This is a genomic window from Klebsiella sp. Q11 (genome assembly GCF_964241505.1).
GTDB lineage: Bacteria > Pseudomonadota > Gammaproteobacteria > Enterobacterales > Enterobacteriaceae > Klebsiella > Klebsiella michiganensis.
In genome coordinates this window covers 1-54,619 of sequence record NZ_CAXSXW010000017.1, presented here as the reverse complement: position 1 = coordinate 54,619, position 54,619 = coordinate 1, and the positions used below count along the sequence as shown (strand labels likewise).

The following is a 54,619-nucleotide window of genomic DNA, read 5'->3' as shown; positions in this document are numbered from 1 at the left end:
AGCGTATCGGTTTGCGTCATGGTGTAGAGATAGCAGGAGGTCTCTTTCGACTGAACAAAAACCGCGTATTTCCCTTTGGTGCGGTCGCAGGCCTGCGGATGCGAACCCATCAAATGCAGGACAATCAGCTGCGGCTGGGTGCGACGGGTGGCAAGCACCTGCGCGGTCAACTTTAATAGCTGCTCATCCTGAGTGTTTTTATTGGCCTCGAAATCGCCGTTCTTGAGGAACTGAACTTCGTCCGCGCGTTTGGCGATGCTGGCAATTGCCGTATCGTATTCGCCAATTTGCCCCTGATTCGAGAACCACCAGGTCTGAAAACCGGCGCGGTTGGCGAGGGTGACAAAGTTATCCTGAAACTGCGGTTTATCATCGACCACCCGGTTGAGGGTTAAACCGAGCGATTTCTGCGTTGAACCGCTGGCGGCAACGTAGTCATTGAACAGATAGCCTTTTACCGAGCTGGCGAACGGGGTGTTGTCCCAGTGGCCGCCAAAGGCGCCGAGCGCATCGCGACGCGCGCTCTCGCCGATCACCACCACATACAGATGATATTTGGGCTTTACCGCCAGCACGTGCCAGCTGTCTTTCATATTCGCCAGCTGCGCCATTCGCGCCTGCTCATCCAGCACTTCATTATTATTCACCACCACGTCTTTAACGAAGCGTACGGCGGGGTAGCCGGTGTCGATAACCTTAAAGACGCCGCCCCAGGCGAGGTTTTGCACCGGCTGGAGAAAGAAAATAGCGGTGCAGAACAGCAGCCCCAGCGTCTCCATTTTCCCCCATCGCGCCGACGCGTCCGGCTTGCGCCGTACGGCAATCACGCCGAGCGCAAAGATAAACACGGCCAGCAGATAGTTGTACCACGGGAAAATGGTCAGGATCTCGGTGGACTCTTCGATGTTTGTGGCATGCAGCGCCAGCAGCGTGTTGAAATTGGGCGCGCCGTAGGCCTGGCCGAAAGGATAGTACATGGCCGCCAGCAGCGAATAGGCGCCGATCGCCACTTTTTGCGCGCGCGGAAAGCTGCGCCACAGCAGATGCAGCACGCAGGTAAAAGCAACGGTATAGAGCAGGCTAAAGTCGTAGCCCAGCGCCAGGTTAATAAACAGCGATTGTAAAAAGTAGAATCCTGTCCATGGGTTCAGTACCAGTCCGCGGGCGACCAGCGTTTCTTTCAGCGTGACATTCATAGTAAACAATCAAAAAAGAGCCATGTGCGTCCCCTGGCATCAAGGGGTAAAACCTGCTGGACAGTGCGTGAAGAGGGTCTCTGCGAGCCGCAGTAGTGGCAGGGCTGACAAAAGATAGGGCTTGCAAATGTTAAGGTCAACTATCCATAACGGATTGTTTTGGGAGAAAGCTTACAAAACTTGAAAAAAGTTGCTGAAGCGCTGAGTAATCAGCCAGTGTGGCAGGGAAATATGACAAAAAAATGAAGCGGCGTACCGCGACGCCGCATTAGTTGTTGGGTTTATCCTGCTGGGGCTTGCCGTTGATCAGATCGCACAGCATACCGACAAGCATTAACCGTACTTTAAAAGGAGAATGGGTAAACACGTTTAAACACCTCTTGAATTCATTCATCTCGACCTCCTGTAACTTCGTCCTTCACTCCTTGAAGGATGTGTGTATTACATACAGATATAGCACAGGCTATATTTTATAGCTATGGCTAAAACGTTAATTTTTTGTTCTCTGTGCGCGATCCATTACAATAGGGATCCTTTTATATGATGCTTGATGCGTCACAGGAATGAGGAAGCACAATGAACCGTCGCGCAGGTAAGCCAATAACAAAAAAAGTGACGCAGCTAGTGAATGTCGAAGAACACGTTGAGGGGTTTCGTCAGGTGCGCGAGGCGCATCGTCGGGAGCTGATTGATGACTACGTGGAGCTGATCTCCGATCTGATTATGGAAGTGGGGGAAGCCCGTCAGGTGGACATGGCCGCGCGTCTTGGGGTGTCGCAGCCAACGGTTGCGAAAATGTTAAAACGACTGGCCAGCGTCGGGCTGATCGAACAGATCCCATGGCGGGGGATCTTTTTAACCCCGGAAGGTGAGAAGCTGGCGCATGAAAGCCGCGAACGCCACCAGATCGTCGAAAACTTTTTACTGGTGATCGGCGTTAGCCCGGAAATTGCGCGTCGCGACGCCGAAGGCATGGAGCACCACGTCAGCGAAGAGACGCTGGCGATGTTTAAACAGTTTACCCTCAAGCAGGGGTCACCGGGAGAATGAACCTCGTCTTTGTTCAGTCGCTAATCCGCGACCGTTTTTTGCATCTGCTGCTGATCGTCGGCGTTGTTTTAAGCTTTTTTGTTCCGTTTGCCCCTGCAGGCTGGCTACACGCCATTGACTGGCATACGATTATCACCCTTAGCGGGCTGATGCTACTGACCAAAGGTATTGAACTGAGCGGCTATTTTGACGTAATAGGTCGCAAAATGGCGCGCCGCTTTGTGACCGAGCGCCAGCTGGCCATCTTTATGGTGCTGGCGGCCGCGCTGCTATCCACCTTCTTAACCAACGACGTGGCGCTGTTCATCGTCGTGCCGCTCACGCTGACTCTGAAAAAATGGTGCGCCATCCCGACAAGCCGTCTCATCATTTTTGAAGCGCTGGCGGTGAACGCCGGGTCGTTGTTAACGCCCATCGGTAACCCGCAAAACATTCTTCTCTGGGGGCGCTCGGGCCTCTCCTTTCCGGCCTTTATCGGCCAGATGCTGCCGCTGGCGGCAGCGATGATGCTCACCCTGCTGGCGCTGTGCTGGTTCTGTTTCCCCGCGAAGCGTCTCGACTATCAGAGTAGCGACAGGGCGCCCTCCTGGCGGCCAAAGCTGGTCTGGAGCTGCCTGGCGTTCTATGGGGTCTTTTTGACCGCCTTAGAGCTGAAGCAGGAGCTGTGGGGACTGGCGCTGATCGCGCTGGGTTTTTTGCTGCTGGCGCGGGCGGTCATTATCCACGTCGACTGGACGCTGCTGCTGGTCTTCATGGCGATGTTTATTGACGTTCACCTGTTGACCCAGCTACCGGCTCTCCAGCATGCGCTTAACGGCGTCGGCCAGCTCTCGGCAGGCGGATTGTGGCTGACGTCGATTGGCCTGTCGCAGTTTATCAGCAACGTCCCGGCGACCATTTTGCTGCTCAATTACGTTCCACCATCGGTGCTGCTGGCCTGGGCGGTAAACGTCGGCGGGTTCGGCCTGCTGCCGGGCTCTCTGGCAAACCTGATTGCGCTGCGCATGGCTGGCGATCGCCGTATCTGGTGGCGTTTCCATATCTACTCTCTGCCCATGCTGCTGTGGGCCGCGCTGGTGGGGTACGGATTGCTGCAGCTCTGATTTTCAGAGAATTGGGCAAGAAACGGACAGAAACGCCACATTCGCGCTCTCCTTTTCCGGGGTATAACTTTATTCACGATGGTGAATCACCCTGATTGAAGGAGAGTCCTATGCGTTATCAAAAACTGGGCCATACCGGCCTTTTTGTCTCTGAGCTGTGCCTCGGCACCATGACCTTCGGCGGCGAAGGCGGCCTGTGGGGGAAAGTGGGGCAGCTGCGCCAGGCGGAGGCAGAGCAGCTGGTGGGCAGCGCGCTGGATGCGGGCATCAACTTCATCGACACCGCTGACGTCTATTCAGAAGGGCGCTCGGAAGAGATTACCGGCCAGGCGCTGAAGAATCTGAAAGTGCCGCGTGAAAACGTCGTCGTGGCGACCAAAGTGTTTGGCGAAACCGGCACCGCAGGCGTGAACTCGCGCGGCAGTTCGCGCTATCACATCATCGGCAGCGTGAAGGAGAGCCTGCGTCGCCTGCAGCTCGATCATATCGATCTCTATCAACTCCATGGCTTCGATCCGGCGACCCCGATCGAAGAGACGCTGTATGCGCTGGATAACCTGGTGCAGCACGGGCACGTCCGCTATATCGGCGTGTCGAACTGGGCGGCATGGCAGATAGTCAAAGCGCTGGGCATTTCCGAACGTCTGGGGCTGGCGCGTTTTGCCTCGTTGCAGGCTTACTACACCCTTGCCGGACGGGATCTGGAGCGCGAGCTGGTGCCGATGATGCAGAGCGAAGGCCTGGGCCTGATGGTCTGGAGCCCGCTGGCGGGAGGGCTGCTCAGCGGTAAGTACGATCGCGATGGGCACTCGGCGAGCGGCGGCCGCCGTCAGGAGTTTGATTTCCCGCCGGTGAACAAAGCGCGGGCTTTTGACTGCATTGATGTGATGCGCGAGATTGCCGATGCGAAGGGCGTTTCGGTGGCGCAAATCGCGCTGGCCTGGCTGCTGCATCAGCCGGCGGTAAGCAGCGTGATTATTGGCGCAAAGCGCGCTGAGCAGCTCGCCGATAACCTTGCGGCGACCAGCATTGCCCTGAATGATGATGAACTGGCGCGGCTTGACGCGGTCAGCGCGCTGCCGCGAGAGTATCCGGGCTGGATGCTCGAGCGCCAGGGCGAATACCGCCGCGACCAGCTCGCCCAGCAGTAACTTCCTCTCTTGCAGCCGGATCGTCTGTTTCGCGATCCGGTTTTTTTATCCGTTGCGCTCACAAAACGCGATCCTGGACTTTGCCTGACGGGAGAATTTCGTTTATATGACTAGTCATAAAATTAATATGACTAGTCATAGGTGCGAGCGATGAACAGAACACTACCGGCAGATTTTTTATGGGGTAACTCGGTTTCCAGTATGCAAACCGAAGGGGCGTGGAATGAGGGCGGGAAAGGGATGTCGGTTTACGATATCCGCCAGCCGGCGGAATTTGCGTCCGACTGGAAGGTGGCAACCGACTCGTACCACCGCTACCGGGAAGACTTCGACCTGATGCAGGATTTGGGCATGAACTGCTACCGCTTCCAGATTGCCTGGAGCCGCGTTTGCCCGGAAGGCGACGGTGAGTTCAATGAAGAAGGTATCGCCTTTTATAACCAGTTTATCGATGAACTGCTTGCCCGCGGCATTGAGCCGATGATCTGCCTCTATCACTTCGATATGCCGCTGTCGCTGGCTGAACGCTACAACGGTTTTACCGACCGTCGGGTGATGGAAGCCTTTATTCGTTACGGGCAGAAGATGATCGACTGCTTTGGCGACAAGGTGAAGTGGTGGCTGACCTTTAATGAACAGAATCTCTACCACATGCCGGACGCGTTTCTGATTTCAGGCTATATGCGCGGCGAGAAGACCCTGCGCGAGCTGTATCAGATCCAGCACCACGTGATGATGGCCCACGTGCACCTGACGCAGTATCTGCACCAGGCGAAGCCGCAGTGCCTGATGGGCGGCATGCTGGCCCACGCGCTGGTCTATCCGGCGACCTGCAAACCGCGCGATATCCTTTGCGCCCAGCAGCTCGATGAGTTTTTAAACCAGAACCTGCTGCGCGCCTTCGCCGGAGAGGGCTACAGCCCGGAGGTCATGCACGTTGTCGCCCGTGAAGGCTTTGCGGATATCTACCGCGCAGAGGATCTGGCGCTGATGGCGCAGGTTAAAATCGACTATCTGGCCTTTAGCTACTACGCCAGCAAGGCGCTGGATAGCGACCCGATCCCGCCGGGCACGCCGGTGAACCACTACATGCAGTTTGGCGATAAAAAGAATGACTTTCTACAGGCCACCGAGTGGGGCTGGCAGATTGACCCGCTGGGCTTTCGCACCATCATTACCCGCTACTACAACGACTGGCGTCTGCCGGTATTCCCGATTGAAAACGGCATCGGGGTGATTGAGTCCTGGGACGGCGAAAATCCGGTCGCTGACGATTACCGCATCGCCTATCATCGCGACCATATCAACGCCATGAAAGAGGCGATGTTTGAGGACGGCGCGCGGGTGATTGGCTATCTGGGCTGGGGGTTAATCGACATTCTCAGTTCGCAGGGCGATATGCGCAAGCGCTACGGGGTTGTCTACGTGAACCGTGAAAACCACGACCTTAAGGACCTTAAGCGCGTCCCGAAGAAAAGCTATGCCTGGCTGAAGCGGGCCATCCGCAGTCACGGCGAAGAGATGTAGCGGCGCCTCGCGCGGGCAGATGGTATATTCTGCCCGCCAGCCACTATCAGACACGTAAAAGGATCCGGGAATGACGGCCAAATATCTGAGTATCGCGCGGGAAATCAAAAAACGTATTATCAGCCGGCAGTATCCCGCCAGCGCGCCGTTACCCGACCAGTTCGCCTTAGCGGCGGAGTTCAGCACCAGCAGGATGACCATCCAGCAGGCGATGCGCCAGCTGATTGTCGAAGGCCTTATCTACACCCGTAAGGGGCAGGGAACCTTCGTGCGCAAAAACTTCCTCCAGCTTTCGCAGTGGGAGCTGCCCGGCAGCGACTATTTTGGCGCCACCAAAACCTGGGAGCATGTAGGGGAAGTGACCAGCCGGGTGATTCGCTTCGAGCTGCGTTTTCCGTCGGAAAAAGAGCAAAGCTCGTTGCTGATTGACGCCGATGCCCCGGTCTATGATTTTGTCCGCCTGCGGCTGCTCAACGAGGAACCCGTGTCGCTGGACCTCACCGTGATGCCCGTTGCGCTGGTGCCCGGACTGAATAAAACGCATCTCGAAAGCTCGGTATTTCGCTACGTGCAGGAGACGCTGGGGCTGAAGATGATGGGATCGTATCGGGTGGTGCGGGCGATGAAACCGCAGGCGCTGGACAGGGAGCATCTCAACTGCGAAGCGAGCGACCCGGTGCTGGAGGTGGAGCAGGTGATCTATCTGGAGGACGGTACGCCGCTGGAGTATGCCCATTGCCACTATCGCTACGACCACGGCGGAATTATTCTGGTCAATAACGGATAAAAAAATGGCGGGCACCGGGCCCGCCACTCTGCGCGATGCGTTTTAGTTCAGACGCACCGGCATACCGGAACGGTTCTGGATCGCCTGATCGACCACGCTCTGGTCTACGTCAGTCTGGCTGGTAATCGCCTGTACTGATTTGGTCAGGTTAATCGGCACGATTTCGCCGCCCTGGAACTGCTCTTCCGTGGTGGACAGCGGGTTGTGAACTTCAATGAAGCGGCTGCCGTCAGGCTCGGTAGTGGCTTTTACCGGCTCATCGATAAACTCAACGCGGGTGCCGACCGGCACGTTTTCAAACAGGAATTTGATATCGTCATTACGCAGACGCACGCAGCCGTGGCTGACGCGCAGGCCGATGCCGAAGTTAGCGTTGGTACCGTGAATAGCGTACAGGCGGCCGATATACAGCGCGTACAGGCCCATCGGGTTATCAGGGCCGGCAGGAACAACGGCCGGCAGCGGTTCACCGGCTGCGGCATATTCAGCGTGCATTTTGGCGGTAGGCGTCCAGGTCGGACCGGCTTTTTTACGCTCAACTTTCGTCACCCAGTTGATCGGCGTGTCTTTGCCTAACTGGCCGATACCGATCGGCAGCACGATGACGGTGTTGGTGCCTTTCGGATAGTAGTAGAGGCGCATTTCCGCGCTGTTGATGACGATACCTTCATGCACGGTGTCCGGCAGGATCAGCTGCTGCGGGATATTCAGCACGGTGCCGCCTTTCGGCAGGAAGGTGTCCACGCCCGGGTTGGCTTCCAGCATGTTGGATAAACCCATCTGGTATTCAGCGGCGAAATATTCCAGCGGCTGCTTGTTGCCTTCCGGAATGGTGATCACCTGGTTCTGGCCAATCAGACGGCTGCCGTCGGTGGGCAGAGGGTAGGTTACAGCAGAAGCTGTGTTGCAAAAGCCCACGATGGCGAAGGCTGCCGCGAAGAGTGTTGATAATTTCATAATCTTTATGTCGTGGGCGATGTTAATGCCGCACAGGCCTTTGTCAGTTTAAACAGGAAGTCGATGGGAGCGCATTATATGTGCTTTCCGGCAAACAGGTAAATGAGATGTGTACGAAATCACATTTTTTTCCTGTGACCCTGAGTGTAGCCCGTCAACGTGGGCTCTGCAGCCTGAAAACGGGAGGGGATTACCCCTCCAGAAGCCGCGACTGGAGCGCTTCTCGCGCCTGCGGCGTGAGCTGATACTCTTTCTCCAGCCAGGCATCGACGCTGGCGTAGCGTTCGTCGATTTGCGAAAGCGCGGCGGCAAGGTAGGACTCATGCACCGTCATCATTTCCGCCAGGTTCTGCCGGCCGCGGGGGGTCAGCGCATTGCCGAGGGACTGGAGCATGAAATCTTCGACCTGCGTCAGCATGCCCTGGGTGAGCAGATATTCCTCCATGACCGTATGACGATCGCAGCCGAGAGCGAACAGCGTCAACGCGCAGCCAACGCCGGTGCGGTCTTTTCCCACCGCGCAGTGCTGCAGCAGCGCGCCGTCGAAAGGCTCCATCAGCCAACCGGACAGCTGGCGATAAGCGGCGTTATTGAACGGCAGCTGGCGGTAGAGCGCCAGCATAAACTGCTCGCCGTTAAGGGCGTTCAGGGTGGCGGCGTTGAGCTCGGTGACTTTGGCGTTGACGTCGCGAACGTGCGGATTCGCCGGGGCGTTGAGGTAGTGAGCCGCTTCGTTCAGCTTATCGGGGCTGCGATTCACTTCGCCCGGGTCGCGATAATCAATCACCCGGCTAAGCGGGATCGCGTCCAGATGGGTGAGGTCATCTGCCGTCATCATATGCAGCGAGCCGGAGCGGAATAATTTCCCGGTACGCACGCGACGGCCGTCGGCGGTACGCTGGCCGCCCAGGTCACGAAAGTTGATACCGCCCTGCAGCGATAAGAAAGCCGGATGGCGGGAGTGTGTGGTCATAGGTTCCTTCCAGATTAAGGTAAAAAATTACGCATTAAGCAGTGTAACCGCGCAATATGACATGACCCTAACACAGGCGTCATTGATGATTTTATAACGCCCCGTGAAAAGTGAAGCATTTGCTGGCATAATGTCTGGTTCATCACACTTCTCATTCTCTATTTTCAGGATAACCCCGTGCTAGTATCCAGCAACGTCACCATGCAGTTCGGCAGTAAGCCGCTGTTCGAAAATATTTCCGTCAAATTTGGCGGCGGCAACCGTTACGGCCTGATTGGCGCCAACGGTAGCGGCAAATCCACCTTTATGAAGATCCTCGGCGGCGATCTTGAGCCGACGCTGGGCAACGTCTCCCTCGATCCGAACGAGCGTATCGGTAAGCTGCGTCAGGATCAGTTTGCGTTTGAAGAGTTCAGCGTGCTGGATACGGTCATTATTGGCCACGGCGAGCTGTGGGAAGTGAAGCAGGAGCGCGATCGCATCTACTCCCTGGCGGAGATGAGCGAAGAAGATGGCTACAAAGTGGCCGACCTGGAAGTGTTGTACGGCGAGATGGACGGCTACTCCGCTGAAGCGCGCGCCGGCGAACTGCTGCTCGGCGTTGGCATCCCGGTTGAACAGCATTACGGCCCGATGAGCGAAGTCGCCCCCGGCTGGAAGCTGCGCGTGCTGCTGGCGCAGGCGCTGTTCTCTAACCCGGACATTCTGCTGCTTGATGAACCGACGAACAACCTGGACATCGACACCATCCGCTGGCTGGAGCAGACCCTCAACGATCGCGACAGCACCATGATCATCATTTCGCACGACCGTCACTTCCTGAATATGGTCTGTACCCACATGGCGGATCTGGATTACGGCGAGCTGCGCGTTTACCCGGGCAACTACGATGAGTACATGACCGCGGCGACCCAGGCGCGCGAACGTCTGCTGGCGGACAACGCCAAGAAAAAAGCGCAGATTGCCGACCTGCAATCTTTCGTCAGCCGCTTTAGCGCCAACGCCTCTAAATCTCGCCAGGCGACCTCGCGCGCCCGTCAGATTGACAAAATTAAGCTGGACGAAGTGAAAGCGTCCAGCCGTCAGAACCCGTTCATTCGCTTTGAGCAGGATAAGAAGCTGTTCCGTAACGCCCTGGAAGTGGAAGCGCTGGCGAAAGGCTTTGATAACGGCCCGCTGTTTAAAAACGTCAATCTGCTGCTGGAAGTGGGGGAGAAGCTTGCCATTCTGGGCGCCAACGGCGTGGGTAAATCCACGATGCTGAAAACCCTGGTCGGCGATCTGACGCCCGATAACGGTACCGTTAAATGGTCTGAGAACGCGCAGATTGGCTACTACGCGCAGGATCATGAATATGAGTTTGAAAACGATCTGACGGTATTCGAGTGGATGAGCCAGTGGAAACAGGAAAACGATGATGAGCAGGCGGTGCGCAGCATCCTGGGTCGTCTGCTGTTCAGCCAGGACGATATCAAGAAGCCGGCGAAAGTGCTCTCCGGTGGCGAAAAAGGCCGCATGCTGTTCGGTAAGCTGATGATGCAAAAACCGAATATCCTGGTGATGGATGAACCGACCAACCACCTGGATATGGAATCGATCGAATCGCTGAACATGGCGCTGGAGATGTATCAGGGCACCCTGATCTTTGTTTCCCACGACCGTGAGTTTGTGAGCTCGCTGGCGACCCGAGTGATTGAAATTACGCCGGAGCGCGTTGTGGACTTCACCGGTAACTACGAAGATTATCTGCGCAGCAAAGGTATCGAATAATATTCCTGTTGTCTGTCCCGGATTGCGGCGCTGCTGCGCCTTATCCGGGCTACGGGCCCGCAGACGGCGGTGAACCTGTAGCCCGGGAAAGGCGCGTCAGCGCCGCCCCCGGGAGCAGAGCGCAGCGTGGCTGAATTTCCCGGAGGCGATGCTGCGCATCTGTCCGGGCTACCGGCCCACAGACGGCGGTGAACCTGTAGCCCGGGCAAGGCGCGTCAGCGCCGCCCCCGGGAGCAGCGCGCAGAGCGGCTGAATTCCCCGGTGGCGCTTCTGCGCTTTATCCGCACTACACTCGCCACTCGCTCCTTTCTTCACCGTTCACCAGCAGCCTGCGTTTTTCCCCCGCCGGCAACGACACCTTCAGCGCTTTCCACGCCGGACGATAATCGCCGCGCGCGTTCACCTTCAGGTTGATGCTGGCGCTATCGCAAACCATTTCCCATTCTACCCACAGCGCATGGCCATTCTGATAGCCCCAGCTTTCGCCATCATCTTCAAACAGCAGGCCGCGACGGGTCCCCACGCCCTTCAGCGGGAACAGCTTCAGCTCGCGGCAATCGTCTTTTTGCGCATCGACGTGGCGGATACGCTCGCTCAACGGCAGGCCTGCTCCGGCGCGAACCAGCAGCGGCAGTTTTTCCAGCGGCGCATCAAGGACGATCCACTGGCCTCCCGCGAACCACTGGTGGCTATCAAAGTCGTACCAGCCGTCCTGATTGGCCGGCAGCCAGACGCGGCGCTGACGCGCGCCGGGTTCGACGACGCTGGCGACCAGCAGATCGCGACCCAGCAGGAAGTCGTCGCATTCGGCAAACGTCTGCGGATCGTGTTCGTGATCGAGGAAGGTCGGACGCAGCATCGGTTCATCGTCGGCGTGAGCCTGCCACAGCAGCGTATAGAGGTACGGCAGCAGACGATAGCGCAGCTCAATGGCTGAACGGATAGCCGGCGTGACTTCCGGGTACATCCAGGCTTCGTTGACCGTCTGGTCGTCATTCCACGAGTGAATGGTAAAGCGCGGATGCATAACGCCGTTTTGTACCCAGCGTACGAACAGCTCCGGGTCCGGTTTATCGCCAGAGAAGCCGCCAACATCGTGGCCGACGTTGAACAGCCCGGAGAGGCTCATTCCCAGCCCCATGCGGGTGTTATAGCGCAGCGTATCCCAGTTGGTACGGTTATCGCCGCTCCAGGTCTGGACGTAGCGCTGCATCCCGGCGCAGCCGGAGCGAGAGATCAGGTACGGTCGTTTGTGCGGCGCAAAGCGCTGCTGAGCCTCCAGCGACGCGCGCATCATCAGCAGCGGCATGACCGGGCGAATATGTTTAATGGCAATCTCCTCGCCAAACCCGTAACAGCGGGCTTCGCCGTCCCAGACTTCATACTCGTTATTATCGTTCCACGTGGAGTCGATACCCAACTCCAGCAGCTGGGTTGTCACGCCTTCCTGCCACCAGGCGACGGTCTGCGGGTTGGTAAAGTCAAGGTGCGACCCTTCGTCATCCCAGAAGCTGGAGCGCTCGGGAGCATCCGCCTGTGAATCGCGGATAAAAAGCCCGCGCTCCGCGACCTCGTTATAGCGCGGATGGTCCTGCAGCAGGCAGGGCTTAATATTGGCGGCGAGCTTCAGTCCGGCATCATGGAAGGCCTGGCTCATCACCTTCGGCTGCGGCACCTTGTCGTTGTTCCAGTTAAAGACGTAGCGCTTGCCGTCAATCGAGGTATAGCCGGAAGAGAGCTGGAACGAATCGCACGGAATGGCGTGTTCATCACACAGGCGGATGAAGTTCATCAGCTGGTTTTGCGCATCCGGCGCGTCGGTGTAGTGCATCGTCGAACCGCTGTAGCCGAGACTCCATTTCGGTCCGAACAGCGTTTTGCCGGTCAGGCGTACGAATGCTTTGGTGATATCCAGTACCCGTTTGCCGGAAAAAAGATAGTAATCGATGTCGCCGGCTTCCGCCTGCCAGCGGCGATAGGCGGTATGGTAATTATCGATTTCGTTGCCGAGATCCAGCCAGCAGCTGCTCAGGTTGTCGTAAAACAGACCGTAGCTGACATCGCTACGCTGCGCGATGGTAAACGGAATATGTTTGTACAGCGGGTCGGTGCTCGCCGCGTTATAGCCCATGGCGTCGAGGTTACGCATCTCATAGCGCTTCCCGTTTCGCTGCAGATCGCCGGCTTTTTCGCCCAGACCGTAGAAGCGTTCGTCTTTGCGTCGGCTCAGGTAGTGGGCAACGCCGTCGCCGTGCGCATTCGCCAGGTAGGCGCTGGTGGGGCGGTCGTTAACCAGCGGCTGCCACTCGCCGGCCTCATCGCGATAGCTCCATTCCAGCCACAGCGGCTGGTGGACGGTGACGCGCAGCTGATCGGTGGCGATGCTCAGGGTATCGCTATGCTCCGTGAGCTTCCAGGCGGGGAGGCTAAAGCCGCTCAAATCTTCGCGCGGGCGTCCTTCCCACGGCACGTCCTGCCGGGGAGCGATACTCCAGGTGCGATCCAGCGCCAGCTGCCCGTGCCGCTTTAGCAGCACGCGGAACATATTCTCTTCCAGCACGTACAGACACAGGGTGTGCTGGCCGTCTACGATCAGCTCAACGTGGTGGTCCAGCCGTTGGTGCAAAGTCCAGTTTTTCAAAGTCTTCATTTTTTACATCCACTCTCAGGCGCGTTTTGCGCGACGTTCAGCAATAAATGCCACCAGGAATACCGCGCCAATCAGGTCAAAGAACCCCATGGCGATAAATAGCGGGTTGAAGCCGATTTTGTCGGCGGTGACGCCAATCAGCAGCGAGAACAGAAAGCTGGCGATCCAGGCGGCGGAGCCGCGCATCCCGTTCACGGTCGCCATCTGTCCTTTATCGAACGACTCCACCACCAGCGCGCTGAGCATGCAGGAGATGATCTGGTGGCCGAAGCCGCCTATCGAAATCAGCACGATGGTGATATAGGGATCGCGGGTGATCGCCACGGTGGCGAGCGAAATCATCAGGAAGGCGCCGGTGACGGAGCTGGCGACCACCGAGTTCACCCGCGAACAGCCGAACCAGCGGGTATACAGTTTGGTCAGATAGCCGCTGGCGACGCTGCCGAGGTCGGCCGCCAGAAACGGCAGCCAGGCAAACATGGCGATTTGTTTTAAATCCATGCCGTGCTCTTTCGCCAGGTAGAGCGGTACCCAGAAGCTCAGCACCGCCCAGGCGGGCTCAGCCATAAAGGCCGGAATGGCGATACCGTAGAAGCGCTTGTTTTTCGATAAGGTTTTCAGCGCGGTAAAGAAGGGCAGTTTGACCGGCGGCGCTTCATTGTCCTGCTGGATCAGCGCCAGCTCAGCTTTACCGAGGTTAGGGTGTTTTTCCGGGTTATGATAGAACGCCCACCACAGCACGACCCACAGCAGCGCCAGCGCGCCGGTGAACATGAATGCCCCCTGCCAGCCGAACGAAGCGTGTGCGAAGTAGATAATCGGCGGCGCCAGCATGGCGCCCACGGAGAAGCCGACGCCCGCCCAGCCTGCCGCGATCGGCCGCTCGGATTTTGGAAACCACTCACCCAGCGTTTTGGCGTTGGCTGGCGTCGCCGCCGCCTCAGCGCCACCCATGAAAAAGCGCAGAATCGCCAGGTGCAGCCAGCTCCCCGCCCCGGCATGGGCGATGCAGGCGATGGCCCACAGGGTGGCGCAGATCATAAAGCCGAGCTTGAGGCCAATAACGTCGATAAGCCAGCCGCAGAGCGGCTGGAAAATGGTGTACGCCAGCTGAAAAGCGCCGACTATCCATGAGTACTGTTCAGTGGTAATACCCAGGGAGGTTTTTAATTCCGGGGCGATAATCCCCAACGAATTACGCGTGATGTAGTTAACGGTGACGCCGAGTAAAAACAGCACCAGCATCCACCAGCGCAGGTTCTTCACTATGCGGCGCGATTTACTGACCGCCATATCATTATTGAGGCCTTGGCTCATAGAACTCTCCACGAGACATGTAGTAGGGAAAATTGACCAACCCGCTTGCTGAGTTGTCGCTAAAATTTTCTATTTCGTTGTTTGTTAAGGTTGATGTCTCGACACTATTGGTTGACTAATCTCAAAGGTGTTGGACCAATTCAGGCTAAGGGAGAATGCGAGCGGGCAATAGCGACAATTCTGCAAATATTTTCATGGGACGATCCAGATCGCAGTATGACATCGCCAAATCGCTTAAAAATATTCACATTCTCAATATGAAAATTTTTTCATGAGCAAAGTAGAGCGCGATCACAAAATGGACAAAAAGCTGAAAGTGAGCGAAATCGCGGCGCGTACCGGGCTGTCGGTGAGCACGGTATCGCGGGTGCTGGCGGGGAAAGCAAATACCAGCGCCAGGGCTCGCCAGAGGGTACTGGATTGCGCCCGCGAGCTGGGCGTGATGGAGGGTATCGCCGCCGGGCGAATGCTGCTCAATAATCTGGTGGTCTTTGCCCCTCAGCGCGCTTTCGATGAACGCACGGATATTTACTACTATCGGGTGATTCAAAGCATCAATAGCGCCCTTATGCCGCATGAGGTACACCTGCGCTATTGCGCGCTGGAAGAGAACGACAGCGATGCCAATTTGTTTTTGCAGCGCATGCATGAAGCATCGACCCAGGCCGCGATTTTACTGGGTATCGACGATCCGCATATTCACGATCTGGCGGCCGATCTGGCGAAGCCCTGCGTGATGATTAACTGCCACGACGCGGGAATGCGTTTACCCTCCGTCGCGCCGGATCATCGGCTGATCGGCCAGTTCGCCGCCCGGTATCTGTTTGAGATGGGGCATCAGGCGATCATGAACGTGATGTGCCTGCGCCGCTATACCATGGAGCTGCGTCTGCTGGGCATTAAGCAGGCGTGGCGGGCGCGTAATCTCCGTTTCGTTGACGGCAGGGATTTACTCGCTGTGGCCAACTTCAGCGCCAGGGATACCGAGGAAAAAGTCGGGGAGTGGCTGGATCAGCGCGGCGATGGCCCGCTGCCGACGGCATTTCTGGTGGGCGGTGATTTTATGGCGGCAGGCACGATCGCCGCATTACAAAAACGCGGTTTGCGCGTCCCGCAGGATGTTTCCGTCATGAGCATCGACGGCTTTAACCTGGCGGCGATCCAGGATGTACCGCTAACCGCCGTCCACGTCCCACGCGATGAATTAGGGGTCGAAGCGGTACATCTATTACAGCAGAGACTGATCCGTCCCGATGCGCCGCACGGCGCGTTACTCCTGCATGGGACGCTGGCGGTACGCGATTCGGTGCGGCGGATACGCGCCGGTAACCGCCGTACCGCCGTTGAAGCGAAGGGGCTATATGATGATTAATTCGCCATCCCCAACGCGCGCTTACCGTGGATATTTAAGTCATCCAGCGTAAAGCGGCCTTCCCAGTCGCTTTCATAATCCTCGCGGGGGAAATCTCCCGGCGAAGCGCCGCGCGCCAGCGCCGCTTTGACCTTCTGCGCGTAGGCGAGGTTTTTCTCGCACATTGGCGCGGCGGGAATATACATCACGTTGCCCCAGCCCTGCTGATTTTCCACCGGCGCGACCGAGTGGATCACGTCGCAGTGCCACCATACCGAATCGCCCGCATTCAGCGCCGGAATAGAGCTTAAGGCTTTGATCAGCAGCGGGTGCCATTTTTCCGAAATCGGCAGCACCTTGCCCGGCGCGACGCCGCACAGCTCATCTTCCGGGACATCGTCGAGCAGCGGACGCAGCAGCACGTAAGCCATCGCTTCCGGGATCGGCACCACATGCAGCAGACCCTGATCGGGGATCATATCGGAGAGCGCGGTCCACCCCTGGAAGGTGCGGAACACCGAGCATTTGGTGGTGTTGTCGACCGTATACTCTTCGACTTCGGTGCGGTGCGCCGCGTCCCACGGGTCGTAAGCATCAATGTTGCCGTTAAACACGTCGGCAAACACTTTCTGATAGGCCGGCAGCAGCCAGCGCTCCAGGGCGCCGGAATCGGTATGCGCCCCCAGACCTTTCGAGGTGGTTCCCGGCGGGCGGCGGCGAATGCGGTCCGGGTAGATGACGCTGACGTCCGGGTCGAACCACTGCTTGCCGTCGCGGTTAAAGGTCCACAGACGGTTGAGGAACGACTGCACGGCGGCCATTTCATCGCTCTGTCGCGCCTGCATCTGCGCCTGGGACCAGTAAATCGGATAGATTTCCGGGCGCGAAGCTTCCAGCGACCCGAAAAAGGTATCGCCGGGACCTTTATAAACGTCATCGAAATGGTTGCGGTCGAGATACTCGAGCATTGCGTTGTCCCACGCCAGCGCCTGTTCGCGAGAAAAATGGCCCTTGATAACGGCGCAGCCGCGACGCTTGATGAGCTCGCGCTGGGCTTCCGTGACCTGGCCCCGGGCAATATTGGCGAACGGGATCGTTGGCCAGACGTCCTGACCGCTGGCCTTAAGGGCGTCAATCTCTTCCAGACGCGCGGCGATACGCGCCGTCAGCCGATCGAACACCGCCTGCACGTCGCCAATTTGCGCCCGCAGCTCCTGTTTAATCCGGCGGATGGCCGCTTTGGGGTCGGCGGGTAAAGTTTCACAGGTATGGGTAACAGCCATAATGACCTCTCATCTTTCATTCGAAAGTAATATATCTTACATATGATAATTTAAGTTAAAATTAAGTTAATGCAAGTTTAAAATTATGCGGAGGTGCACAAAACGGGAAGCCGGGGCGGTAAACCCCGGGTGTGGCGTTACTCGTTGAACGGGGCGGTGTGGTCGAGGACGGCCTGAATGACGTTCAGCGCGCCGTCGTGGTTGTTATCATCGGTGGCAAAACGCGACACCGCCTTGATGCTTTCGGCGGCGTTGGCCATCGCGAAAGAGTATTTCACCAGCTTGAGCATTTCCGTATCGTTAGCGCTGTCGCCAATGGCTACGCAGGCCTGCGGCGAGATGTTCCAGCGCTTAAGCAAGCGGCTTATACCGTTGGCTTTATGCAGGCCGGGGATAATCAAATCGACGAAGCCAAAGCCGCTGGTGACCGGCTTCATGATGCCGTCCAGCGAGACGTGCAGTTTGTCGATAAGCTGCGGGATTTCGCTATCCGGCAGGTTAAGGGAAAACTTAAACAGCGTGTCGTCGATGTCATGATAGCGGCTAATGCGCTGCAGGCGATGGTAGTGCTTTGACATCAGGGTGACGAACGCCTCGGGCGCGCGCTCGCTGACGTAAGCGCTCTCGAGGCCGCAGGCGACGAAGTTGAGCTGCGGATCTTTCAGCAGTTCGCCAATGACGACCTGGGATTCATGACGGGTGAGTTCGCCGTGGAACAGCTGTTGACCGCGTTCGTAAACCAGCGCGCCGTTCTCGGCAACAAAGGAGATTTGGTCACGGATTTCCGGGAAAAAAGAGATCAGCTGGTAGTACTGGTTGCCGCTGGCGACCACGAACTCAATACCCTGCTGCTGGAGTTGCGCGAACTGCGCAAGAAAACGCGAGCGGTCATACTGCTTGGCGTCATTGAGAAAAGTTCCGTCCATATCGGTGACGATAACTTTAACGGTCATAACACATGCTCCTGGCTTAACTTCGACCAGTAACATTCTAATTACAATGTGATGGGGAGCACAAATTTATTTCGAATGAAAGTTTGCGTTCACCTCTGTGCAGCATAAAACCCCGGATTGCGGCGTAAACGCCTTACCCGGGCTACCGGCCCGCAAACGGCTTCGAACCTGTAGCCCGGCTAAGCGTAGCGCAAGCCGGGGGATGTGACTTACAGCGTATGCTCGGTACGGGCGATAATATCGTCCTGAGCATCCGGCGACAGGGCGGTAAAGAACGCCGAGTAACCGGCCACCCGGACCACTAAATCACGATACTGGTCTGGGTGTTTCTTCGCTTCCAGCAGCGTCTCGCGCGACACGATGTTGTACTGAATATGCCAGCCTTTGTGCACCTCGAAGAAGGTGCGCAGCAGCACCATCAGTTTCTGCTTATCCGACGCGTTCTCCAGCGTGGCCGGGTTCAGCTTCTGGTTAAGCAGTACGCCGCCGAGGATTGAGCCGGTCGGCAGTTTACCCACCGAGCTGATTACCGCTGTCGGCCCGAGATGGTCGGTACCGGAGGCCGGGCTGGCCCCTTCCGCCAGCGGCGAGTGCGCTTTACGGCCATCCGGCGTCGCCATCGTTTGGGCGCCAAACGGCACGTTGGCGGAGATGGACGAGGTGCCGGCGTAGTAGTTGCCGCCGATCGGGCCGCGACCGTAGCGCGGGTTATGATACAGCTTCAGCTCGTCGATATAGGTCTGGTAGGCGCGAGCCAGCAGCATATCCACGCTGTCTTCATCGTTACCGTATTTCGGCGCGCCGTTGATTAAGCGCTGGCGCAGCTGCTCGTGGGTCAGGCCTTCAAAGTCTTCAGCCAGCGCCTTTGCCAGCTCCTGCTGACCAATAACGCCCTGATCGAACACCAGCTTCTTCACCGCCGCCAGGCTGTTGCCGAGGTTAGCGATGCCGACCTGCAGACCGGAAACCCAGTCATACTTCGCGCCGCCCTGCTTGATGCTCTTCGCGCGCTCGATGCAGTCATCGACCAGCGCCGAGCAGAGAATATCGTGCACGTTCTCTTCCAGCATGGTGTCGACCACGTACTCAATCTCGATAGATTTGCGCGTGTAGTAGCGGATCTGCGTATCCCAGTCGGCCAGAACCTGTTCAAAGTTGTCGAAGTTGCCTTTTGACAGCGCATGTTCCTGCGGCAGGAAAACCTGGCCGCTGGTGGCGTCGCGGCCGCCTTCCAGGGTTGCCAGCATGACGCGGGCGAAGTTGATAAAGCTCATCCCGGTGCAGCGATAGCCCCATTTACCACCGACGGCGGTTTCGATGCAGCCGATAGCGGCATAGTCGTACGCGTCCTGCGGCTCAATCCCCAGTTTGATAAATTCCGGGATGACGATTTCATCGTTGTTGAACGCCGGCATGCCGAAGCCGCAGCGGATCACCTGCACACAGGCGTCGAGGAAGTCGTTGCTCATGCCCGCGTGATAGCGCACGCTGAGGTTAGGTTGAGTCGAACGCAGCCGACCGCAGGATTCCAGGATGGCGTAGGAGAGCGGGTTCACCGCGTCCTGCGCGTTGCCGTCCACCAGATTCTGGCCGCCGATGGTGACGTTCTGGTACAGCGGGCTACCGGCGGAAGCCTTAGAGTGCGAGCCGGAGCGAATTTTGTTCACTTCCAGCAGCTTCAGCCAGCAGCAGTGCAGCAGCTCGATGGCGTGTTCGCGATCCAATGATTGCGCCAGCTCAACGTCGCGGCGATAGTAAGGGTAGAGATACTGGTCCATACGGCCGAAAGAGACCGAGTGACCGTTGGATTCGATCTGCAGAATCAGCTGGATGAAATAGCACAGCTGCAGCGCCTGCCAGAAGGTTTTCGGTGGCTCGTGGGCGATAATATCGCAGTTTTCGGCTATCGCCAGCAGCTCGTCGCGGCGGGATTCGCGGCTCTCCGTCGCGGCCATATTGCGCGCCAGCCCGGCATAGCGCTTACAGTGGTCGCTGACCGCTTCCAGCACGATATCAATGGCTTTAAGGAACTGCTCGCCGTGCAGATCTTCCAGCACTGTCAGGTTAATGCGCGAACGGCGCTCGGCGACTTTCGCCCGCATGCCGTCGAGGCCTTTTTCCAGCAGCAGCGGATAGTTAACCGCAAGGTGAGCGTCGCCGGAGGTCATATTGCCTTCGGCTTTGATAATGCCGGTCGCCAGCAGCGCTTTTTGCTCGTCGGTAAACATGCCGTAGCAGCGATCCTGTACCGTTTGACCGCGCCACCACGGGCACACTTCATGGAGCACGCGTTTGTTCTCTTCGCTAACGGCAAACCCGGCGCCGGGGCGATCGGCGAGGTCGTCGATCTCTTTTTCGATCCAGCTAACGGTGTATTCCGGGAAGATAGGCGCCGCGCGAACTTCGCTGGCCTGGTTGCCGACGATCAGTTCATCGTGCTTAATCCAGATCGTGCGTTCCGCCAGGTGATGAGCCAGCGCCAGCGCGCGGCGTACCGGGATCGGCTTATCCAGGTGCTGCTGATAGGCTTCGGTATAGTGCAGGGCGCGCTCGGTACAAACCGGCGGCTTAACGATATGCACCAGCGCCATTTTATGCGCCTGAATGCGCGGGCTCAGAGTGTCCAGTTTCAACGTTGTCATAAGGTTATCCTCGTAGAGTCGCCGTTAAACCTTTGCTCTGAGCATAGCGCTGCGCGAAGGCGAGCAGCTCGGGTGCAGCAAGCGGTTTATCCGGAGCGGTATAGGGCTGACTGAGTAATTGGTATTTATTCATGCCTAAGGTGTGGTAAGGCAGGAAGTGGATCTCGCCAACCTGTAAACGGTCAGCGGCAAAATCGGTAATGGCGGCAATATCGCTTTCGTTGGCGTTAAAGCCCTGGATCAGCGGCACGCGAATGATGATTTTCTTTCCGGCCTGCGCGACGCGCTGCAGGTTATCCAGCACCCGGCGGGCGCTGCCGTCCGTCCACTGCTGAAAAATCGCTTCGTTGACGTGCTTGAGGTCGGCGAGAAACAGGTCGATAAACGGCAAAGCGGGCTCGACGTATTTCCACGGCACGTGCAGGCAGGTTTCGACCGCGGTGTGGATCCCCGCGTTGTGGCTGGCCTCAAACAGCTGTCGGGCCAGTTCGGGATTCATAAACGGCTCGCCGCCGGAAAGCGTGACGCCGCCGCCGCTGCGGTCGTAAAACGGTTTGTCGCGCAGCACCGTGGCCATAATCTCTTCGACGCTTTTCTCTTCGCCGCACACGGTTAATGCCGTGGTCGGGCAGCAGTCGCGCAATTTGCCGATATGCGCATCGGTGAGCTTTTCGCGGTGGATAATCAGACCGTCCAGCTTGCGGGTAATCACCTCCGGCGCAGCCTGCTGGCAGAGGTCGCAGCCGTCCAGGCAAAGGCGGGCGTCATACAGCAAATCCGCCGTGCGGGCGCGGCTTTCCGGATTCTGGCACCAGCGGCAGCCCAGCGAACACCCTTTGAGGAAGACAACAGTGCGGATCCCCGGGCCGTCATGGGTTGAATAACGCTGAATGTTGAAGATCATGATTCACCCTCTTATTTGCATATGAAGATTAAATTACTTTCGAATGAAAGTTGTATTGATATAAATCAACAAGCAGAAAGAGGAAGGAGAATGAAGGTTAAAATGCCGCTGCGGGTCACAAAACATCCGGCGACAGCGCCGCCGGAAAAGGATCAGGGCGTACCGCACACCTCGCAGTGAGGGTTACGCGGCAGCCTCATTTCGCGGAACTGGCAGCGCATGGCGTCGTACATGACGATTTTTCCCGTTGCCGGGCTGCCGTAGCGGGCCAGCAGCTTAATCGCTTCCATCGCCTGCAGCGAACCGATGGTGCCGACCAGCGGCGCCATGACGCCGGCTTCGACGCAGGTGAGGGCGTTTTCGCCAAACAGGCGGCTCAGGCAGCGGTAGCAGGGTTCATCTTCCTGATACGTAAAGACGCTAATTTGCCCTTCCATGCGAATCGCCGCGCCGGAGACCAGCGGCGTTTTATGGCGGAAACATCCGGCGTTGAGCTGGTTACGGATCGCGACGTTGTCGGTACAGTCGAGCACCAGATCGTGGGCGGCGATTTGCGCCGCCAGCGCCTCGTCTTCCAACCGCGCGTTGAGCGCCGTGAGCTGAACGTGGGGATTAATCCGCGCCAGCGCGGCGCGGGCGGAGTCGACCTTCGGCTGGCCGATGGTGTCGTCGCTGTGCAGCGTCTGGCGCTGAAGGTTGGAGAGCGAGACGGTGTCGAAATCGAGCAGGGTTAGCTGGCCGACGCCTGCCGCCGCCAGATACTGCGCGGCGGCGCAGCCCAGCCCGCCGAGGCCGACGACCAGCACGCGGGAGGCTTTCAGCTGCTCCTGACCGTCAAAATCGAAATCGCGGAGAATAATCTGCCGGTTATAGCGCAGCATCTCCGCATCGCTCAGCTCCACGCCCATTACAGCCCTCCGAACAGATGATTAAACGGCTCGACTTCCACCCATTCGCCCGCTTCCACGTTGCCGCGCTCGCGTTCGAGAACGATAAAGCAGTTGCCGAGGCTGAATGAACTGAAGATATGCGAGCCCTGGTGACCGGTGCTGCTAACCACCAGCTCGCCGTCCGGACCGCGCTGCAGCACGCCGCGCTGAAAATCGAGGCGGCCCGGCGATTTCTTCAGGCCGGAGGCGGCGCGAACGCGCAGGCGCATCGGCTGAGCTTGCCCGACGTTGCCGGACAGCTTCGCCAGCAGCGGCTGAACCAATTGGTAGAAGGTCAGCGTTGCGGAAACCGGGTTGCCGGGCAGGCCGCAGAACCAGCTGTGGTTGAGCTTGCCGAAAGCGAAAGGTTTACCCGGCTTAATCGCCAGCTTCCAGAAGCCGATTTCCCCCAGCTCTTCGAGGATCGCTTTGGTGTAGTCCGCCTCGCCGACGGAAACGCCGCCGGAGCTAATCACCACGTCGGCCTGCTGGTCAGCCTGAATAAAGGCTTCGCGCAGTTTAGCCGGGTCGTCGGGAATAATGCCGAGGTTAATGACCTCGCAGCCCAGCTCCTGCAGCATCAGGTGCACCGCCAGGCGGTTGGTATCGTAAATCTGCCCGTCGGCCAGCGGCTGGCCCGGCAGCTGGAGCTCATCGCCGGTGGAGAAGACCGCCACCCGCACTTTACGCACCACCTCAACCTCGGCAATCCCCAGCGAGGCGATGACCGGCAGCTCGGCGGCGGTCAGGCGGGTACCTGCGGGGAAGACGACCGCGCCGTGGGCGATGTCTTCGCCAAGACGACGAATATTCTGCCCGTTTTTCACCGGGGCGAGGAAGCGGATACCCTCATCGGTTTGTTCGGCCTGCTCCTGCATCACCACCGCGTCGCAGCCTTCCGGCACCGGCGCGCCGGTCATAATGCGGATACAGGTGCCCGCGGGCCAGACGCCGTCAAAGGGTTGACCGGCGAAGGCCTTGCCGGCCACCGGCAGCGCTGCGCCCGCGGTGAGATCCGCCAGGCGCACGGCGTAGCCGTCCATCGCCGAGTTATCAAAACCGGGAACGTTAAGCGGCGAAACGAGATCATGGGCGGTCACGCGCGAAAAGGCCTGCAACAGCGGTACGGTATCCGTCGCATTCAGCGGCGTAATACGAGTGAGCATCTGGGTCAGGGCTGTGTCGAGCGGCATCAGTCCGGCGGTAAAATCCATGGGTTTCTCCTGCGGGCAAACATCGAAAACGCCTATTATACCTTAAATAATTCGAGTTGCAGGCAGGCGGCGACGTAGGGACAAATTCGTCGGGAACGAATTTGAACAGCTGAAGGCTGCCTCTGGTGAGGGACAAGGATGTCCCTCATTACATCCCCGGGAGGGGGTGAGCGAGGAAGCCAACGCACATGCAACTTGAAGTATGACGGGTATATGGCAGAAAAGAGAGGCGGGCTATATCCCACCTGGGTACAAGCTTTACATCACCGTCCGCTCTTTCTATATTCAAAAATTGTATAGGACAGTCAGCACGATAATGATATTTATACACTTTATCGTTAAGGAATGGCGCAATGGGTAAGGCGGTTATAGCAATTCACGGCGGGGCCGGGGCGATTAGCCGCGCGCAGATGACGCCGGCGCGCGAGCGGGAGTACGTGGCGGCGCTGTCGGCGATTGTCGATAGTGGACAAAAAATGCTGGCTGCCGGGGCCAGCGCGCTGGATACGGTAACCGAAGCGGTCCGGCTGCTGGAGGAGTGCCCGTTATTTAACGCCGGTATTGGCTCCGTATTTACCCGCGATAGCCGCCATGAGCTCGATGCCTGCGTGATGGATGGTTACAGCTTACAGGCGGGGGCCGTGGCCGGGGTTCAACATTTACGCAATCCGGTGCTGGCGGCGCGGCTGGTGCTGGAGCAAAGCCCGCACGTGCTGTTGATTGGCGAGGGGGCGGAAGCGTTTGCCGCTTCCCGCGGTATGGCGCGGGTCGATAACAGCCTGTTTTCGACTTCCGAGCGTTTGCTGCAGCTGCGTCAAGCGCAGGAGGGCGACGATATCGTGCTCGATCACCACGCCGCGCCGCTGGATGAACGGCACAAAATGGGCACCGTCGGCGCGGTCGCGATGGATCTGGCGGGCAACCTCGCGGCGGCGACCTCCACCGGCGGCATGACCAATAAGCTACCGGGACGCGTCGGCGACAGCCCGTTGCCGGGTGCGGGCTGCTATGCCAATAACGCCAGCGTCGCCGTTTCCTGTACCGGTACCGGCGAAGTGTTTATACGTACGCTCGCGGCCTACGATATTTCGGCGCTGATGGAGTATAGCCAGTTCAGCCTGCAGGAGGCCTGCGAAAGGGTGGTGATGGAGAAACTTCCGGCACTGGGCGGCAGTGGCGGCCTGATCGCCATCGACAGAGAAGGCAACGTGGCGCTGCCGTTTAATAGCGAAGGCATGTACCGGGCCTGGTGTTATGCGGGCGATACGCCCACGATTGGTATTTATCGCGAATAAGAGGAAAGGGCGTTGCCGCATAGTCAAGAAATCGATGCCGATGATGTTCTGCAGGTGCGCGGCCTGAACGTCGTGTTCAATCAGCAGCAGGCTTTTTCCGCCGTCCGCGACCTGTCGTTTACCCTGCGGCGCGGCGAGACGCTGGCGATTGTCGGCGAGTCCGGCTCCGGGAAGTCGGTGACGTCCCTGGCGCTGATGCGCCTGCTCGACCAGGCGGTCAGCGAAGTGCGCAGCGATGCGCTGCTGCTGCGTCGTCGCAGCCGACAGGTGATTGAGCTGAGCGAACAGTCTGAAACCGAGATGCGCGGCGTGCGCGGCGCGGATATGGCGATGATCTTCCAGGAGCCGATGACGTCGCTGAATCCGGTCTTCACCATCGGTGAACAGATTGCCGAATCTATCCGCTTACACCAGGGGCTGAAGCATGATGAGGCCCTGCGCGAAGCGAAGAAAATGCTCGATCAGGTGCGCATTCCGGAAGCGGAAGCCATGCTCTCGCGCTATCCGCATCAGCTTTCCGGCGGGATGCGTCAGCGGGTGATGATCGCCATGGCGCTCTCCTGCCGACCGGCTGTGCTGATTGCCGATGAACCGACCACCGCGCTGGACGTGACTATCCAGGCGCAGATTTTACAACTGATTGCCGTCCTGCAAAAAGAGATGGCGATGGGCGTTATCTTTATTACCCACGATATGGGCGTGGTCGCCGATATCGCCGACCGCGTGCTGGTCATGTATCGCGGCGAAGCGGTGGAAACCGGCAGCGTGGAGGAGATTTTCCGCGCGCCGAAGCACCCGTATACTCAGGCGCTGCTGGCCGCGGTGCCGCGGCTGGGGGCAATGCGCGGCACTTCACTGCCGCGCCGCTTCCCGCTGTTAAACCAGAGCCCGTCGCCGGAGGGGCAGAACACCGTTGTGCCCGGGGAACCGATCCTGAAAGTTCGCGATCTGGTGGCGCGCTTCCCGCTGCGTAGCGGCATTCTCAACCGCATTACCCGCGAGGTGCATGCGGTCGAAAAGGTCAGCTTTGATTTATGGCCCGGCGAAACCCTGAGCCTGGTGGGGGAGTCCGGCTGCGGTAAATCAACGACCGGCCGGGCGCTGCTGCGGCTGGTGGAAACTCAGGGCGGCAGCATCACCTTCAACGGCCAGCGGATTGATACGCTGACGGGCAGTAAGCTTCAGGCGCTGCGCCGCGATATCCAGTTTATCTTTCAGGACCCCTACGCTTCCCTCGACCCACGGCAAACGGTGGGCTATTCGATTATGGAACCGCTGCGCGTGCATCGGCTGCTGGAGGGCGATGCCGCTCGTGAGCGGGTCAGCTGGCTGCTGGAACGCGTCGGGCTGGAGCCGGAGCATGCGTGGCGCTATCCGCACGAGTTTTCCGGCGGCCAGCGGCAGCGCATCTGTATTGCCCGCGCGCTGGCGCTCAATCCGAAAGTGGTGATTGCCGATGAGTCGGTATCGGCGCTTGATGTGTCGATTCGCGCGCAAATTATCAATCTGATGCTCGATCTACAGCGTGAGATGGGTATCGCATTTCTGTTTATCTCCCATGACATGGCGGTGGTTGAGCGCATCAGCCACCGCGTGGCGGTGATGTATCGCGGGCGTATTGTCGAGATCGGCCCGCGCCGCGCCGTGTTTGAAAACCCGCAGCACCCCTATACCCGTAAACTGATGGCCGCCGTTCCGGTGGCCGATCCTGCGCATCGTCGTCCGCAGCGCGTGCTGCTCTCAGACGAGCTGCCGGGCAACATCTTCAAGCGGGGCGAAGAGGGGATCGGTACGCCATTACAGCAGGTGGGACCGGGGCACTTTGTCGCCAGAGAGCCCGCCGCCGACGTGCTGGCGCGCTAACAACGACACCAATAATGCAGCATTTCAGGAGAACAACATGACTCAACGCGTTTCAGGCAAATGGCTGTTGGCGCTGGGCGTCGCTTCGGCGCTGACAGCGGCTCCGGCCTTTGCCGCAAAAGATGTGGTGGTGGCGGTCGGCTCTAACTTTACGACCCTCGACCCGTATGATGCTAACGACACGCTGTCGCAGGCCGTCGCGAAGTCGTTCTATCAGGGGCTGTTCGGCCTTGATAAAGAGATGAAATTGCAAAACGTGCTGGCGGAAAGCTATACCGTTTCCCCGGACGGCCTGGTGTATACCATTAAGCTGCATCCGGGGGTGAAGTTCCAGGACGGAACCGAGTTCAATGCCGAAGCGGTTAAGGCCAACCTCGATCGCGCCAGCAATCCGGAAAATCATCTCAAGCGCTATAACCTTTATAAAAATATCGCCAGCACCGAGGCGGTTGACCCGACAACGGTGAAAATCACCCTCAAACAACCTTTCTCGGCGTTTATCAATATTCTGGCCCACCCGGCGACGGCGATGATTTCTCCGGCGGCGCTGAAGAAATATGGTAAAGAGATTGGTTTCCATCCGGTTGGCACCGGCCCGTACCAGCTCGACACCTGGAATCAGACCGACTTCGTTAAAGTGAAGAAGTTCGCCGGTTACTGGCAGCCGGGGCTGCCGAAGCTGGACTCCATCACCTGGCGCCCGGTCGTGGATAACAATACCCGCGCGGCGATGCTGCAGACCGGCGAAGCGCAGTTTGCGTTCCCGATCCCCTACGAGCAGGCGCCGCTGCTGGCGAAAAACAGCAAGCTGGAGCTGGTGGCCAGCCCGTCGATCATGCAGCGCTATATCAGCATGAACGTGACGCAGAAGCCGTTTGATAACCCCAAAGTGCGCGAGGCGATTAACTACGCCATTAACCGTCAGGCGCTGGTAAAAGTCGCCTTTGCGGGCTATGCCACCCCGGCGACCGGCGTGGTGCCGCCGTCAATTGCCTACGCTGCAAGCTACAGCGCCTGGCCGTACGATCCGGCAAAGGCCCGCGAGCTGCTGAAAGAGGCGGGCTATCCGAATGGATTTAGCACCACGCTGTGGTCGTCGCACAACCACAGTACGGCGCAGAAAGTGCTGCAGTTTACCCAGCAGCAGCTAGCGCAGGTGGGTATTAAGGCGCAGCTGACGGCGATGGATGCGGGCCAGCGCGCGGCGGAAGTGGAAGGTAAAGGGCAGAAAGAGAGCGGCGTACGCATGTTCTATACCGGCTGGTCGGCGTCGACCGGAGAAGCGGACTGGGCGCTGTCGCCGCTGTTCGCGTCGCAGAACTGGCCGCCGACCCTGTTCAATACGGCTTTCTATAGCAATCCCCAGGTGGATAAAGACCTCAACGACGCGCTGAAAACCACCGATGCGCAGGAAAAAACGCGGTTGTATAAAGACGCGCAGGATACTATCTGGAAAGAGTCGCCGTGGGTGCCGCTGGTGGTAGAGAAACTGGTCTCGGCGCACAGTAAAAATCTGACCGGATTCTATATCCAGCCGGATACCGGATTTAGCTTTGAACAGGCGGATCTTAAGTAGATAGCTGCGGGTCCCCGGGCGCAGGCTGCGGGGACTTCGCGCAAGGAGAAGCATGCTCAATTATGTGATTAAACGCCTGCTGGGGCTGATCCCCACGCTGCTGATTGTGGCGGTGCTGGTGTTTCTGTTCGTGCATATGCTGCCCGGGGACCCGGCGCGGCTGATTGCCGGACCGGAAGCCGATGCTCAGGTGGTGGGAATGGTGCGCCAGCAGCTGGGGCTCGATCGGCCGCTGCACGTGCAGTTCTGGCACTATATCAGCAATATTGTGCAGGGGGATTTCGGTACCTCGATGGCCTCGCGTCGCCCGGTAAGCAGCGAAATCGCCAGCCGTTTCATGCCCACGTTCTGGTTAACGCTCGCCAGCATGAGCTGGGCGGTGATCTTCGGTATGGCGGCGGGGATCGTGGCGGCAGTCTGGCGCAACCGCTGGCCGGATCGCCTGGGAATGGCGCTGGCGGTCACCGGCATCTCGTTCCCGGCGTTCGCGCTCGGCATGCTGCTGATGCAGGTCTTTTCCGTTGAGCTGGGCTGGCTGCCGACGGTGGGCGCCGACAGCTGGCGCCACTATATTCTGCCTTCGCTGACCCTGGGCGCGGCGGTGGCGGCGGTGATGGCACGCTTTACCCGCGCCTCGTTCGTCGATGTCCTGCATGAAGATTACATGCGTACCGCGCGGGCGAAAGGCGTCAGCGAAACGCTGGTGGTGCTCAAGCACGGCCTGCGCAACGCGATGATCCCGGTGGTGACTATGATGGGGCTGCAGTTCGGCTTTTTGCTCGGCGGTTCAATCGTGGTGGAGAAGGTCTTTAACTGGCCAGGCCTCGGGCGTCTGCTGGTGGACTCGGTGGAGATGCGCGACTATCCGGTGATTCAGGCGGAAGTCCTCCTGTTTTCGCTGGAGTTTATTCTTATTAATTTAGTGGTGGACGTGCTGTATGCCGCCATTAATCCGGCTATCAGGTACAAGTAAGGTGCGATTGCTCAACTGGAGAAGACAAGCGGCTATCAACGCGATGCCGGGGATTAAACCCGGGCAGATACGTACCCCGTGGCACGAGTTCTGGCGGCGGTTTCGCGGTCAGCCGGTGGCGATGGGGGCGGGGGTATTTGTTCTGCTGCTGATTGCGGTGGCGATCGTGGCGCCGTGGATTGCGCCGTTCGACGCGGAAAACTATTTTGATTACGACCGGCTCAACGACGGCCCGTCAATGATGCATTGGTTCGGCGTTGATTCGCTGGGGCGGGACATCTTTAGTCGGGTGCTGGTCGGCGCGCAGATCTCACTGGCCGCCGGGGTACTGGCGGTATTCATCGGCGCGGCCATCGGCACCGTACTTGGGCTACTGGCCGGGTATTACGAAGGCTGGTGGGATCGCATCATTATGCGTATCTGCGACGTGCTGTTCGCTTTCCCGGGGATTTTGCTGGCAATTGCGGTCGTGGCGGTAATGGGGAGCGGGATGTCGAACGTCATCATCGCGGTGGCGATCTTTTCGATCCCGGCTTTTGCGCGTCTGGTGCGCGGCAATACCCTGGTGCTTAAGCAGCAGACCTTTATTGAGTCGGCGCGCAGCATCGGCGCCAGCGACGCTACTATCCTGTTTAATCATATATTGCCCGGAACGGTATCATCGATTGTGGTCTACTTTACGATGCGTATCGGGGTGTCGATTATCTCCGCTGCCAGCCTGTCATTTCTGGGGCTTGGCGCGCAGCCGCCGACGCCGGAGTGGGGGGCGATGCTGAACGAGGCGCGGGCGGATATGGTGATGGCGCCGCACGTGGCGCTGTTCCCGGCAATCGCGATTTTTCTGACGGTGCTGGCGTTTAACCTGCTGGGTGACGGCCTGCGCGATGCGCTGGATCCGAGGATAAAAGGGTAGGCGTTCGAGGATTGTGCAGCCCGGACAGGTGTCCGGGAAAGCACACCGCACGTTAATCCTGTGCGGTTTTGTCGCCCGGATAAGGCGCGCGAGCGCCGTCATCCGGGATAGGTTAAGCGGGCGGAATTAAACCCGGCTGCCCCACAGATCGTATTCGTCGGCGTGTTCGACTTTCACCCGCACAACGTCGCCCGGTTTGACTTTACTCTCACCGTTCAGGTAGACCGCGCCGTCGATTTCCGGCGCATCGGCCATGCTGCGGCCAATTGCCCCTTCTTCATCCACTTCGTCGATCAGCACCATAATTTCATGACCGACTTTCTCCTGCAGGCGCTCGGCGGAGATCTGCTGCTGCAGCTGCATAAAGCGGTTCCAGCGCTCTTCTTTCACCTCTTCCGGCACCTGATCCGCCAGTTCGTTGGCGGTCGCGCCTTCCACCGGGCTGTATTTGAAGCAGCCGACGCGGTCGAGGCGAGCTTCTTTCAGGAAGTCGAGCAGCATCTGGAAATCGTCTTCCGTTTCACCCGGGAAGCCGACGATAAAGGTCGAGCGCAGGGTGAGTTCCGGGCAGACTTCGCGCCACTGCTTGATGCGCGCCAGCTGGCGGTCGGCGGAGCCCGGACGCTTCATCATCTTGAGAATACGCGGGCTGGCGTGCTGCAGCGGAATATCGAGGTAGGGCAGAATTTTGCCTTCCGCCATCAGCGGGATCACATCATCGACGTGCGGGTACGGATAGACGTAGTGCAGGCGCACCCAGATACCGAGCTTCGCCAGCTCTTCGCACAGGCTAACCATACTGGTTTTGACCGGCATACCGTTGTGGAAACCGCTGCGATGTTTGACGTCAACGCCGTAGGCGGAGGTGTCCTGAGAGATCACCAGCAGCTCTTTGACGCCGGCGTCGGCCAGGCGTTTGGCTTCCGCCAGCACTTCGCCAATCGGACGGCTGACCAGATCGCCGCGCATTGACGGGATGATGCAGAAGGTGCAGCGATGGTTGCAGCCTTCGGAAATTTTTAAGTAAGCGTAATGACGCGGCGTCAGCTTCACGCCCTGTTCCGGCACCAGGCTGAGGAACGGGTTGTGTTTAGGCTTCGGCGCGTAGTGGTGAACGTGTTCCAGCACCTGTTCATAGCTGTGCGGGCCGGTAATTTCCAGCACCTTCGGATGCACTTCGCGGATCTGATCTTCTTTTGCGCCCAGGCAGCCGGTGACGATCACTTTGCCGTTTTCTTTCAACGCTTCGCCAATCGCTTCCAGCGACTCCTGCACGGCGCTATCGATAAAGCCGCAGGTGTTAACGATAACCATATCAGCGTTATCGTAGGAGGGAACCACGTCATATCCTTCGGTACGCAGTTCAGTCAGGATACGTTCTGAGTCCACGAGGTTTTTCGGGCAGCCCAGAGAGACAAAGCCGATCTTCGGCTGAGGGGTGACATTGCTCATAGCTTAAAAAGTGTTCAATTATTGGGATGGTCAGGGCAGGGATTCTACAGAGATCGGCGGAAAGTTTATACTCCTTTTCTTGTTAGCCTGGCGATGTCCGTGTTTCTTTTTATCGGGATGATTATCCAGATTGTTAATCAAAATAAGGGAGTTATTCACCTTTTATCTTGCAACCCGGGGAAGTCGGTTTAGATCTGGTTTAACCTGAAGCGGTAAAATAGCCGCTGCTTTCAGTCTTTATTTTTATCAGGTTTCCCATGTTTAAAAAGTTGGGTGGTTTCGTCTGCGCGCTGGCCATGATTGGCGCGACGCCCGTTTATGCCAACGAGATGGCGTTATATTCGGTCAATACCGGTTCCTTTGTTTATCACATGACCAGCAATCACGGTCAATATAACGAAAAATTCAATAACCAATTTTTTTCCGTTGAGCGCAAGCTGTCAGCGGATTCAAAGTACAGCCTGTTGGCCGGCACCATGAAGAATAGCTTTGCCGACCGCTGCCTCTCTTTAGGAGCTAGGAGAGACTGGTACGCGGGGGCAAGCGGCTGGACGTTCAAGGGCGTCTATGCCTATACCGGCGAGTTTTTCTTTAAAGCCTTTCGCGATTGCGGGGATTCAGGCACCTATCGAACGGCGAAGAAAATCACCGGCGTCGGTTTCTCTCCCTATATTTATCATGGCCTGCAGTACAATTTTACCGATTATTTCGGCGTGGAAACGGGCATTATCGTCCCGGCTATATTTGTGATGAGCGTGCAGTGGAGCTTCCGCTAATTCGCCCGAAAAAGGCTTCCGGGCGAATTTTAATTAATGGCTTTGCGCAACGCCAGCGCCTGGCGCAGCCCCCGGCGCGGTCGGTTCTCTATTGTCGCGCAGCGTAAATACCGAGATCAGCGTAAACAGCCCGGCAATGCCGCCCAGAATATAATAGGTATGCGCGAAGCCGATGGTGTCGTACAAATACCCGGCCAGCGGCGAGTAAATCGCGGTGGCGATGGAGGCGACGAATAGCACCAGCAGGTAGACCGTCGAGGAGAGCTTGTTGTCGAAGTTGGCGGCGATAAATTTAAACACCGACACCAGAATCAGCGGTTTTTCCAGCGCATGCATCATTTTGACCGCGCCGATCCACACCGGGCCCAGCGGAATCGCGGAGCCGACGATACGCACCGACATGATTAGTCCGGCGATGATCAGCGCCCATTTCGCGCCGGTGCGGTTCACGAACCACGGCATCAGGCATAAAAACAGCGTCTCGCCGCATACCTGAATGGAGGCCAAAATGCCGTACCAGCGATTGCCTTCTTCCGGCGTCGGGAACTGCAGAGAAAAGTACTGGGCAAACTGCTGATCGTAGGTGTCGTAGATTTGCGTGACGAACAGGGTAAAGATCAGCAGCATCCAGAACTGGCCGTTCTTCGCCAGCTCCAGGGCATGCGAAACTTTCAGCGCGCTGGTTTTCTGCATTTCCGCTTCGGTCAGCTCGATTTTGGTCAGCATAAAACAGAGCGCGGCAATCACAATGGCGATACTCGCCAGCCAGAAGGCGAGGTTCGGATTGCTGTCGATATACTTGCCGACGATCCACGCGGCGGCGGCCCAGCCTAACGATCCCCACATTCTTACCCGGCCATATTCGAACTGGTAGCGCCGCGAAATTTTATCAATATACGAATCAATCACCCCGCAGCCGGAGTTAAAAATCATCCCCAGGTATACCCCGCCAAGCAGCGCACCCAGCCAGAAGCTGTGCACCAGCAGCGGCGCGTACAAATAAATAAAGAACGGGCCTACCGGTAGCAGCATGGCGACCAGGATCCAGATCAGCCGCTTTTTCAGGCCGAACTTATCGGAAATAAAGCCGAAGAAGGGCTGCATCAGCAGGGCAATAAAGGCGTTGACCGAGTAGAGCAGGCCGGTTTTCGTTGCGCTAATCCCGAGGTGCTGAGTCGTCCAGATCACAAAGAACGCCATGGTCGAGGACCAGGCGAAGAGATAGAGGAAATCGAAAAGACTCAACAAGATATAGTTTCTTTTGCCGGGCGTCATCATTTCAGTTCCTTCAAGCGATAGAGATAAAGGTTACAAACAGGATCGATATGCCTGCCGTTCTTATTGAATGTTATACGTAATACATTTTATTTGATGATATGACACCCGGCGGCATTTTCTGGCAACGTGAATTGCGCTAATTTGTGATCATTACTGCAATAAATGATTTTATATCCCAGGGTTGGAATTTTTACTTTTATGAGAACGTATAACATTTTTGGCTTTCAGGAGATGATGTCGCAGGTGGGGATTTTAAGCTTCGTTGTAACATTGTAAAGGATGTTAATGACCTGAGAATTATTGATCTGCCTCATCGTTTTGTACAAAAAATGACCATATTATGATTGTGGTAAAGGACGACAGAGGAGGAACCGCGATGAGCGTTGACAGACTATATCGTAACCTGATGAATAAGCTGATTAATGCCAACATTGATCTCGATGCTTATTTACAGCTGCGTAAAGCAAAAGGCTATATGTCAGTCAGCGAAAACGACCATCTACGTGATAACTTGTTTGAACTGTGCCATGAAATGCGTCAACACGCGCCGCGCCTGCAGCACGTCGTTGCGCCGGAGGAAAAGGATGCCCTGCGGCTGGCGGGCGAAGCCGTCGCTTCCGCGGCGGTGTGCCTGCTGAGCGGACATCATGATTGCCCGTCCTACATCGCTGTCGACGTAGATAAGCTGGAAAGCTGCCTGGCGGTATTGCGGCTAAATATTCATAAATTGAATGATTCCAAGCCCATTACTCATGCCTGAGATCGGGGGGAGCCTGCTCCCCCCGATTAATGTTATGTAAAAATCCCTTCCCGTTTTTCCACGCTGGCTACCCTTATCGCATTGCTGACAAAAGGAGTATGCCATGCGCCAGACCATTACCCTGATGATAGCCCTTACCGCACTGTTGCTGCCTGCGGCTGCCCTTGCCGCCCGGGAGCGCGTAGAGGTGCTGCAGAACCAGCTTGAACACCCGTGGGCGCTGGCCTTTCTTCCGGACGATCGGGGCATTCTGATGACCCTGCGCGGCGGCGAGCTCCGGCTGTGGCAGCGGGAAAAAGGCCTCGCGCCTGCGATCTCGGGCGTACCGCAGGTCTGGGCCAACGGGCAGGGGGGGCTGCTTGACGTGGCGCTGGCCCCGGATTTCGCCCAGTCGCGCCGGGTCTGGCTAAGCTACGCCGAAGGCGGGAGTGACGACAAGGCCGGGACCGCCGTAGGCTACGGCCGACTGAGCGAGGATCTCCAGCGCCTGGAAAACTTCCAGGTGGTTTTCCGCCAGCAGCCGAAGCTCTCAACCGGCAACCATTTTGGCGGGCGGCTGGTGTTCGACGGCCGCGGTTATTTGTTTATCGGTCTCGGGGAGAATAACCAGCGTTCGACCGCTCAGGATCTCGATAAGCTGCAGGGAAAAGTGGTGCGGCTAACGGCTGATGGCAAGGTCCCGGACGATAATCCTTTTGTCGGCCAGGCTGGCGTCAGGCCGGAAATCTGGTCTTACGGTATTCGCAACCCCCAGGGGATGGCGATGAACCCGTGGAGCGATACGCTGTGGTTAAATGAACACGGCCCGCGCGGCGGGGATGAGATCAACCTGGTGCAAAAAGGGAAAAACTACGGCTGGCCGCTGGCGACGCACGGCATTAATTATAGCGGCCTGCCGATCCCGGAGGCCAAAGGCAAAACGCTGGAAGGAACCGAAGCGCCGCTGTTTGTCTGGGCGAAGTCGCCGGCGGTGAGCGGTATGGCGTTTTACAACGCGCCGACCTTCCCGCAGTGGCAGCACAGGCTATTTATCGGCGCGCTGAAGGATACGTCGCTGATTGTCCTCAAGGTTGACGGCAATAAGGTGACGGAACAGGAGCGGATTCTGGGCGATCGCGGTAAACGTATCCGTGATGTGCGCGTTGGACCCGATGGCTATCTGTATGTCTTAACCGACGAATCCAACGGCGAGCTGCTGAGGGTGAGCCCGGCGGGCTAATATCAGGTGACCGGGATCATCACCACGTTGCGCCAGGCCTGGCGCTGGTTAATCTGCTGATACCAGCGCTGCAGGTGCGGGCGCGGTTGCCAGGTTTTCACGGTCTCCAGCAGGTTATAAATGAACGGCGCGACGGCGATGTCGCCGAGGCCGAAGGTGTCGCCTGATAGCCACTGATGGCGCGACAGTTCGTCATCGAGAATGGCGAACAGGGTCTCGCAGGTGGCAATACCGGCTTCAATCGCGGCGGGGTCGCGTTTTTCCGGCGGGGTTCTCACCAGCCCCATTAAAATCGGCCGATGGGCCGGCGAGAGCGAACCGTTGGCCCAGTCCATCCATTTCTCTCCCTGAGCGCGTTCGGCGGGCGACTCCACCCACAGGCGATCCTGACCATACTGCGCGGCCAGATAGCGGATAATGGTGTTGGATTCCCAGAGCACGATATCGGTCGTCTCATCTTTCAATAGCGGTACCAGCCCATTGGGATTCATGGCCAGATAGGCCGGATCGTGATTCAGACCGAACTCCAGGCCTGCCAGAATTTGCTGATACGGGAGGTCGAGTTCTTCCAGCACCCAGCGCACTTTCTTCACATTGGTCGAGTTATTTCTGCCCCACAGCGTAATCATATCCGCTCCTGCTTTTTATTTCGCCGCCGTTGCGGCGTAGTGAGCATTCATGTTGGAATAAAGTTAATATTCCGGCAACCGTTTTTATTCTGCTGTTATTAAACGTTTTTTATCCCTGCCACCTTTCGTTTGGGGCACCCTTGGGACACTACGTCAGAAAAGTTATTGTTCAGCATTTCCACCTGGTTGCGGTCCATTTCTCCGATCCACTTCGAGTAAATCTCATAAACCATCTTCGCATTTTCATGCCCCATTTGCCCCGCGATAAAAGAAGGGTTAGCCCCGGCAGTTAAAAGCCAGCATGCAAATGTATGGCGTGACTGGTAGGGGCGTCTGTTCCTGATCCCCGCCTTCTTCAATCCGCTCTCCCAACTATACCCCAGAGACTGAGATCCGTAGTGCCTGGTTTCCCCGCGCCAGTTTTTGACCGGAATAAACACGAATCGTAACTTTTGTTGTTCGGTGAGTCCGTGTTCACGATGATGAAAGGTGATTTCAGTTTTGCTCAATGCTCCTGTTAGCTGAAATTGTTCACGTAGGGCATCCAGCGCAGGTTTAAGCAAGGTTACTGTTCTGATCCCTGCTTCAGTCTTAGGCGGCACAAACAGACCCTCATTAGTCTGGTTACGCCTGACGTACAATTCACCTTTATCAAGGTTTACGTCTTCCCAGGCTAAGGCCGTAAGCTCGCCATGACGAAGGCCGGTAAAGATAGCCGTAGTCCAAAGCAGAGCGTGCCTATGAGGCATGGCATTTATAAACCCCTCATATTCGCTCTGGAGAAGCGGATCTGGGTCTCGCTTTGAGCGCTTCAGCATCTTTATCCCTTCATGCGGGGCATGCTCGATAAAACCACTCAGGTTTGCCAGTTTGAGTAAGGCGGTAAGGTTGTTCATTAACCCGTTGACGGTAGAGACCGCGCGACCTTTTCTTTGTAACCACGGGGCATGGTCGCTAATTGTGTTGCCCGTTAGCAGTTCGTTCCTGTAGTTAAGCAGATCTGTATGCTGGATATCTGCAATGTACGTGTTGCTGCCAACGACTGCGGAAAGTGTAGTAATGCGTGATTCTGTACATTTATATGAGGCAGCTGAAACTTCTAGCTTTTTCGCAGCGAGATAAACGGCGCCCAACTCGCCGAAGGTTTTTATTTTTTGCGTCGTGGTGAATTTTTTAATCGATTTTGATTCAGGGAAGTGTTCAGCATAGTCAAATTTGCCTTGCTGTATCTCGCTCATAATTAGTGCACGGAGGTTTCCAGCTTTACGTATATTACTGTTTGATACTGTCCAGCCTCGTAAAACTTCGCGGCAACGTATGCCGCGATATAGAAAGCTAATTCTTATTCCCTTCCCATGCAGCTCTACGCCAGCAGGCATATTCATTAAGTTTCTCCAACAAGCCTATTAATCCTGGTGTAGTTGTAGAGAAGAGTAACTCTTCCTTCTGAAGCCTTAGGGTCAGGGGAGTGTTTCTTGTAATGAATACCCTCAACCCATCTCCCCTCCCGGTAAGATTTTATTTGCCGAGGAGTCATATACATCTTCGCTACAATTCCTTTTTCCATCACCCATTCGTCTTCTTGAGCAATATCGGCCATAAATAACCTCATGGCCGGGAAACTATAATCAGTGTCCCGGCTTAATGTTGATTATTGGAAATCATTCAGTGCGTACGGTCCTGGTGCTCATGCGCCGCCAAAAATCCATTGATTGCCAGCGTGAGCCTGGAATTTGCACGACGTATCCGGCAATAGAAGCTCCTGAACCACTTCACCGGTTTCAACGTAGTAATAATTACTGTCGGTAACGTTGTTGATAAATAGCGCCTCACGCTCGCGCTCTGTCATACCACCAATGATTTTCATCAACTTCTTAGCTACCGGTCTAAAATCCGGCTCTACACCTGCCAGCTTTGCTGCTGCGTAGTTATGATGCCCGTCCATCAGGATGGTGTACTGAACCCCGCGCAGAGCTATGGGGTAGACAGCCACAACGAATCGTTTAAAGCGCAATGCCCGATCGGTTACTTTCGACCTGTCCAGATAGCGCTGGCTGCTGATCAACTGACCTTTAATGATGCTCATTCGTCATCCTCCATTACCAGCTCAGTGTCGTCGGGAACCTGGAGTGTCAGCTCAACGCTATAGCCGCGTTCGTGCTGGCTAAAAGATGCAGGCCATGCAGGAAGGTGGGTTTCGTCATTGACCTGACCTACACCAATCGCCCAGCAGCCCTCGTCCGTATAGCAGGCAATAACCAGCATCTCGCCTTCAGAGGATTTGAGGTGATAAACGCCGGGATTGCTGCACGTGCTGATTTCTTCCCGGATGGCGCCAGCGCATTCAAAAAGGTCATCGCTGGCACCGTAAAATTTAAGTTCTTTCATGTTTTCACCACCATTTAAGAGAAGAAGTTTCCGGTTCTTGAGAAGGGACGGTATGCCGCTTTTTTGGGGGCATGCTTCGCTTCATTTGCTCGCCGCCGGGAAATATCGGCAATAGTTTCATTTTTGCTTACGTAATTTCTGTAGCAGTCAGAACCTGCGCAGAAATAAGCGGGATATTTTTTATATTTACCAATCATGAAGGTAATGGAATTATCTTCAGTGAGTGGCTTGGAGCAGTATTTACAGCATTTCATGTCTTTATCTCCATTTAATGCCGATGCGTTAATTAAGGGTGTAAAAGTTTCTGCCGGTTAAGGCATTAAATAATTCGGTGTTTAAGTAATTAAAAAGAAACTTCGGTGTTTATTTTGTATTGGGCTGTATGCAAATCTGCGTCTACGGAAATTAAATCGCCATACATGTCGTAATTTAAAACAACGTCACGAAAATTTAGGACTGACAGGGCATCTACGCGGCCAGAAAACATGCGGTCTTCTGCGTGTTTTCCTGCTTCATAAATGCTCTTCATTGACGACATGGCTTCATCCCACATAATGTAGTCACCAATGCCGGCTGCAATAATTAGTTTATTTTGAGCCGCCTGAATCTGAGCGTTGTTCTTCGGTAAACTAGCCATTGAATACCCCCGCAGCATGCAGAATTTTTCCGATTACCGCCGTCCAGACTACCGACATGACGAGCAGCAAAATAACAAGTGAACGAATACCGTTTCTGCTCATTTTCCACCCCAGCACATAAAGCTGATAACCACGACCGCAACCAAAAACGGAATAACTTTGGTCCAGAACTGGCGCCATGCTGGCCTGTCTTCTTCTCTAATCATCTCCTTACCCTCATGTGAAGTTGAGTAACGAACAGACTTTGCAATGCGGCGCCGGGTGCCTCCCGGTGACAGTAGCCAGTTAACAACTACCATCGGCGCTTCTTTTCCACCCCACCCGGGATAACAAGGCGGTAACTCTTTAACTGAGCCGCGTGCGCATAGCCGCATTCACCGCATTGCAAAGCCTGTTGATTTTTAGCCTTCAGGCGGCCAACCCGATAAATCAGAGAGCAGTGAGCTTTAAGTAGCGCTGCTTTGAGTCAATGCAACCAGTTGGAAGGGTGCGGCCACAGGTAAGGCGAACTTCTTTTTGAGCGTTGCGTGCAACGCGGGTACGACCGAAGTAAACAGGGTTACCGGATTTACGTACTGTGACCTTCAAGAGTTTTAACTTGCTCATACTGACCTCGTTTAGTTGACCCTTATCGCCGGGTAGCGGAACGTTTATCTATGGCACCGTTGTGGTGTTGATGGGCTTAATAATACAACCTGAAGTTATATTGTCAATAACTTCAGGTTGTAATTTTTTGGGCGGGGAAGGATATACTCCAAGACGAAGCAAAATGTTATGCTCACAAAAACACCAAAGGGGTTACGGATATGGACTACGAAGAGGCCGCGCAGCTGCGCTATCAGGAGATGTGTCGCATTGTCGGGGATGTCGTTTTTGCTATGGTCGCCGAAGGCCATGAAACCAAGCGGGTTGCCATAGCAGACGTGATAAGAACGGAGATTGCAAAGGGGGTGGATAAGTGGGATTTAGATCAGATTCAGGTGATGGAGTTGGCGGTAAAGTTGCTGGAAGAGTAGGGCTGTTATAAGGCCGGTGGATCACTAGCTAGCGGCGGTCAGTGACAGGCAGTAGTTTTGCTATGACCGATTTTAGTTCTTCTTTGTTGATAAACCTAAAAAAATTGCCTTCATCGTAATGTGCGCATTCAGCTAAAACTTTTTTATATTCTTCCCAGTATTCACGAACGTGCGCACGCTTTTTTCTTGGATGCATATCTAAAAAATACTCAAACTCCCCCTCAGATATGCTATTTCTTTCATTTGGGTAATAGCCTAAGTTGACTGCCTCAAGCTGCTCTCTGAGTTTTTTGCGTATGGCATCGGCGACCAGATTGAACTCCTTGCGTCTTTCTCCCTTAATCGCGTAACGATAGCTTAAATAGCCGCTTGCTGGAACGGCCACCACGGCTACAATCATAGCGGCTGTTGCAACTAAGTCACTATAAACCATGGAAATATCCTTATGCCAGATGTATATACTTTTTCAGATTTGTTATCCACTGTCGCGTTAGCTATCTCCCTAACTAACGCAGCGTGGCTTTTCGTTTTCTGGATGTTTGTAAGGCGTATGCAATAGGCCACATTAAAGATTAGGCTTTATTGCCCTTCTGAGCTGCAAGCCAACGGGCAACGGTCTTATCCATAGTCTCTTTGCGCTCTTTCATTTCAGACAGCATTTGCTGCTGGTCTTCTTCAGGGAACGCATTGAAGGTTTTTAGCAGGTCCAACTGCATAGGGCCTAACTTCATTGCGTCTGGAGTCACCACCTGATCGCCTTCATCGGGTGGGAGCATGAACCAGTAGGGCGCATACCCCGTAATCTCCGATAACTTATCGACGCTCTCCATTGAAGGGCTAGTTTTACCTTTCGCCCATTTCTGAATAGTTTGCTGCGTAACCCCCATCCTCTGGGCGAGATCTGTTTGACTCCAATTTCTTTCCTTCAGGAGCCTGTTTATGCGGTAAGTGGTGATGTCGATAGTCTTCATTTTCATACCCAAATAATACAACCAAAGATTGTTACGCGCGATATGAACCTAAAGTTGTTGCAAATCACGCCTTGAAGTTGTATTTTTAAATTGTGAATAACAGGAGAGGTTCCATGAAAAAAGAAATTAAGGCGCTTGTAGCACGGCGCTTCACTCAAGCAGAAATTGGGCGGCACTTAAACGTAAGCCAGCAGACCGTTTTTAAATGGTTAAGGAAACAAGTTCCATCTGGTCGGGTTATCCCTCTTTGCCAATTGATGGGCTGGGAAGTAACCCCCCATGAATTGCGTCCAGATCTTCATCCAACCCCTATCAGTGGAATACCTGAAGGCGTCATCGTGCCACAACGTCAGTCAGCCGAGGTGAATCATGAAAATCAGGCATGAGCTTATTCGCGAGGCTCTGAATGCCTGGGCGCTTTATCCCGGCGGCCGTAAAACGCCAGCCGCGGCGATTGTAGAGGCGTATTTCTCAATGGGTATGACTACTCCTGAGCTTTACGACGAAAGCCACCCTGACGCGCTGAGCCGCAATATCCAGAAGATTTACCGCTGGGTTGAAAGTGACTCGCCCGCATCAGTCGAAAAAATCGCGCAGCTTCTTCCTGCCATTGAACGGGCTATGCCTCCGTTACTGCTGGCGCGGATGCGTAGTTATTACTCTGCGACGTTCCGCGAACTGCTGCAGCGCAAACAGCGGGTGGATGACGAAATGGAGGCGTTGTTCGGCGCAATGATTGCTATGTCTGGCCGGATTGCTGGTGGTGGTCCGTCCGGTAACACGCTGACCCACTAAGCGAGGAACTGACTATGTGCAACCCGTCTGCAGCTGAATTGATCGCCCGCCTGAAAAGGGCTTACCCAGCCTATACGCCGTCCGAAGGTGACAGTGCATCGAATGGTATCCCTAAAGCGGGAGCGCGGTTTAAGCACAGACGCAGGGGCCATATGGTGACGGTAATCAACGCTACTGAGAAAGACGTTTCATACCGGACAGCGTGCGGGACAGCGTGCTGGATGGGGTTACGTGAGTTTTTACGGAAATACAATGAGGTTTCGGTATGAGCAATCAGGTGTTTGACATTGTTCAGGCCATGTCAGGTCAGGGGAACTGCATCACGATCCCCGGACCGTATCTGGATTTCTTTGCAGGAGACAGGCAACAGCATTTGCTGGCCGCCATTCTCAATCAGCTGGTGTTCTGGTCCGGTAAGTCGAGCCTGGACGATGGCTGGTTTTACAAAGAGCATGCAGCGCTTGCGAAAGAGATTCGCGCTAAAGATGGCGACGTGGTCCGGAAGGCTATGTTCAAGATTACAGAGGGGTACCTGCCGGGGGTAATTGAAGAGGAATTACGACAGGTAAATGGTACTCCGAAGAAGCATTACCGCGTTGATCAGGATGCTCTCATCTCCAAAATATTCCCGCAAGTGGGGATTTCAAGTAAGTCATTGAAAGTAATGGAAACGGCTCTTGAGCCGAATGGAAACGGCTCAAGAGCCGAATCGAAGCAAGTTATTGAAAGTAATGGAAACGGCTCTCAAGCCGAATGCATTAGTCCCAAGAGCCGAATGGAAACGGCCCAAGAGCCGAATCCTGGAAACGGCTCTCAAGCCGAATCCTATCTCTATACAGATCTTAAAAACAGATCATTACATACAGATCATAAAAACCACGCGGGAGAGATTTCTCCTGTGGATAACTTCCCAGAATCAGGTCGGGAAAATAACCTCCCTGACGCTACTGAAGACAGCATCCTTTCGACCGAAGAAGACTTCGATCTGGCGATGTGGTTCTGGTCGACCATCATCGAAATGTACGAACGTGCCGCTGAATTTGACGGCTCTCTGGCAAAACCGAGAGAGCCAAACTTTGTCGCCTGGGCTAACGAAGTTCGTGAGCTGCGGCAGGAGCACGGCTGCAGCCATGACCAAATTCGCATCATGATTGAGCGCATTCAACGCGACCAGTTCTGGTGCTCCCGAGTTCAATCCCTGAAAACACTACGCAGCAAATGGCCTGAGCTGGCGCTGAAGCTGTGTCCTGCCAACCTGGCAACCGGCGGCTCATTTGGCGTGAGCAAACCGGATACCAACATCCCGAAAGGTTTTCGGGGCTAAGGATTTTTGATGAAAAAGAAATCTCAGAAAACCAAATATCGCAATGAAATTACGGCGCTCGAATTTCTCCGGGCAAACCCTGATTTGACCACGCGGGAGATCGCCAATGCTCTGGGTCGCGGTATGGCATCAGTGAATGGCCAACTTCGCCAGCTGCATGGGACGGGCAGATTACCCAAAGCGGGCTGCGTAATGGCGTGATCACCTGGCGGTTTAACGATATGCCATTTGGCTGTGCTAACCGTATCCGGATGACGTTTGAAAGCCTCCTGAAGCAATGCCGTACAGCAGCCTGATCCCAACTTAAACGCGAGAATAAATCTGATGGAAAAAATCACTGACGTACTGAACGAGCTGGGGAAGGTGACGTGTCGCGACCTGGCTGGATATTTTGACCTGCAGCCGCCTGAAATGCTGGCACGCCTGTTGGTGCTGGAGCGTGAGGGCAGGGCGAAAAACCTGAACGGTTACTGGATGGCTGGTGGAGATGCTGTACCGACCAACCTGTCTCACAACCTCACAGCGATAGATATCAAGCTGCTCCAGTCTGTTCCGGTTGGCGTTTGGTTTGACTGGCAGTCGCTGGTGGGAACGGTCGATCGGCCTCGCTATCGCTGTGATCGCCTGGTGGTTGCCGGGTTTATGAATTTGAAGGTTTGTAACCCTGATAGCCCGTATTACAGCACGAAATTCATCAAACTCCGTGAGGTGGCTAAGTGAAATTACCTGTATGCCCGAAGTGCGGGTTTGCCCCGGAGTTTAGCTGGAAGAATTACACATTCGGCTCCTGCTCAGTTTCCCTGATGTGCCCATATGAGCACCATCGCGTAGAGCATGGTTACTGGGCTGGTGGCAAAGAAAATGCCCGGAAGGCGATAGAGAAAAAATGGGTGGCGGAAGTGAATAATAACGAGGTTAAAAATGGCTAATTCATTCAGACAAATGCGCGATGGCGACATCATCAAGCGCACCGATAGTGGCATGTTCATCCGCATTGACGGGCTTCATGTTAAATCTGACTTCAATCGCCGTGAAGACGACGAACGTACCCGCCAGGCTGATGATGAGTTGTTTGGCTACCTGATGAACGGCGGCACGGTTCCTCCGCTGGAAGTGGTTGTCCGTGATGAGGGTGGGGTGTGGATTGTCGAGGGCCATCGCCGTCACCGCGCATATCTGCGCTGCCGAGAGGCAGGAAAGCCAGTTGAGCGCATCCAGATTATTTCCTTCACCGGCAATGACGTTGAGCGCATTGCTCGCATCATGACGAGCAACAACCAGTTGCCTCTGACCGCGGTTGAACAGGCTGCAGTAGTGAAAGACCTGGCAGCATTCAACCTGACCACTGCGGAAATCGCAAAGCTGGTGCACAAGTCGATCCCGACGGTTGAGAAGCTGCTGACACTCAGCACGGCGGACCACGCTATTCAGAAGAGCGTTAAATCTGGTGAGGTCTCGGCATCTGTCGCGGTAGACCGCATCAAAGAGCACGGTGAAAAGGCTGGTGAGGTGCTGGCTCAGGATAAGGCCAAGGCAGCAGCTGCAGGCGTTAAAAAGGTCACCAAATCGTTTGTGTCGCCGGAAATCAGCGTGAAGAAAGCCCGCCGCGCGGTAGAGCTGCTGGCGCTGGCACAAATCAGTGACGAAGGCGTTATTGCCCTGGATGGACTGGCACTTGCTGAAATGCTGGAAATTATCGACGAACAGAAAAAAATCTCTGCGGATCGCAGCAAGGCGGCAGCATGAACATTTCAACGGTAAAAGAGCTCATCACCTCCCTGGAGAGTGCAGGAGAGCTGTCAATCAAGGAGCGGAAGTATCTGGAGCTGGCTAAGGCTTACCAGCAGCTGGCTGCGGAGAATGTGATCAGGCAGGAATTCGTCAAAATCTGTTTCCGCGCAGCAGCAGATGGTGCATCGCTGGATGGCGCAGATATTCAGGAGATAGGTGAGCGCCTCGGGCTGTTTGGTCGCGAGACATACCAGCCTGTGCTGCATGGGTATATCTGTGGTCATGAGGCTGGCGAAGACAGCGTGTATGTGATGAAAAGCTCGCCCGCCACCGATCGAATCTATGCCGGGATTAAGGCTGATGGCCGCGTTGAAGGTGCGCACTTTGTGGCTAACCGAATGCTGGCCGCCTGGGATGCTGGTTTTATCGAAGACACAGCCAAAAACGCTGCCGATATCGCTCGCATGATTCTCACCTCAACCGAGTTTATGGCGGGTGCGCCAGTGGGAGACTTCGACCGCTCTTTTGCTGATGGCATCCTGGAAGATATCGCTAAGCAGCTGCGCGAGGGGGCCAAATGAGCAACGCTATCGATGCACATCTCACCGATGAAGTGATCAACGCCGCATTCGAAAACACTAACTTCGGGCGCGACGACTTCCGCACTATCCTGGCCGAAACCGTTATGAAACGTGCCGCCGGTTATCACTCTGGCTGGACGGCGACGACCATTTGTACTCGCCTCAAGCTGTTAGGGAAGCAGGAGAGGCCAACAAAACTCGGCCTGACTTTTGCCTTTCACCACTACTACCGCCAGAGCGTCCACGATGCGCTGATGCCAAAACAGGGGCGTGCAGCATGACTGATATCACCAAACTGGCGCAGAGAGAGCAGTTGAAAGAGAAATTCGAAGCGTGGCTGTCTGAAAAACCGCTATATGCAAGATACATGCATTGGTGTGACTCGCTCAACGCTTATGACTACACCGGCATCCAACTAGCATGGGAGGCATATCAGGCCGGTGGAGTTGAACTGGTAGAGGCGCTGGAGAAGGCGCAGCAGCAAAGTAAAAGCGACTTTGAAATCAAAGCCCGTCTCTGTAAAGAGAGTAATAGCCTACACGACAGGTTGAGAGAAGCAGAGAAGCGCATCGCCGAGCTGGAGTCCCGCACCGTCACCGTGAGTAAATCCGACATATTTAACGTTCCTGGCGGTGAAACTTACGGTGACGGCGAGATGATACCCGTCAATACCCTCTGCCTTTACCTCGCAGAGCATGGCATCAAGTGGGAGGCTGAGTGATTCGTAAATCATCAATATCAATCGCGATCGCTCTTGGCTCGATAGCATCTTACCAACCTGCTGAGGCCATCCCTATTAAAGAGCTTGAACCGCAACGTTACCCAGACCCCAATCGGCATACGGGAAAAGCGGCAGAGCGTCGCAACGCTAAGCGCCGCAGGAGAGCAAAGAAATGACCAGCAAATTAACCAGAGAAGAGAATGTTCAGGCTGTCTTTGATTTAAAAGCCGGCTACAAATTGGGGCTCGCCGATGTAGAGATTCTCAAGCGAGTAGCCAGCATGGCGCTGGCAGCAATGGACAGCGAGCCGAGCCGTAATCCTGTGCTGGCGTATGCCGACAGTTATCGCGATATGGCAAAACAAGGTGTTGAGTCAGTTCCAATATGGAGCGTCATCACCGACCTTGAGCGCAACATAGCGCCGCTATATCGCCAGGCGCAGCCAGCGCCGGTAGTGAACGAGGATTTATACATACTCGCTAATCACATAGCCAGCAGCAAAAGCGGGCTGCCTGATGAATGGCTGGACTGGGCCGAGGAACTGGAAACTGATATTCGCCGCGCCGCCATGCTCCAGGCTGACAACGATGAAATTGGCTCATGGAGTAACGGCAAGAACACCCCGACAAGTACTTCAATAACGCCTGCGTCACCAGACAGAAAACTGACCGACGATGTGCTGGATGAAATTATCGCCGGAGCTAAAACATCGATGGAGCAGTACCTTGCTCTGTCGCTAAAGGCAGAACGTGAGGTATGGCGGAAGGAAGGCCCCACCGACGACGAGCGCATTATGGCTATCGAGGGCATTCATAACTGTGAACGGTGCGGGGATGAGATGGATATGGGCGCCAGAATAACAAGCCATCGGTTTAAGGTCTGACGCATGCCTTACAAACTCGAATCCGTAAAACGCAAACATGCTATTTGCTATCAACAAATCTAAGGTTTGTTATTTATGCGAATGATAACGAGGAAAAAGCCAGCCTTCACCGAGCTGTATCAAACCGGCGTATTAACGCGTATCGCCGCGGTAAAAAGTCCTGATGGTGGCGGCTGGCGGTTATTTGGTCTTTGGCGCGATAAGGAAATCGCGGTTTTTGTCGAGGCCGCCCGCGGTGGCGTTAGGGAGTGGTCTGGTCTGGACTATCTCGCCAGTTTCTGCGCAAGTTGCGGAATCAGTCTGTGGGAGATTCATAACAAGGTCGAACAAAAGTTACCAAATTGATAGCTCACATCCAGCAAGCTGATTTATAATAATCACATCGGCTGAACACCGAATCTATGGCGCCATCACCGGAGTAATGTGATGACGCAAAAACGCAGTAACGCCATTCTACGCCGTGCCTTTGTGCGCGGTGTTTCCGTTTGTCTGTCGCACCCAGGTGGTGCGATATGAGAGACCCCCGTCGCAGATGCAAGGCCCCCGGCTGCGGTGCCTGGTTTAACCTTACCTATTCTAATGTTTACTGGTGCTGTGAAGAGCATAAACGCCAGTACCTGGCGCTTCAGCGCGATAAACAGAAAGCCAAAGCACAAGACCGGTTAAAAAATAAACCCGTTCACCGTATTCGCCCTGAGCTGCCAACGGCAGAAAAACCCCTCAGTCACTGGCTTGACGTAACCGAGCGGGTTGTGAATACCCTTTGCCGTGAAATAGCTCTTGCTAATGGCGAAGGATGCATCTCATGCGGTACTCACTCTGCTGCTGTCTGGCACGCCGGCCATTACCGGACCGTCGCCAAAGCCTCCCACCTGCGGTTTACCCGCATCAATATCAATCTCCAGTGTGATGACTGCAACGTAGGCAAGTCAGGAAACATCAAAGCCTACCGCATAGGGCTGGTGGCGAAAATCGGTGAAGCCGCAGTGCAGGGGCTTGATAACGACAACCGTATTCACCGCTGGACCATCGAAGAGCTGGAAGCCATCCGCACCGAAGCATACGCCGACTTGCGGGCGCTAAAAAAAGCACAGGAGGCTGCATGACAAATTGTTACTGCGAATCCCTGGCTGCTCAGCGCATAGCACCTGCCCATTATTTAAAAGAGGTTGGAGACCAGTGGCGAACTCCGGATCTGCTGTTCTGGGGTATCAATGCGATGTTTGGTCCGTTGGTGCTTGACCTGTTCGCTGATGACAGCAATGCAAAATGCCCCACCTGGTACACCGCAGAAGATAACGCGCTGACGCAAGACTGGTCTGGTCGTCTGGCTGAACTCGGTGGCGCAGCATTCGGAAATCCTCCATATAGCCGCTCTCAGTACCACGAAAAGCAGGCCATTACCGGCATGGCGCACATCATGAATTACGCGGCTGCGCAACGCGAGCGGGGCGGGCGCTATGTATTCCTGGTTAAGTCAGCAACGAGTGAAACGTGGTGGCCGGAAGATGCGGATCATGTCTGCTTTATCCGGGGGCGAATTGGTTTCGATCTGCCTGTCTGGTTTAAGCCTGCGGATGAAAAACAAAAGGCGACTAGTGCATTTTTCGCAGGTGCTATTGCCGTATTTGATAAGACCTGGCGAGGCGAGCGTTTTAGTTACATCAATCGAACTGATCTTGAAGCAAAAGGCCGCGCATTTATGACACTGGCACTGTTTGCCGCTGGACAGCAGAAAATAAAAAATGAGGTGAATGAATGATCAACCCTTCTGAAGTTGGTAAGTCAGGTGAAATGGTTCGCCTCCGCACTCTGGAAAGTATCTGGATACAGGGAAAGCTACGCATGTGGGGCCGCTGGTCATATATCGGTGGCGGCAGTGGCGGCAATATGTTTAACCAGTTACTGTCCTCCGGGAAAATCACTAAGACTGCTATCAATGAGGCGCTACGCCGCATGAAGAAGTCCGGGATAACTAAGCCTGAACTTGAAGCCTTCTTTAAAGAAATCCTTAACGGTAAAAATAAAAGTGGCCTGGCATTTTGTACTGACGAGGAGGGATTGAAAATTGACTCAGTGCTTAGCACCGAGCTTGTGCGCTCCGGGAATAAAGCTCTCTATAAGCTAATCAAGGATCGGTATGTCTATCGCACGAGTAAGAAGTCGATGGCGAAAGAGCTAAACGAAAAGCATCCAGAATGGTGCTTGAGGACTTGCGAGAGCAGGGTTGATGTTTGGCTAAATTTGGCAGAATCGATGCTTTACGCGCCAATGTGTGACGCGTTTGGCACAAATAGCGACAGATTTTACTTGAATAGTTGCGCGGAAAGTGCTTGAATTGTGATAGGCTCGGGACGTTAAAGCGAACTGAGCAGCAAGAAAAAATTAAAAGCCCAAGGTTAACCCCCTTGGGCTTTGTCATTTCTGCAATCTCAGCGCTGTTTAAAGGTTTCATACCCACAGCTGGAGCATTTGTAATAGTCTCTCTGAACTCCCAACCCAATGAAATCTGGGTCATCTACGGTTCGGTCAAGGCTATAGCTCATCTGTGAGCATCTGGGGCATTTCTCCCCACCGCTGGATTTGATATATGCCTCAAGCTCGGCGACCTGCTGTTTGAGACGATCCACTTCGTCGGGCACTGTTTTTAACCTTTTCCACAGTGGGATTTTTTCCAGTAAAGAATCCAGTTCGGAGAGTATCCCCATGAGTCACCTCGTTAATAAGACGCTAGTTACGACAGGCGGTATTACGCTATGCAAGCCTGATATTTATGCCCTTGATATCACTACTGATGATAAGGGGAGTAAAGAACTCTACATTCTCAAGAATGGCGAAGAATTGATCCACTTCGAACTTACAGAAGAGAGTACGGAAAAGTTGTTATCCTTGCTCCGAAAGTAGGTCTATTTGCATTGCATCAGTACCCCTGTCACATCGTCGTATAGCAGAAAATGAAAACCAACAAGCCTCAGCACTCGCTGGGGCTTTTCTATTTCAGGCTCACGGGAATCATCCTCGACGTGCGTTGTTGTTAATCCAGCCCGTGAAGCCTGACCTTTTCCAAACACACAGCGCCATCCGTCATTAACGGAGGTGAGGCTATGACAAAAATGAGCACCATTTACAGCAGACTCTCATACGGCACAGGTACCGCGCTGACGGGCTGCGGTGTCTCAGCAAAGGCTTACGCCGATGTAGCAAAAACAGAGGTATGGATTTTGGCCGACAAAGTGGCGGGTATGAGCCTGAGTGACTGGGCGATCGTTGTCGGTATTGCCTGCACGATTATCACCTGCGCCGTTAACTGGTATTACCGTCGCAAAGAGAGGGAGGACAGATTAAATGGCAATGTCACCAGCGCTCAGAAATAGCATTATCGGAGCCCTGGGTACGGGCGCCATAGGTATCGCTACCGTCATGGTATCCGGCAAAACGGGGCTTGAGGGCCGCGAGTACGTCGCCTATCGCGACATCGTCGGTGTTGTAACGGTCTGCGATGGCCATACGGGATCGGATATTGTCTGGGGTAGGCGGTACACGGATAAAGAGTGCGACGCGCTAACCCGGCGCGATATACAGCGCATAGCCGCGCAGGTCGATCCGCATATCAAAGTTCCGACCACAGAAACCCAGCGCGCAGCCATTTACTCATTTGCCTATAACGTCGGCGCCACTGCAACAATTAACTCCACGCTGCTGAAAAAGCTGAATGCCCGCGACTATGCCGGTGCCTGTGCAGAGTTGAAGCGCTGGGTCTATGCCGGTGGTCAGAAGTGGAAAGGGCTGATCAATCGCCGTGATGTCGAATATCAGGTATGCACCTGGAGCCAGAAATGAACATGATTTGCTTCGTTATAGCTGCGTTCCTTGCTTTCAATGGTAACGATGCGTGGCCGTGGTTTCTGGCTGTCGGGGTAATCATGTCATGAGCCGCTTAACCGCCATTATCAGTGCAGTAGTTATCTGCCTGATAGTCAGCCTCGGCTGGCTGGCCAGTCACTACCACAGCAACGCCACCGAGTTCAAAAAGCAGCGCGATAAAGCGACTGAACAGCTCAGCCTGGCGAAAGACGCCATCGCTGACATGCAGACTCGCCAGCGTGACGTAGCCGCGCTGGATGCCAAATACACCGGAGAACTGGCAGATGCTAAAGCCACTATCGATCAGCTTGAGCGTGATGTTGCTTCTGGCAAGCGTAGGTTGCAGCTCAACGCCAACTGTCCCGCGAACGGAGCGACCGCAACCGGCGGCATGGGCGATGCTTCCGGCCCCCGACTTACTGACTCCGCTGAGCGGGATTATTTCACCCTCAGAGAGCGAATCAACACCATCACCGGGCAAGTGAGCTACCTGCAGGACTACATCCGCACGCAGTGCCTGAAATAAGGGAATCATCATGCTGCTGATTTCACACTCTATAGCGGGAAGAAGCCCATACCCAAAGCCCAAACAGGACAGCCCCATGAATATGCACGCTAATTTCGGTCAACTTTCCGTGGCGCTAAAAGCAAAAATGCCAACGGCCAACGAACTTTTTTCCATCGTAAAGCAGGTTGAAGATGAAATGGCTGGCAAGCCGCTCAATGCCGAAACAGCCTATACCTTCGTAGAAGAGGTAAAAAAGCGAGTGGCTGATCTAATTGTTATTGAAGTTGACTGACGGCATTACAGGAGCCCTTCTACGAGGGGCTTCGATAATGTCTACGTGAGGGAATAATCATGGCAACACCGGACTGGGAGGCCATCGAGTCGGCATACCGGGCCGGAGTCCTTAGTCTCCGTGATATAGGCGAGCAATACGGCGTAACTGAAGGGGCTATCAGGAAGAGAGCCAAAAAGTTTGCCTGGGTACGCAATAGCGGTACGCAGGTACGCAAAAATGGTACGCAAAGTGGTACGCAAAAAGGAAAGGTGCGTACCAGCGAAAAGCCCGCCAGTGCTGGCCGTACGCAAAAAAGTACGCAACAAAAAGCTGAACCTCCAGCAGATACGAAACCGATACGCGGGGTGCGTACCGATCCCCCGACTAATCCATTCCAGCGCGGGAATCAGGAAGCGTTAAAGCACGGCGGATACGCACGTCGAATGCTTTTTAAAGATGACGTCATTGAAGACGCAAGGGTATTGCAACTGGAGGATGAGCTATTTCGACTCCGGGCAAATAACCTGACAGCTGCCGAGAATATAGGCCGCTGGTTAACGCTGATGGAAGATGCTGAAAGTGATGAGGCGCGGGATAAGTTGGCAGCGCTTATGGTTGCCGCTGATAAAGCAATGATGCGTAACACCGTACGTATTGAGTCCATCGTGGGAACTCTTGCCACGGTCGGGAAAATATTTGCTGATACTGATTACCGCAAAGCCGCTACTGACAAGGTATCACTGGAGGCAGATCGCTTGCGCCGTGATGCTGGCATAGATGATGGTAACGGAGAGCGTGACCTCAATGACTTCTACTCTGACATCCAGACCGACGTTAAATCCGGTCCTGAGGGGCTTTTGGACGACGCAGGCGCGTAACAAGATCCTTTTCGGTGGCCGGTCATCGTCAAAATCGTGGGATGCCGCGGGAATTGCAATATTCCTGGCAAATAAATACACCCTCCGTTTCTGCTGCGCCCGTCAGATCCAGAACAAAATTGAGGAGTCGGTATATACCCTGCTCAAAATACAGATTGACCGGTTTGGCCTGCGGCATCGTTTCCGTGTTCTGAACAACAAAATCATTAACCGGGTGACCGGTTCTGAGTTCGTGTTTTACGGCCTCTGGCGCAATATCGAAGAGATTAAGTCGCTGGAGGGTATTAGCGTGCTGTGGCTGGAAGAGGCCCACGCGTTGACGGAATACCAGTGGAAGATACTTGAGCCTACCATCCGTAAAGAGGGCTCAGAGTGCTGGTTCATCTTTAACCCTGGGTTAGTCACCGATTTTGTGTGGCGTAACTTTGTGGTCGATCCTCCAGAAGATACGCTGATACGCAAAATCAACTACGATGAAAACCCGTTCCTGTCAGACACAATGCTGAAGGTTATCGAAGCCGCTAAGCGACGTGATCCGGACGGGTTTAAACACGTCTACGAGGGCGTGCCTGAATCCGATGATGATGCGGCCATTATCAAGTTGTCATGGATAGAGGCGGCGGTAGACGCGCATAAGGTCTTGAACTTCGAGCCCAGCGGACGCAAGCGCATTGGTTTTGACGTCGCCGACAGCGGAGCGGATAAATGCGCCAATGTCTACCGTCACGGATCAGTCGTGTACTGGGCTGATGAATGGAAGGCGAAAGAAGACGAATTGCTGAAGAGTTGCCAGCGCACCTATCAGGCAGCAATGGAACGTGAGGCGGATATCGTTTACGACTCTATAGGTGTCGGCGCATCTGCTGGTGCCAAATTTTCAGAGATAAACGAGGATCGCAAGCGAGAGAACATGTACGCCTCGCACATTAACTACCAGCGGTTTAATGCTGGCGCCGGCGTAAATGAGCCGGAAGAAGAATATATTGGCATTCCGAATAAAGACTTTTTCGCAAATCTTAAGGCACAGGCATGGTGGCTGGTAGCTGACCGTTTCCGCAACACCTTCAATGCCGTCAATAATGGCGAGCAGTATCCGGTTGATGAACTGATAAGCATTGACTCATCCTGTCCGTTGCTGGAAAAGCTAAAGCTGGAACTCACTACGCCCCATCGCGACTTTGATAAAAACGGACGCGTAATGGTAGAGAGCAAAAAGGATCTGGCTAAGCGTGACGTTCCATCTCCTAACGTTGCTGACGCTTTCATCATGGCGTTTGCACCGACGGATTCCGCACTGGATATCTGGGAGTCTTTGGGATAGCGGGAAACGTCGGAAATGGCTGTTTAAGCCTGAAAAATGGCTATGCATTTTACCTCCCATTTTATGCATGATTTATTCACTCTGTTTTGGCCGTTTTCGACAACAAAACCGTCTCAATAATGCCTTTCACCGCTATTCAGTGATGAGTGCCGATCGCGTTGTCAAGGCTCAATTGAAATGTCCGTTATCCAGCTCAATTAAAATGACCACTTTGATCTCTCATTCTCTTTACTGA

The 54,619-nt window shown here is 55.4% G+C and carries 61 protein-coding genes and 1 pseudogene (1 of these 62 cut by a window edge); 37 read left to right on the top strand and 25 right to left on the bottom strand.

Features of this window, described 5'->3' with window-relative positions; all coding sequences use genetic code 11:
- A protein-coding gene (locus tag ACESQ2_RS23465; protein ID WP_014837876.1) for a phosphoethanolamine transferase crosses the window boundary here: on the bottom strand, nucleotides 1-1,196 show its 5' portion. Its footprint begins 382 nt before the window's first position; only the first 1,196 of its 1,578 coding nucleotides appear in the window; its start codon is at nucleotides 1,194-1,196; the stop codon falls past the left edge of the window.
- Nucleotides 1,197-1,464: 268 nt separating this feature from the next.
- Nucleotides 1,465-1,590 (bottom strand): manganase accumulation protein MntS, encoded by a 126-nt coding sequence (mntS, locus tag ACESQ2_RS23460; RefSeq protein WP_004100500.1) that lies wholly within the window; start codon nucleotides 1,588-1,590, stop codon nucleotides 1,465-1,467.
- Nucleotides 1,591-1,772: 182 nt separating this feature from the next.
- Here mntS and mntR point away from each other — a divergent pair, with 182 nt between their 5' ends.
- The 5 genes from mntR to ACESQ2_RS23435 all read left to right on the top strand — a co-directional run bounded on the left by mntR (nucleotide 1,773) and on the right by ACESQ2_RS23435 (nucleotide 6,814).
- Nucleotides 1,773-2,246, top strand: coding sequence for a manganese-binding transcriptional regulator MntR (mntR, locus tag ACESQ2_RS23455; protein WP_014228517.1), 474 nt, complete (start codon nucleotides 1,773-1,775; stop codon nucleotides 2,244-2,246).
- Entirely contained in the window at nucleotides 2,243-3,349 is a 1,107-nt protein-coding gene (locus tag ACESQ2_RS23450) for an anion transporter (RefSeq protein ID WP_014837877.1), read from the top strand. The genes mntR and ACESQ2_RS23450 overlap by 4 nt, the downstream gene beginning before the upstream one ends.
- Before the next feature lie 110 nt (nucleotides 3,350-3,459).
- Entirely contained in the window at nucleotides 3,460-4,500 is a 1,041-nt protein-coding gene (locus tag ACESQ2_RS23445; protein ID WP_025108092.1) for an aldo/keto reductase, read from the top strand.
- A gap of 150 nt (nucleotides 4,501-4,650) precedes the next feature.
- Complete coding sequence (locus ACESQ2_RS23440) at nucleotides 4,651-6,027, top strand: glycoside hydrolase family 1 protein (RefSeq protein WP_286114410.1); 1,377 nt, start codon at nucleotides 4,651-4,653, stop codon at nucleotides 6,025-6,027.
- Nucleotides 6,028-6,097: 70 nt separating this feature from the next.
- A complete protein-coding gene (locus tag ACESQ2_RS23435; RefSeq protein WP_014228521.1) occupies nucleotides 6,098-6,814 on the top strand; it encodes a GntR family transcriptional regulator in 717 nt (238 codons plus the stop codon).
- A 42-nt stretch (nucleotides 6,815-6,856) separates the two neighbouring features.
- Here ACESQ2_RS23435 and ldtB read toward each other — a convergent pair whose 3' ends face one another.
- Both ldtB and ACESQ2_RS23425 read right to left on the bottom strand, forming a co-directional pair.
- Nucleotides 6,857-7,771, bottom strand: coding sequence for a L,D-transpeptidase (gene ldtB / locus ACESQ2_RS23430; protein WP_004130773.1), 915 nt, complete (start codon nucleotides 7,769-7,771; stop codon nucleotides 6,857-6,859).
- Nucleotides 7,772-7,961: 190 nt separating this feature from the next.
- On the bottom strand, nucleotides 7,962-8,744 hold the full coding sequence (locus tag ACESQ2_RS23425; protein WP_049069219.1) for a tyrosine-protein phosphatase: 783 nt from the start codon (nucleotides 8,742-8,744) through the stop codon (nucleotides 7,962-7,964).
- Between the two features lie 177 nt (nucleotides 8,745-8,921).
- Here ACESQ2_RS23425 and ACESQ2_RS23420 point away from each other — a divergent pair, with 177 nt between their 5' ends.
- Nucleotides 8,922-10,514: an ABC-F family ATPase gene (locus ACESQ2_RS23420; protein ID WP_373171401.1), complete on the top strand. Its 1,593-nt coding sequence runs from the start codon at nucleotides 8,922-8,924 to the stop codon at nucleotides 10,512-10,514.
- Between the two features lie 286 nt (nucleotides 10,515-10,800).
- Here the strand turns inward: ACESQ2_RS23420 and ACESQ2_RS23415 are convergent, their stop codons facing one another.
- A complete protein-coding gene (locus tag ACESQ2_RS23415) occupies nucleotides 10,801-13,164 on the bottom strand; it encodes a glycoside hydrolase family 31 protein (protein WP_345911861.1) in 2,364 nt (787 codons plus the stop codon).
- A gap of 15 nt (nucleotides 13,165-13,179) precedes the next feature.
- A complete protein-coding gene (locus ACESQ2_RS23410; protein ID WP_373171399.1) occupies nucleotides 13,180-14,481 on the bottom strand; it encodes an MFS transporter in 1,302 nt (433 codons plus the stop codon).
- Nucleotides 14,482-14,752: 271 nt separating this feature from the next.
- Between ACESQ2_RS23410 and ACESQ2_RS23405 the strand changes: the two genes are divergently transcribed.
- Nucleotides 14,753-15,853, top strand: a complete 1,101-nt coding sequence (locus tag ACESQ2_RS23405) for a LacI family DNA-binding transcriptional regulator (RefSeq protein ID WP_014837883.1) — start codon at nucleotides 14,753-14,755, stop codon at nucleotides 15,851-15,853.
- On the opposite strand, the gene ACESQ2_RS23400 is transcribed toward ACESQ2_RS23405, so the two are convergent.
- The 6 genes from ACESQ2_RS23400 to moeA form a co-directional block, all read right to left on the bottom strand.
- Complete coding sequence (locus ACESQ2_RS23400; RefSeq protein ID WP_049098821.1) at nucleotides 15,850-17,115, bottom strand: DUF1479 domain-containing protein; 1,266 nt, start codon at nucleotides 17,113-17,115, stop codon at nucleotides 15,850-15,852. The two genes, ACESQ2_RS23405 and ACESQ2_RS23400, sit on opposite strands and share 4 nt — an antisense overlap.
- Nucleotides 17,116-17,252: 137 nt before the next feature.
- Entirely contained in the window at nucleotides 17,253-18,068 is an 816-nt protein-coding gene (locus ACESQ2_RS23395; RefSeq protein ID WP_014228526.1) for a Cof-type HAD-IIB family hydrolase, read from the bottom strand.
- Nucleotides 18,069-18,277: 209 nt separating this feature from the next.
- Nucleotides 18,278-20,710 (bottom strand): formate C-acetyltransferase/glycerol dehydratase family glycyl radical enzyme, encoded by a 2,433-nt coding sequence (locus ACESQ2_RS23390; protein ID WP_064379215.1) that lies wholly within the window; start codon nucleotides 20,708-20,710, stop codon nucleotides 18,278-18,280.
- Nucleotides 20,711-20,714: 4 nt separating this feature from the next.
- Nucleotides 20,715-21,614: a glycyl-radical enzyme activating protein gene (locus tag ACESQ2_RS23385; protein WP_038424255.1), complete on the bottom strand. Its 900-nt coding sequence runs from the start codon at nucleotides 21,612-21,614 to the stop codon at nucleotides 20,715-20,717.
- A 152-nt stretch (nucleotides 21,615-21,766) separates the two neighbouring features.
- Nucleotides 21,767-22,522: a molybdopterin-synthase adenylyltransferase MoeB gene (gene moeB, locus ACESQ2_RS23380; RefSeq protein ID WP_032748868.1), complete on the bottom strand. Its 756-nt coding sequence runs from the start codon at nucleotides 22,520-22,522 to the stop codon at nucleotides 21,767-21,769.
- Nucleotides 22,522-23,757, bottom strand: coding sequence for a molybdopterin molybdotransferase MoeA (gene moeA / locus ACESQ2_RS23375; RefSeq protein ID WP_025108082.1), 1,236 nt, complete (start codon nucleotides 23,755-23,757; stop codon nucleotides 22,522-22,524). Before moeA ends, moeB begins: the two co-directional genes overlap by 1 nt.
- 353 nt (nucleotides 23,758-24,110) lie before the next feature.
- Here moeA and iaaA point away from each other — a divergent pair, with 353 nt between their 5' ends.
- From iaaA to gsiD, 5 genes are read left to right on the top strand one after another with little or no spacing between them, the layout of a single operon-like run.
- Nucleotides 24,111-25,052 carry a beta-aspartyl-peptidase gene (iaaA, locus tag ACESQ2_RS23370; protein WP_345911863.1) on the top strand — a complete coding sequence of 314 codons (942 nt, stop codon included), beginning with the start codon at nucleotides 24,111-24,113 and terminating at the stop codon, nucleotides 25,050-25,052.
- Nucleotides 25,053-25,064: 12 nt separating this feature from the next.
- A complete protein-coding gene (gene gsiA / locus ACESQ2_RS23365; protein ID WP_345911864.1) occupies nucleotides 25,065-26,915 on the top strand; it encodes a glutathione ABC transporter ATP-binding protein GsiA in 1,851 nt (616 codons plus the stop codon).
- A gap of 37 nt (nucleotides 26,916-26,952) precedes the next feature.
- A complete protein-coding gene (gene gsiB / locus ACESQ2_RS23360; protein WP_064404697.1) occupies nucleotides 26,953-28,491 on the top strand; it encodes a glutathione ABC transporter substrate-binding protein GsiB in 1,539 nt (512 codons plus the stop codon).
- Nucleotides 28,492-28,543: 52 nt separating this feature from the next.
- On the top strand, nucleotides 28,544-29,464 hold the full coding sequence (gsiC, locus tag ACESQ2_RS23355) for a glutathione ABC transporter permease GsiC (protein WP_009653824.1): 921 nt from the start codon (nucleotides 28,544-28,546) through the stop codon (nucleotides 29,462-29,464).
- Nucleotide 29,465: 1 nt separating this feature from the next.
- Nucleotides 29,466-30,377, top strand: coding sequence for a glutathione ABC transporter permease GsiD (gsiD, locus tag ACESQ2_RS23350; RefSeq protein ID WP_009653837.1), 912 nt, complete (start codon nucleotides 29,466-29,468; stop codon nucleotides 30,375-30,377).
- Nucleotides 30,378-30,503: 126 nt separating this feature from the next.
- Here gsiD and rimO read toward each other — a convergent pair whose 3' ends face one another.
- The gene (gene rimO, locus ACESQ2_RS23345) at nucleotides 30,504-31,829 is read right to left on the bottom strand and encodes a 30S ribosomal protein S12 methylthiotransferase RimO (protein ID WP_345911865.1); all 1,326 of its coding nucleotides are present in this window, start codon (nucleotides 31,827-31,829) and stop codon (nucleotides 30,504-30,506) included.
- 296 nt (nucleotides 31,830-32,125) lie between these two features.
- On the opposite strand from rimO, the gene ACESQ2_RS23340 reads away from it, so the two are divergent.
- Nucleotides 32,126-32,605 carry a hypothetical protein gene (locus ACESQ2_RS23340; RefSeq protein WP_345911888.1) on the top strand — a complete coding sequence of 160 codons (480 nt, stop codon included), beginning with the start codon at nucleotides 32,126-32,128 and terminating at the stop codon, nucleotides 32,603-32,605.
- A 33-nt stretch (nucleotides 32,606-32,638) separates the two neighbouring features.
- Here the strand turns inward: ACESQ2_RS23340 and ACESQ2_RS23335 are convergent, their stop codons facing one another.
- Nucleotides 32,639-33,880 carry an oligosaccharide MFS transporter gene (locus ACESQ2_RS23335; RefSeq protein WP_032694906.1) on the bottom strand — a complete coding sequence of 414 codons (1,242 nt, stop codon included), beginning with the start codon at nucleotides 33,878-33,880 and terminating at the stop codon, nucleotides 32,639-32,641.
- Between the two features lie 379 nt (nucleotides 33,881-34,259).
- Here ACESQ2_RS23335 and bssR point away from each other — a divergent pair, with 379 nt between their 5' ends.
- Both bssR and ACESQ2_RS23325 read left to right on the top strand, forming a co-directional pair.
- On the top strand, nucleotides 34,260-34,643 hold the full coding sequence (gene bssR / locus ACESQ2_RS23330; RefSeq protein WP_004849210.1) for a biofilm formation regulator BssR: 384 nt from the start codon (nucleotides 34,260-34,262) through the stop codon (nucleotides 34,641-34,643).
- 103 nt (nucleotides 34,644-34,746) lie between these two features.
- A complete protein-coding gene (locus ACESQ2_RS23325; protein ID WP_025108076.1) occupies nucleotides 34,747-35,862 on the top strand; it encodes a PQQ-dependent sugar dehydrogenase in 1,116 nt (371 codons plus the stop codon).
- A 2-nt stretch (nucleotides 35,863-35,864) separates the two neighbouring features.
- Here ACESQ2_RS23325 and ACESQ2_RS23320 read toward each other — a convergent pair whose 3' ends face one another.
- From ACESQ2_RS23320 to ACESQ2_RS23280, 9 genes are all read right to left on the bottom strand, one after another.
- On the bottom strand, nucleotides 35,865-36,491 hold the full coding sequence (locus tag ACESQ2_RS23320) for a glutathione S-transferase family protein (RefSeq protein WP_049069664.1): 627 nt from the start codon (nucleotides 36,489-36,491) through the stop codon (nucleotides 35,865-35,867).
- Nucleotides 36,492-36,589: 98 nt separating this feature from the next.
- Entirely contained in the window at nucleotides 36,590-37,876 is a 1,287-nt protein-coding gene (locus ACESQ2_RS23315; protein WP_373171391.1) for an Arm DNA-binding domain-containing protein, read from the bottom strand.
- A complete protein-coding gene (xisR, locus tag ACESQ2_RS23310) occupies nucleotides 37,876-38,091 on the bottom strand; it encodes an excisionase family protein (protein ID WP_373171389.1) in 216 nt (71 codons plus the stop codon). Before xisR ends, ACESQ2_RS23315 begins: the two co-directional genes overlap by 1 nt.
- An 87-nt stretch (nucleotides 38,092-38,178) precedes the next feature.
- Nucleotides 38,179-38,577 carry a chromosome partitioning protein ParB gene (locus ACESQ2_RS23305; protein ID WP_373171387.1) on the bottom strand — a complete coding sequence of 133 codons (399 nt, stop codon included), beginning with the start codon at nucleotides 38,575-38,577 and terminating at the stop codon, nucleotides 38,179-38,181.
- Nucleotides 38,574-38,879: a hypothetical protein gene (locus ACESQ2_RS23300; protein ID WP_373171385.1), complete on the bottom strand. Its 306-nt coding sequence runs from the start codon at nucleotides 38,877-38,879 to the stop codon at nucleotides 38,574-38,576. The genes ACESQ2_RS23305 and ACESQ2_RS23300 overlap by 4 nt, the downstream gene beginning before the upstream one ends.
- Nucleotides 38,880-38,893: 14 nt before the next feature.
- On the bottom strand, nucleotides 38,894-39,133 hold the full coding sequence (locus tag ACESQ2_RS23295; protein WP_373171383.1) for a hypothetical protein: 240 nt from the start codon (nucleotides 39,131-39,133) through the stop codon (nucleotides 38,894-38,896).
- Between the two features lie 89 nt (nucleotides 39,134-39,222).
- Complete coding sequence (locus ACESQ2_RS23290) at nucleotides 39,223-39,516, bottom strand: host cell division inhibitory peptide Kil (protein WP_151348198.1); 294 nt, start codon at nucleotides 39,514-39,516, stop codon at nucleotides 39,223-39,225.
- On the bottom strand, nucleotides 39,509-39,697 hold the full coding sequence (locus tag ACESQ2_RS23285; protein ID WP_290015682.1) for a hypothetical protein: 189 nt from the start codon (nucleotides 39,695-39,697) through the stop codon (nucleotides 39,509-39,511). The genes ACESQ2_RS23290 and ACESQ2_RS23285 overlap by 8 nt, the downstream gene beginning before the upstream one ends.
- A 249-nt stretch (nucleotides 39,698-39,946) precedes the next feature.
- Nucleotides 39,947-40,123, bottom strand: coding sequence for a hypothetical protein (locus ACESQ2_RS23280; RefSeq protein ID WP_373171380.1), 177 nt, complete (start codon nucleotides 40,121-40,123; stop codon nucleotides 39,947-39,949).
- A 200-nt stretch (nucleotides 40,124-40,323) separates the two neighbouring features.
- Between ACESQ2_RS23280 and fumD the strand changes: the two genes are divergently transcribed.
- Entirely contained in the window at nucleotides 40,324-40,533 is a 210-nt protein-coding gene (fumD, locus tag ACESQ2_RS23275; protein WP_151348202.1) for a fumarate hydratase FumD, read from the top strand.
- A gap of 28 nt (nucleotides 40,534-40,561) precedes the next feature.
- Here the strand turns inward: fumD and ACESQ2_RS23270 are convergent, their stop codons facing one another.
- Together ACESQ2_RS23270 and ACESQ2_RS23265 are read right to left on the bottom strand one after the other, a co-directional pair.
- Complete coding sequence (locus ACESQ2_RS23270; protein WP_373171378.1) at nucleotides 40,562-40,966, bottom strand: hypothetical protein; 405 nt, start codon at nucleotides 40,964-40,966, stop codon at nucleotides 40,562-40,564.
- A gap of 139 nt (nucleotides 40,967-41,105) precedes the next feature.
- Nucleotides 41,106-41,504: a helix-turn-helix domain-containing protein gene (locus ACESQ2_RS23265; protein ID WP_142513207.1), complete on the bottom strand. Its 399-nt coding sequence runs from the start codon at nucleotides 41,502-41,504 to the stop codon at nucleotides 41,106-41,108.
- 113 nt (nucleotides 41,505-41,617) lie between these two features.
- Between ACESQ2_RS23265 and ACESQ2_RS23260 the strand changes: the two genes are divergently transcribed.
- The 21 genes and pseudogenes from ACESQ2_RS23260 (at nucleotide 41,618) to ACESQ2_RS23160 (ending at nucleotide 54,384) form a co-directional block, all read left to right on the top strand.
- Nucleotides 41,618-41,890, top strand: coding sequence for a YdaS family helix-turn-helix protein (locus tag ACESQ2_RS23260; RefSeq protein ID WP_241721965.1), 273 nt, complete (start codon nucleotides 41,618-41,620; stop codon nucleotides 41,888-41,890).
- On the top strand, nucleotides 41,874-42,299 hold the full coding sequence (locus tag ACESQ2_RS23255; protein WP_064794122.1) for a toxin YdaT family protein: 426 nt from the start codon (nucleotides 41,874-41,876) through the stop codon (nucleotides 42,297-42,299). Before ACESQ2_RS23260 ends, ACESQ2_RS23255 begins: the two co-directional genes overlap by 17 nt.
- Nucleotides 42,300-42,564: 265 nt before the next feature.
- On the top strand, nucleotides 42,565-43,623 hold the full coding sequence (locus ACESQ2_RS23250) for a hypothetical protein (protein ID WP_373171375.1): 1,059 nt from the start codon (nucleotides 42,565-42,567) through the stop codon (nucleotides 43,621-43,623).
- A 9-nt stretch (nucleotides 43,624-43,632) separates the two neighbouring features.
- On the top strand, nucleotides 43,633-43,824 hold the full coding sequence (locus tag ACESQ2_RS23245; protein ID WP_373171374.1) for a hypothetical protein: 192 nt from the start codon (nucleotides 43,633-43,635) through the stop codon (nucleotides 43,822-43,824).
- Between the two features lie 123 nt (nucleotides 43,825-43,947).
- Nucleotides 43,948-44,343 (top strand): hypothetical protein, encoded by a 396-nt coding sequence (locus tag ACESQ2_RS23240; protein ID WP_373171372.1) that lies wholly within the window; start codon nucleotides 43,948-43,950, stop codon nucleotides 44,341-44,343.
- On the top strand, nucleotides 44,340-44,552 hold the full coding sequence (locus ACESQ2_RS23235; RefSeq protein WP_373171370.1) for a hypothetical protein: 213 nt from the start codon (nucleotides 44,340-44,342) through the stop codon (nucleotides 44,550-44,552). Before ACESQ2_RS23240 ends, ACESQ2_RS23235 begins: the two co-directional genes overlap by 4 nt.
- Nucleotides 44,545-45,369 (top strand): ParB/RepB/Spo0J family partition protein, encoded by an 825-nt coding sequence (locus tag ACESQ2_RS23230; RefSeq protein WP_373171369.1) that lies wholly within the window; start codon nucleotides 44,545-44,547, stop codon nucleotides 45,367-45,369. The genes ACESQ2_RS23235 and ACESQ2_RS23230 overlap by 8 nt, the downstream gene beginning before the upstream one ends.
- Complete coding sequence (locus ACESQ2_RS23225; protein ID WP_373171368.1) at nucleotides 45,366-45,935, top strand: ead/Ea22-like family protein; 570 nt, start codon at nucleotides 45,366-45,368, stop codon at nucleotides 45,933-45,935. The genes ACESQ2_RS23230 and ACESQ2_RS23225 overlap by 4 nt, the downstream gene beginning before the upstream one ends.
- Nucleotides 45,932-46,216, top strand: coding sequence for a hypothetical protein (locus ACESQ2_RS23220; RefSeq protein ID WP_373171367.1), 285 nt, complete (start codon nucleotides 45,932-45,934; stop codon nucleotides 46,214-46,216). The genes ACESQ2_RS23225 and ACESQ2_RS23220 overlap by 4 nt, the downstream gene beginning before the upstream one ends.
- Nucleotides 46,213-46,656: a hypothetical protein gene (locus ACESQ2_RS23215; RefSeq protein WP_373171366.1), complete on the top strand. Its 444-nt coding sequence runs from the start codon at nucleotides 46,213-46,215 to the stop codon at nucleotides 46,654-46,656. The genes ACESQ2_RS23220 and ACESQ2_RS23215 overlap by 4 nt, the downstream gene beginning before the upstream one ends.
- Before the next feature lie 172 nt (nucleotides 46,657-46,828).
- The gene (locus ACESQ2_RS23210; RefSeq protein WP_373171365.1) at nucleotides 46,829-47,539 is read left to right on the top strand and encodes a hypothetical protein; all 711 of its coding nucleotides are present in this window, start codon (nucleotides 46,829-46,831) and stop codon (nucleotides 47,537-47,539) included.
- Between the two features lie 75 nt (nucleotides 47,540-47,614).
- Nucleotides 47,615-47,884, top strand: coding sequence for a hypothetical protein (locus ACESQ2_RS23205; protein ID WP_368971042.1), 270 nt, complete (start codon nucleotides 47,615-47,617; stop codon nucleotides 47,882-47,884).
- Nucleotides 47,885-48,051: 167 nt separating this feature from the next.
- The gene (locus ACESQ2_RS23200) at nucleotides 48,052-48,645 is read left to right on the top strand and encodes a recombination protein NinG (protein ID WP_373171363.1); all 594 of its coding nucleotides are present in this window, start codon (nucleotides 48,052-48,054) and stop codon (nucleotides 48,643-48,645) included.
- Nucleotides 48,642-49,274, top strand: a pseudogene (locus tag ACESQ2_RS23195) (phage N-6-adenine-methyltransferase); the annotation flags it as partial. The gene ACESQ2_RS23200 and the pseudogene ACESQ2_RS23195, both read left to right, overlap by 4 nt.
- Before the next feature lie 23 nt (nucleotides 49,275-49,297).
- Nucleotides 49,298-49,876: a DUF1133 family protein gene (locus ACESQ2_RS23190; RefSeq protein WP_373171361.1), complete on the top strand. Its 579-nt coding sequence runs from the start codon at nucleotides 49,298-49,300 to the stop codon at nucleotides 49,874-49,876.
- A 767-nt stretch (nucleotides 49,877-50,643) separates the two neighbouring features.
- Nucleotides 50,644-50,913 carry a phage holin gene (locus ACESQ2_RS23185; protein ID WP_373171360.1) on the top strand — a complete coding sequence of 90 codons (270 nt, stop codon included), beginning with the start codon at nucleotides 50,644-50,646 and terminating at the stop codon, nucleotides 50,911-50,913.
- Complete coding sequence (locus ACESQ2_RS23180; RefSeq protein ID WP_373171359.1) at nucleotides 50,885-51,379, top strand: lysozyme; 495 nt, start codon at nucleotides 50,885-50,887, stop codon at nucleotides 51,377-51,379. The genes ACESQ2_RS23185 and ACESQ2_RS23180 overlap by 29 nt, the downstream gene beginning before the upstream one ends.
- Before the next feature lie 88 nt (nucleotides 51,380-51,467).
- The gene (locus tag ACESQ2_RS23175; RefSeq protein WP_373171357.1) at nucleotides 51,468-51,929 is read left to right on the top strand and encodes a lysis protein; all 462 of its coding nucleotides are present in this window, start codon (nucleotides 51,468-51,470) and stop codon (nucleotides 51,927-51,929) included.
- A 76-nt stretch (nucleotides 51,930-52,005) separates the two neighbouring features.
- Entirely contained in the window at nucleotides 52,006-52,203 is a 198-nt protein-coding gene (locus tag ACESQ2_RS23170; RefSeq protein WP_373171355.1) for a hypothetical protein, read from the top strand.
- A 347-nt stretch (nucleotides 52,204-52,550) separates the two neighbouring features.
- Nucleotides 52,551-53,063, top strand: a complete 513-nt coding sequence (locus ACESQ2_RS23165) for a hypothetical protein (protein WP_373171434.1) — start codon at nucleotides 52,551-52,553, stop codon at nucleotides 53,061-53,063.
- On the top strand, nucleotides 52,990-54,384 hold the full coding sequence (locus ACESQ2_RS23160; RefSeq protein WP_373171354.1) for a PBSX family phage terminase large subunit: 1,395 nt from the start codon (nucleotides 52,990-52,992) through the stop codon (nucleotides 54,382-54,384). The genes ACESQ2_RS23165 and ACESQ2_RS23160 overlap by 74 nt, the downstream gene beginning before the upstream one ends.
- Nucleotides 54,385-54,619: the final 235 nt, after the last annotated feature.

Bases quoted from the DNA above. Each gene is read 5' to 3' on its own strand.
- mntS (WP_004100500.1), bottom strand. From the start codon at position 1,590: ATGAATGAATTCAAGAGGTGTTTAAACGTGTTTACCCATTCTCCTTTT.
- mntR (WP_014228517.1), top strand. From the start codon at position 1,773: ATGAACCGTCGCGCAGGTAAGCCAATAACAAAAAAAGTGACGCAGCTA.
- ACESQ2_RS23450 (WP_014837877.1), top strand. From the start codon at position 2,243: ATGAACCTCGTCTTTGTTCAGTCGCTAATCCGCGACCGTTTTTTGCAT.
- ACESQ2_RS23445 (WP_025108092.1), top strand. From the start codon at position 3,460: ATGCGTTATCAAAAACTGGGCCATACCGGCCTTTTTGTCTCTGAGCTG.
- ACESQ2_RS23440 (WP_286114410.1), top strand. From the start codon at position 4,651: ATGAACAGAACACTACCGGCAGATTTTTTATGGGGTAACTCGGTTTCC.
- ACESQ2_RS23435 (WP_014228521.1), top strand. From the start codon at position 6,098: ATGACGGCCAAATATCTGAGTATCGCGCGGGAAATCAAAAAACGTATT.
- ldtB (WP_004130773.1), bottom strand. From the start codon at position 7,771: ATGAAATTATCAACACTCTTCGCGGCAGCCTTCGCCATCGTGGGCTTT.
- ACESQ2_RS23425 (WP_049069219.1), bottom strand. From the start codon at position 8,744: ATGACCACACACTCCCGCCATCCGGCTTTCTTATCGCTGCAGGGCGGT.
- ACESQ2_RS23415 (WP_345911861.1), bottom strand. From the start codon at position 13,164: ATGAAGACTTTGAAAAACTGGACTTTGCACCAACGGCTGGACCACCAC.
- ACESQ2_RS23410 (WP_373171399.1), bottom strand. From the start codon at position 14,481: ATGAGCCAAGGCCTCAATAATGATATGGCGGTCAGTAAATCGCGCCGC.
- ACESQ2_RS23405 (WP_014837883.1), top strand. From the start codon at position 14,753: ATGAGCAAAGTAGAGCGCGATCACAAAATGGACAAAAAGCTGAAAGTG.
- ACESQ2_RS23400 (WP_049098821.1), bottom strand. From the start codon at position 17,115: ATGGCTGTTACCCATACCTGTGAAACTTTACCCGCCGACCCCAAAGCG.
- ACESQ2_RS23395 (WP_014228526.1), bottom strand. From the start codon at position 18,068: ATGACCGTTAAAGTTATCGTCACCGATATGGACGGAACTTTTCTCAAT.
- ACESQ2_RS23390 (WP_064379215.1), bottom strand. From the start codon at position 20,710: ATGACAACGTTGAAACTGGACACTCTGAGCCCGCGCATTCAGGCGCAT.
- ACESQ2_RS23385 (WP_038424255.1), bottom strand. From the start codon at position 21,614: ATGATCTTCAACATTCAGCGTTATTCAACCCATGACGGCCCGGGGATC.
- moeB (WP_032748868.1), bottom strand. From the start codon at position 22,522: ATGGGCGTGGAGCTGAGCGATGCGGAGATGCTGCGCTATAACCGGCAG.
- moeA (WP_025108082.1), bottom strand. From the start codon at position 23,757: ATGGATTTTACCGCCGGACTGATGCCGCTCGACACAGCCCTGACCCAG.
- iaaA (WP_345911863.1), top strand. From the start codon at position 24,111: ATGGGTAAGGCGGTTATAGCAATTCACGGCGGGGCCGGGGCGATTAGC.
- gsiB (WP_064404697.1), top strand. From the start codon at position 26,953: ATGACTCAACGCGTTTCAGGCAAATGGCTGTTGGCGCTGGGCGTCGCT.
- gsiC (WP_009653824.1), top strand. From the start codon at position 28,544: ATGCTCAATTATGTGATTAAACGCCTGCTGGGGCTGATCCCCACGCTG.
- rimO (WP_345911865.1), bottom strand. From the start codon at position 31,829: ATGAGCAATGTCACCCCTCAGCCGAAGATCGGCTTTGTCTCTCTGGGC.
- ACESQ2_RS23340 (WP_345911888.1), top strand. From the start codon at position 32,126: ATGATTGGCGCGACGCCCGTTTATGCCAACGAGATGGCGTTATATTCG.
- ACESQ2_RS23335 (WP_032694906.1), bottom strand. From the start codon at position 33,880: ATGACGCCCGGCAAAAGAAACTATATCTTGTTGAGTCTTTTCGATTTC.
- bssR (WP_004849210.1), top strand. From the start codon at position 34,260: ATGAGCGTTGACAGACTATATCGTAACCTGATGAATAAGCTGATTAAT.
- ACESQ2_RS23325 (WP_025108076.1), top strand. From the start codon at position 34,747: ATGCGCCAGACCATTACCCTGATGATAGCCCTTACCGCACTGTTGCTG.
- ACESQ2_RS23320 (WP_049069664.1), bottom strand. From the start codon at position 36,491: ATGATTACGCTGTGGGGCAGAAATAACTCGACCAATGTGAAGAAAGTG.
- ACESQ2_RS23315 (WP_373171391.1), bottom strand. From the start codon at position 37,876: ATGAATATGCCTGCTGGCGTAGAGCTGCATGGGAAGGGAATAAGAATT.
- xisR (WP_373171389.1), bottom strand. From the start codon at position 38,091: ATGGCCGATATTGCTCAAGAAGACGAATGGGTGATGGAAAAAGGAATT.
- ACESQ2_RS23305 (WP_373171387.1), bottom strand. From the start codon at position 38,577: ATGAGCATCATTAAAGGTCAGTTGATCAGCAGCCAGCGCTATCTGGAC.
- ACESQ2_RS23300 (WP_373171385.1), bottom strand. From the start codon at position 38,879: ATGAAAGAACTTAAATTTTACGGTGCCAGCGATGACCTTTTTGAATGC.
- ACESQ2_RS23295 (WP_373171383.1), bottom strand. From the start codon at position 39,133: ATGAAATGCTGTAAATACTGCTCCAAGCCACTCACTGAAGATAATTCC.
- ACESQ2_RS23290 (WP_151348198.1), bottom strand. From the start codon at position 39,516: ATGGCTAGTTTACCGAAGAACAACGCTCAGATTCAGGCGGCTCAAAAT.
- ACESQ2_RS23285 (WP_290015682.1), bottom strand. From the start codon at position 39,697: ATGGCGCCAGTTCTGGACCAAAGTTATTCCGTTTTTGGTTGCGGTCGT.
- ACESQ2_RS23280 (WP_373171380.1), bottom strand. From the start codon at position 40,123: ATGAGCAAGTTAAAACTCTTGAAGGTCACAGTACGTAAATCCGGTAAC.
- fumD (WP_151348202.1), top strand. From the start codon at position 40,324: ATGGACTACGAAGAGGCCGCGCAGCTGCGCTATCAGGAGATGTGTCGC.
- ACESQ2_RS23270 (WP_373171378.1), bottom strand. From the start codon at position 40,966: ATGGTTTATAGTGACTTAGTTGCAACAGCCGCTATGATTGTAGCCGTG.
- ACESQ2_RS23265 (WP_142513207.1), bottom strand. From the start codon at position 41,504: ATGAAGACTATCGACATCACCACTTACCGCATAAACAGGCTCCTGAAG.
- ACESQ2_RS23260 (WP_241721965.1), top strand. From the start codon at position 41,618: ATGAAAAAAGAAATTAAGGCGCTTGTAGCACGGCGCTTCACTCAAGCA.
- ACESQ2_RS23255 (WP_064794122.1), top strand. From the start codon at position 41,874: ATGAAAATCAGGCATGAGCTTATTCGCGAGGCTCTGAATGCCTGGGCG.
- ACESQ2_RS23250 (WP_373171375.1), top strand. From the start codon at position 42,565: ATGAGCAATCAGGTGTTTGACATTGTTCAGGCCATGTCAGGTCAGGGG.
- ACESQ2_RS23245 (WP_373171374.1), top strand. From the start codon at position 43,633: ATGAAAAAGAAATCTCAGAAAACCAAATATCGCAATGAAATTACGGCG.
- ACESQ2_RS23240 (WP_373171372.1), top strand. From the start codon at position 43,948: ATGGAAAAAATCACTGACGTACTGAACGAGCTGGGGAAGGTGACGTGT.
- ACESQ2_RS23230 (WP_373171369.1), top strand. From the start codon at position 44,545: ATGGCTAATTCATTCAGACAAATGCGCGATGGCGACATCATCAAGCGC.
- ACESQ2_RS23225 (WP_373171368.1), top strand. From the start codon at position 45,366: ATGAACATTTCAACGGTAAAAGAGCTCATCACCTCCCTGGAGAGTGCA.
- ACESQ2_RS23220 (WP_373171367.1), top strand. From the start codon at position 45,932: ATGAGCAACGCTATCGATGCACATCTCACCGATGAAGTGATCAACGCC.
- ACESQ2_RS23215 (WP_373171366.1), top strand. From the start codon at position 46,213: ATGACTGATATCACCAAACTGGCGCAGAGAGAGCAGTTGAAAGAGAAA.
- ACESQ2_RS23210 (WP_373171365.1), top strand. From the start codon at position 46,829: ATGACCAGCAAATTAACCAGAGAAGAGAATGTTCAGGCTGTCTTTGAT.
- ACESQ2_RS23205 (WP_368971042.1), top strand. From the start codon at position 47,615: ATGCGAATGATAACGAGGAAAAAGCCAGCCTTCACCGAGCTGTATCAA.
- ACESQ2_RS23200 (WP_373171363.1), top strand. From the start codon at position 48,052: ATGAGAGACCCCCGTCGCAGATGCAAGGCCCCCGGCTGCGGTGCCTGG.
- ACESQ2_RS23190 (WP_373171361.1), top strand. From the start codon at position 49,298: ATGATCAACCCTTCTGAAGTTGGTAAGTCAGGTGAAATGGTTCGCCTC.
- ACESQ2_RS23185 (WP_373171360.1), top strand. From the start codon at position 50,644: ATGACAAAAATGAGCACCATTTACAGCAGACTCTCATACGGCACAGGT.
- ACESQ2_RS23180 (WP_373171359.1), top strand. From the start codon at position 50,885: ATGGCAATGTCACCAGCGCTCAGAAATAGCATTATCGGAGCCCTGGGT.
- ACESQ2_RS23175 (WP_373171357.1), top strand. From the start codon at position 51,468: ATGAGCCGCTTAACCGCCATTATCAGTGCAGTAGTTATCTGCCTGATA.
- ACESQ2_RS23170 (WP_373171355.1), top strand. From the start codon at position 52,006: ATGAATATGCACGCTAATTTCGGTCAACTTTCCGTGGCGCTAAAAGCA.
- ACESQ2_RS23160 (WP_373171354.1), top strand. From the start codon at position 52,990: ATGACTTCTACTCTGACATCCAGACCGACGTTAAATCCGGTCCTGAGG.